Below are 57,671 nucleotides of genomic sequence, written 5' to 3' on the forward strand. Positions count from 1 at the left end.
TCTTGATCTGCTTTTGATCTCAGGCGCCCCGTCAAACCACGCTGGCCGGAATTCGACAGGGATTTGGGGGGCAAACCGGCAGGGATGCCGGTTTAGCCGCCCCGCGCCATGGATGGCGCGTGGCGGCGGCCCCCCAAATCACTGGCGGATTACGGGCACACCGAGCCTAAGCGAGGTGCCGAGTGGTGGGGCAAGAGCGCTTTGCTTACTTTCGCGCTTTTCGAAAGTGAGACGCCGTCAGGGCGGAACCCTAAGTGGCCGTTACCGCAGGAATGGATATGTACCCGGTATAACTCGTCGCCTGTTAGGCCGTCTTCGCGAGCAAGCCAGCTCCCACAGTTGGATCGTGGGTATCAGGTAGATAGGTGTCGGCTTTCAGGCCGCCATCGCAGGCAAGCCAGCTCCCACATTTGGATCGCGGGGTGTCAGGTAGGTAGGTGTCGGCTGGCAGGCCGACATCGCAGGCAAGCCAGCTCCCACATTTGGATCGCGGGGTGTCAGGTAGATAGGCTTCGGCTGTCAGGCCGCCATCGCAGGCAGCTTCCACAGTTTGATTGCGGGGCACCAACGTTGAACCTCCCGCTTGAGCCTTCAGGGCCAGAGGCCTTACGGTGCCAAAGGAGCAACGTTTCTCTATGATGTGGCCTTTGACTGAACATCCCTGGAACCGCCCATGCCCCCCCTCACCTTGCGCAACGCCCTGCCCACCGACGCCGCACGCTGCTTTGAAATCGAAACCAGCGCCTACGAAGGTGACGAAGCCGCAACGCTTGCAACAAATCGCCACGCGCATCGCGCAGTATCCTCAAGGCTTTTTGATCCTCGAGGAAGATGGCGCAGTGGTGGGTTTCATCAACTCAGGCTGCGCCCATGAGGTGGTGATGTCGGACGAGGCCTTCAAGGAGTTGGTGGGCCATGTGGCCGAGGCGCCGAATGTGGTGATCATGTCGGTGGTGGTCGACCCGTCCCATCAAGGCAAAGGCTATGCAAAAAAGCTGATGACGGCGTTCGTGCAACACATGAGGATAATGGGCAAGCAGACGATCCACCTGATGTGCAAGGAACAGCATGTGCCGCTGTACCGCCGCATGGGCTACACCTACGTACAACCTTCGCCGTCGGATCACGGCGGGATGGCGTGGCATGAAATGACAATGACTCTCTAAGAGCACACCGTCGCAAGCGCGATCATGTTTATGTTTCCAAGCGTGACGCCGCCAAAAGCTGCACCGCGAACAAATGCGTTGCAACAGGTAAAAAACCTGGATTTATCGGCACTGTCCGACGCCAGGCCGTAGCGCTGCAAACGCTCTGCGAGACTCTGCCTACAGCCAATCCCTCTCTCGGCACCCTCGACCCCGCAGCGATTTCATTCCGTTACATTCATTCCGAATGGGCCTCGTTGAGCATCCCCAAACCGCGCGCTAACCTGCGAAACACCCAGCCAGGGCCAGGTCCTGGCGGGTCAATTCATTCGCTACCAAAGAGGTGCAGCCATGACTTCAATCAAGAGTTCCGTCCCCTTCACACCGGCATACCCGCCCGTTGACAAAGGTCATATCGACAGTGGTCAAGCCAGGCATAACCCTCTGGATAAAACAGCCGGGGAAGACGCAGAAATAGCCAATGGCAAAGGCGGCTGGAAAAACGCCAGCAAAGACTATAGAAGCCACGCCAACCGCACTCGGTTGGAACACAACTTCCTGCCTTCGGACAAGAAGATCGTCGATGACACTCAGGCCAACGCCGCCATCCGGCACCCCAACACCGCCTTCGGGCCTGCCGTCTCGCCTGCGGATCACACTGGCGTCGACAGCTCTCAGGTCAATGCCCATCGTGAACCGATCAACTTCGAAATAACGCCCGACGGCAACGGTGGTTGGACCAAGTTGTGACAACCCACTGTTTTCTGCCTAAGCCGCCGTAACACGCAGGGCTTTGCCGAACAACCGCCCCCATGGGTTGCACCCTGGAAGGTATAGCTCGGCGAGCCCAACGACGCTTACCCATGCCGATGTACAGGACGCCCTCAAAGGCGGCTTGACGAAGGGTGATTGCTGGTATTAAGCGTCTGTCCCTTGGCGAATAGGCGCCATGGCACTGGTCATCGACCTCGCGTTGACAGCAGTTTTCTCAGCACGCCATATTCACGTTTGATCAACTGATGCACCGTGTCCCTGTTCGCTGTTGGTTTGTCGGACCGCTCATCCCTTTTCTCACTGATTTTCAATAATGCGTCAGCACATCCGTGCGCTTTAAAATAATCCTCGGTATTAACCCGTGGCAACGGAATCAACCCACCACGGCGGCTATCAAACACAACACCTTTTACTTCATAGGCTTTCAAGACCTGCTTAAGCCCGCCATCGAAGCTTATAAACATCGGTATAAAAAAGTCTCCCATGCCTTGAGACATGATCAATGTCTCCATGAGCCGTGGCGCCGCCATGTCCCACGCAATATTGTCGAGTTTTTTCAATAGCCTTCTGGGTGCCTTTTGGCTTTTTTTTATTTTTTCCAACATCGAAATTAACCGAGGATCAACAAAATACTTATGTGCAACAATCGCCTCACGGTCCAAATAAACGCCAACCACGTCATTAACATAATCAAAAAATTCGGAAATTTTATGCTTTGCCGACTTATTAGATGACAATTGAATCTTCACCATCCCAATCACTTGCAACAAGATGACACGTTGCATCAAGGCAAAACTCAGAACCTGCGCACGCCCTTCTTCAGAAGCATAATAGCTGTGGCTGAAATTAATCGCCCTGCGGGCGGCCTCTCGGTGGGTGAACCTCGGTTTAGGATTAGAGGTGCGTTTGTATTCAGCGCAATCGATGCTTCTGAACAGCTGAAGACTGACCAAGTTATTCCTGAATTTTTTACTTAACGTCTTCCAAAACTTCAAGGGTGAATACGCAGCGCACTGGTGAATATTTTTCACCTCTTTTACGTTCTCCGCCATGTAGTAAAAATAATCAAAGTTCAGATCATCATTCAAAATATCATCGACAAACGCGACCACTCTGTGATGCATGGTTTTTAACGGACGCCCGCGCATCAACGCATCCACATACGAGGCCATATTAGTATCAAACATCAAACTATAGTCGATTTTAAAGTCCGCACGCCCTTGCTGATGATAGGAAAACAGAATCCTGTCATTCAAAAAATAGACTTCCCCACCTGAAAAATAGGGAACCAGTACCGCCTCATCGCCTTTCGCATACTTTTTTACGGCGCCTGGAATATTCGCCCGCTTATAATCTTCCAAGGCAACAATAGCGGTGATAGTTCCTTTCAAGCCAGTCGACATCCAGATCTGATCTACTTCTGAAGCGCTCCGGGCCTTGGATAACAAATAGGCAAGCTTCTCTACTCCTGGCAACTCTCTCACAAAATAAAATCCTTACATCAGATAAAACATCGTCCCTCACACTAAAAACACCCAGTTTCCAGATTTGAATTGGGGGCACATCCGTTGACTTGCTTACCAACTACCAGACGCCCCACCGCCGCCACTGGAACCGCCACCGCTCGACGAACTACTGCTGGAACTGGAGCTGCTGGAACTTGAACTGGACCCACCGCCGGAGCCAGAACCTTCGCCGACCTTGCCAAAGATAATCAGCGCGACAAACGACGCGATAGGAAATGCCAGCAACCAGGCGTCGCGATCGCCGTCCATTACCTGCCCCGCCACCCCGTACACGGCCACCGCCGCCAGCAGTCGTACGGCAAAACCTGCGCGGCTGGTGCGCCATGTCTCCCTCATGAGCAGCAGTAGCACCAGGTACAACCCCAGCACCACCAAGACGCCCAGGGGCCACAGCAGCCAATGGATGAAACTGACATCCACATACTGGTTTGCTACTACCAGTCCGAGGATGTAAGCCAGCAACCCGATCACGCCGTAAAACAGCGTGCGCACCTGCCACAACGCGCCGAATAGCGCGCCGCCAATCAACAAGGTCAGCGGCATTGCAAACAGGAACATCGGCCAGTCTCGACCGCCGGCCAATACCGTCAGCAACAGCGTGGCCGCCACCGCGAGGATCAAGGCCCTGCGCCAGTGCAACTTGCCGGCGGCGATCAACACACCGGCGAGCGCACCCAGGACAAACGCCGCCAATATCGCGAAAAATTGCGGGTTGATCCCCGGCCCGGCCACTTCAGGCAGGTCGCCGCCGTCCACCAGTACCACCAGCGCGTTCACGCCTTGCTGGATGCCACCGGCAAAATCGCCCTGACGAAACGCTGGAGTGAGGCGTTCTTCAATGATGCGATGGGCCAGTAGATCGGTAACGATGCCTTCCAGGCCATAACCCACCTCGATGCGCACTGTGCGGTCGGCTTTGGCCACCACCAGCAGGATGCCGTCGTTGACGTCCTGGCGCCCCAGCTTCCAGGCGCGGAACAGTTGGTTGGCATAGTCTTCGATGCCACTGCCGCCGGTAGTCGGCACCAGCAATACGGCCACTTGCGCGCCTTTGCGTTGTTCAAGGTCGGCGAGTTGTTGCTTGAGGCGCAGCACGGTGCCCGAGTCGAGGGTGTTGGTCAGGTCAATGACCCGCTGATCAAGGGCTACCCCAATCGGCGAGGTGTCCGCATGAGCGGTGATCAACAGGCTGGAAAATACCAAGGCCAGTAGGCTGAACACCGATTGCCGCACAAGCACGATCATGTATGGTTACCTGAAGTCTCTCCCTGAAGGCGCCGACTTTACCTTATCTGCGTGCAAACGCGTGACCCAGGGCCTGCGACTATCTAAACTGCCGATAAGCTGCATAGCAATAAGCCATCTACGGGACGCCCATGGACCTAAGTCACCGCAACAATGTACATGTGATGGGCAACGGTCCCTCGACGCTGGTGTTTTCCCACGGCTTTGGTTGCAACCAGGCCATGTGGAATGCCTTGGCACCGCACTTTCTCGAGCGCTTTCGCGTGGTGCTGTATGACCTGGTCGGCGCCGGCCTGTCAGACTTGAGTGCGTTCGACAAAGTCAAATACAGCCGCCTGGATGGCTATGCCCATGACCTGAACGAGATTATCGACGCCTATGCCCAAGGCCCGGTGATTCTGGTGGGCCACTCGGTCAGCGCGATGATCGGCACCCTCGCCGACCGTTTCCTCCCGGGCCGCATTGCCGCACACGTGATGATTGGCCCATCGCCACGCTATATCGATACCGAGGAATATGTCGGCGGTTTCCAGCGCGACGACATCGACGACCTGCTCGACACCCTCGACAGCAACTACCTGGGCTGGTCCAGCGCCATGGCCCCGGTGATCATGGGCGCCCCGACGCAGCCGCACCTGAGCGAGGCGCTCACCGAGAGCTTCTGCCGCACCGAGCCGGACATCGCCAAGCAGTTCGCCCGCGTGACCTTCCTCTCGGATAACCGCCAGGATGTGTTCGGCCTGACCACCCCGGTACTCATCCTGCAATCGACCGACGACCTGATCGCCCCCGTGGCCGTGGGTGAATACCTGCACGCCGTACTACCTAACAGCACTTATTGCCTGGTCGAGAATGTCGGCCATTGCCCGCATATGAGCGCCCCCCAGGCGTGTGCAACGGCGATGGACCGGTTCCTGGCCCCTTGGGCGGCTGCCGATGCCCGTTGACCCGCTGTTTGACAGCGCGGCGTGTGCCCTGGCGGTGACCCAGGAAGATGGCACGATCCTGCACGTCAACCCGCGCTTGTGCGACTGGCTGGGCTTTACTGCGGCCCAGCTGCTGGGCCGGCGTTTCCAGGACCTGCTGGCCATGGGCGGGCGGATTTTTTACCAGACGCACCTGGCGCCGATGCTGCGTATGCATGGCAGCGTCACCGAGGTGAAGCTCGACATCCGTCATTGCAACGGGCACAAAGTCACGGTCTTGCTCAACGCCAACCGGCGCCAGCAGCCCGACGGCGTGGTGTATGACTTGGCGCTGTTCGGCACCACCGACCGTGACAAGTACGAGCGTGAGCTGCTCAATGCCCACAAGCAGGCTGAAGCCCTGCTGCAGGAAAAAACTGCTACGGAACTGGCCCTGCAACAGGCCCAGGCCGAACTGAGCGAGGCCTATGCCATTGCCCAGCGCCGGGCGTTGTTTGCCGAACAGATGGTGGCGATTGTCAGCCATGACCTGAAAAACCCACTCACCGCGATCCGCATGGCCTCCGACTTTCTCCAGCGTGGCGAGCGCACGGCCAAGGAGCGCCAGCTGTTGGGGCACATCGGCCAGTCGGCCGAACGCGCCCACCGCATGATCGCCGACCTGCTGGACTTCACCCAGGCCCGGGTCGGCCAGGGCATTACCATCAAGCCGCAACCGCTGGACCTGCACAGCGTTATTCATCGCAGCGTCGACGAACTGCGGGTGGCCTTCCCCAAGGCCACGCTGGTGCATCACGGCGAGGGCCAGGGCGATGCGTGCCTGGACGCCGACCGCGTGCAACAGATGATCGGTAACCTGGTGGCCAACAGCGTGGCCTATGGCGACTTGCTGCAGCCGATCACCATTACCTCGCGCCTGGGCGATAACACCTGCGAGGTTGCAGTGCACAACCACGGCCCGGCGATACCCCAAGCCTTGCTGGCCGGGTTGTTCGAACCCATGACCCGCGGCACCGACCAGGGCAGCGACGTGCGCAGCGTGGGCCTGGGCCTGTATATCGTGCGTGAACTGGCCAGGGTGCATGGCGGCGATGTGGCAGTGAGTTCCTGTGAGGCACGCGGCACAACCTTCACTGTGACGTTCTAAACGTAGGAGCGAGCTTGCTCGCGAAAAACTCACAGACGCCGCGTTTATTCAGGCAGTACGCGTTATTGTTGGCGTTTTTCGCGAGCAAGCTCGCTCCTACAGGGGGTTGATGGGTCATGCTTATTGTATTCAGCGGTTTGCCGGGCAGTGGCAAGACCACGATTGCCAGGGAGCTGGCGCGACAGGTGGGCGCGGTTTACCTGCGTATCGATGTGATCGAGCAGGCGCTGCGCGAGGCCGGTGCGTTGGCGGGCGATGTGGGGGCCAGTGGCTACGGTGTGGCGAATGCGCTGGCGCTGAGTAACCTGCGCCTGGGGCAGCGGGTGATCGCCGATTGTGTAAACCCGGTGAAGGAAAGCCGTGATGCCTGGCAAGCGGTGGCGACAGCGGCCGGTGTGGCGCTGATCAATATCGAGGTGGTGTGTACCGATCAGCAGGCGCATCGGCGTCGAGTCGAAGGGCGTGTGGGCGATATTACCGGGCTGGTGCCGCCGACCTGGGAATCGGTGCAGGCGCATGAGTACGAACGCTGGGAAACCCCACCGTTCAGGCTGGATACGGCGCAGATGACGCCGGCAGAGGCTGTCGCGGCAGCCTTGCTCCGTATAGGCTAAAACCCACCTGTGGCGAGGGAGCTTGCTCCCTCACCACACTCTTTAGAAGTTACCGCGCAGCGCCTCAAGCCCGCCTTCGTAGACACCGGTAAACAACTCCTCTACCTGCGCCTCGGTGGTACCCGCTGCCGGCGTGAACACCCCGGACCAGGTGACTTTCGCCGAGGTGTCTGTCAACGCTTCAACCTGCAAGGTCGCCAGGTAAGCACTCACCGGAAACGGCGACGCTTCAATGGTGTAGCTGTAGGTGCGCGCCACGTTGTCGAAGGTCTGCAAACGCTCGACAATCGCGCCGCCGTCAGCGGTGGTCAGGTGACGCACACGGCCACCCTCGCTCGGCTCGCTCTTGGCAATAAAAGGCAGCCAGTCGGGCAGGCTGTTGAAGCCGCCAATCAATTGCCAGACTTGGTCGGCCGGCACCGCAATTTCAATCACAGAAGACGCTGTTGCCACGATCAATACTCCAGTCAGGAAAAATCAGATTGCCATGCTGTCGACAACGCCACCGTCGACCCGCAGCGCGGCACCGGTTGTCGCCGAAGACAGCGGTGAAGCAATGTACGCCACCAGGTTCGCCACTTCATCCACATTGGCCGCACGCTGGATGATCGAGGTGGGCCGCGCGTGGCGCACAAACACATCCGCTTCTTCTCGGGCACTGCGCCCGGATTCGGCCGTGGCGTCCTTGAGCATGTGTTCCAGGCCATCAGTAAAGGTCGGCCCAGGCAAGATAGCATTCACCGTCACCCCGGTCCCCGCCAGGCGCTTGGCCAGGCCGTGGGACACCGCCAGGTTGGCGCTTTTGGTCACTCCGTAGTTGATCATGTCGGCCGGCGTCGCCACGCCAGACTCCGACGACACGAAGATCACCCGGCCCCAACCCTGCTCGACCATGCCCGGCACATAATGGCGCGCCAGGCGCACGCCGGAGATCACATTGACCTCATAGAAGCGCGCCCACTCACTGTCCGGCGCGTCGAAGAAATCCACCGCGTCGAAGATGCCCAGGTTGTTGACCAGAATGTCGGCGCGGGGTTCGGCGGCGAAGAGTTTCTGTGCGCCTTCAACGGTCCCGAGGTCGGCCACCACACCACGCAGTTGAGCAGCGGGAACCGCCTGGCGAATGCTGGCCAAGGCGTCGTCCACCTTGCCTGCATCACGCCCGATCACCACCACCGTGGCACCCGATTGCGCCAGGGCCTGGCTGATGCCCAGGCCGATACCGGCGGTGCTGCCGCTGACAATAGCCACTTTGCCGCTTACATCAATTTTCATGCTCAAGCTCCTTAACGTGAGAGAGGCAAAGGCGCACGGTCCGAGATCAAGCGGGCCTCGCGCAACGCTTGCCAGAAGGCTGCTGGAATCTGTTCAGACAACGCCGCAACGTCTTCGGCAATCCGCCCTGGACGACTGGCACCGGGAATCACCGCCGCCACTGCCGGATGCGCCAGTGAAAACTGTAGCGCAGCGGCCTTGATGCTGACGCCAAACGCTTGGGCAATCACCTTGATCTGCTCGACCTTGGCAATGATCGCTGGGCTGGCTTGCTGGTATTCAAAATGCGCACCGCCAGCGAGGATGCCGGAGCTATACGGGCCACCGACGACGATCTCCACCTGCTGGGCGTGGGCGGCGTCCATCAGGCGCTGCAAGGCGCGGTCGTGATCCAGCAGCGTGTAGCGCCCCGCCAGCAGAAAACCGTCAGGCTGGGCTTCGATCAGGTCCAGGGTCAACTCGCAGGGTTCGACACGGTTGACGCCCAGCCCCCACGCCTTGATCACACCTTGCTCGCGCAGGCGGGTGAGTACTTTGAAGGCGCCAGTGCGGGCCTGGTTGAAGTATTCCAGCCATTGGTCGCCGTAAAAATCCTGGGCGATGTCGTGAACCCACACGATGTCCAGGCGATCGGTTTGCAGGCGTGTCAGGCTGTCTTCAATGGAGCGCAGGGTGGCGTCGGTGCTGTAGTCATTGAGTATTTTATTGCGGCGGCCGTGTTCGAATACGCCGCTTTTTTCGCCAAGGTCACGGGCGGTTTCTTCGACTTCATCGAGAATCACCCGGCCGACCTTGGTGCTGAGCACGTAGTCATCGCGGTGATAGTTGGACAGCGCCTGGCCCAAGCGCATTTCCGACAGGCCCGAGCCGTAGAACGGCGCGGTATCGAAGTAACGCACGCCCTGTCTCCAGGCGGCCTCGACGGTGGCCTGGGCTTCTTCTTCGGGGATCGCGCGAAACATATTACCCAAGGGGGCGGTGCCAAAGCCCAGTGCGCCGGGCAGTGTGTCTTTCAAGCTCATGGTGGTTCCTCAATCGGTGCGAGGTCGCTGTGACCGTTGAGCAGATGCTAGATTGCGCTGATCAGACCGTCCAAGACATACTGCGACCTACTTGAGTCCTTGCAGGTCTTACATGATTGATCTACGGCAGTTGCGCTACTTCGAAGTGGTGGCTGAAGAAGAACACGTCGGCCGCGCCGCCGAGCGCTTGCACATTTCTCAATCGCCTCTGAGCCGGCAGATCGCCCAGCTCGAGGAACGCCTGGGCCTGACCCTGTTCGAACGCAGCCAGCAGCGTATCCGCTTGACCCGCGATGGCCAGACCTTCCTGGCCGAAACCAAGGCATTGCTGACCCATGCCAACCGCCTGGAGTCTCTGGGCAAGCGCCTGGGCCGTGGGGAAGAAGGCGGTTTGTGCATCGGTTATATCGAGAACGCCATGCACGCCGGTGTCCTGCCCAACGCCTTGCGCATACTGCGCGACGACCGGCCCGCCGTGCATATCAAGCTGTATAACCTGCCCTCCTTGGAACAATCGGAAGGTTTGCGCCAACGCAGCCTGGACATCGCCCTGGTGAGCGAACCACCCGCCGCCGATGACCCGGACCTGACCGCCTGGCAAGTCCTCGACGACCCGATGCTGCTGGCCCTGCCCGAACAGCATCCGCTGGCTCGACAACGCGAACTGTTGCCCGAACACCTGGCCGACCAACAATGGATCGGCGTGCAACGCAAACCTGGCGCCAACCCGGCTGACGATTTCGTCGCCGCCTGCATCCGCGCCGGTTTCACCCCGCAGATCCCCATGGAGGCCAGTGAGCCCTTTACCGCATTGGGCCTGGTGGCGTCAGGGCTGGGGGTGGCGATGGTGCAAAAGGGCCTGAGCCGCAACGCACCGCCCGGCGTGGTGTTGCGCGAGCTGCCGTGGCTGGCCTACACCACACCACTGTGGGCGGCCTGGCATCGCGTCAACTTGAGGCCATTAGTGGAAACCTTTCGCAAGGTGCTGACCGACTGATCGTTCCCACGCTCCGCGTGGGAATGCATCCCATGACGCTCCGCGTCACTAAACGGCGGGACGCGGAGCGTCCGCGGCGGCGTTCCCACGCAGAGCGTGGGAACGATCAATCAGAGCGCTTCGCGCAAGCGATACCACAACATCCCCAACGCCAGCAGCGGCGAGCGCAGTGCCTTGCCACCGGGAAAGGTCATGTGTGGCACCTGGCTGAAGATATCCAGGCCCTGGCTTGCGCCCGCATGTATCCCTTCAGCCAGCAACCGTGCGCACCAGTGCGTCACGTTCAAGCCGTGGCCGGAATAGCCTTGGGCATAGAACACGTTCGGGTACTGCTTGAGCCGCCCGACCTGGGGAAAGCGGTTGGCGGTGATGCCGATCTTGCCGCCCCACTGGAACTCGATAGCCGTGCTGGCCAACTGTGGGAACACCTTGAGCATTTTCGGGCGCATGTACGCGGCGATGTCCTGGGGGTCGCGCCCCGAGTAGTGGCAGGCACCGCCGAACAACAGGCGCCGGTCGGCAGTCAACCGGTAGTAATCCAGGCCGACTTTCTGGTCGCACAGCGCCAGGTTCTGTGGGATCAACTGCTGGGCCAAAGGCTCAGGCAGTGGCTCGGTGGCGATGATGTAGCTGCCCGCCGGCAGTACCTTGCCGCTCAAGCGCGGCTCCAGCTCTTCAAGATGAGCATTGCATGCCAGCACCAGGTTGGCTGCGCGCACGCTGCCGCCTGCGCAGCGCACTTGCACCGTCTCGCCATGGATCAGCTCCAGCACCGGGCTGTGCTCAAAGATACGCACGCCAAGGGCCTCGGCCGCCTGCGCTTCGCCCAATACCAGGTTGAGCGGGTGAAGATGGCCGGAGCCCATGTCGACTAAGCCGCCGGCATATACCGTCGAGCCCACCACCTGCGACATGTCTTGTGGGCCGACCAGTCGCGTTTCATGCGCATACCCCATGGCCGCCAGGTGCGCCTGTTCGCCCTTGAACGCGGCAAACTGCGCCGGGGTGTTAGCCAGTTCGCAAAAACCCCAGCGCAGGTCACAGTCGATGCCGTGCTCGGCAATGCGCTGGCCCACCAGGGCGACCGAGTCGATACCGGCCCGCTCCATATAGCGCACGCCCTCCTCGCCCACGTATTTGGCAAACCCGGAGACATCATGACCAATACCCCGAATTAATTGCCCGCCGTTGCGCCCGCTGGCGCCCCAACCGATGCGGCGCGCCTCCAGCAGGATCACCGAAAACCCGCGCTGGGCCAGTTCAATGGCGGTGTTGACCCCGGTAAAGCCGCCGCCGATCACACACACATCGGCGCTCAGGTCTGCCTCAAGTGCGGGCCGCTGCGCCATGGCATTCGCCGAAGCGCGGTAATAGGACGGGGCATGTTCATTGGGCTGAATCATCGGTTGGACTTCACTTTGCTCCAGGCGCGGGTCATCACGCGCATGGTCGCCGGCGTGGGCGTGGTGGAAATATAGAGTTTGTCGAGTACCTCCTGGGGCGGGTACACCTCAGGGTTGTTCACCAGTTCGGGGGCCATGAACGGCTTGGCGGCCGGGTTGGCGTTGGCATAGCCCACCGAGGCGCTGACCTTGGCAATCACCTCGGGCTCCAGCAGGTAGTTGATGAACGCATGGGCTTCTTTAGGGTTGCTCGCGTCGGCCGGAACCGCCAGCAGGTCGAACCACAGGTTGGCGCCTTCCTTGGGGATCGAATACGCAATGTTCACCCCGTTCTTGGCTTCCTTGGCGCGGTTGGCGGCCTGGAACACATCGCCGGAATAACCGAAGGCCACACAGATATTGCCGTTGGCCAGGTCCGAGATGTACTTGGATGAGTGGAAATAGGTGATGTACGGCCGCAACGTCAGCAGCTTGGCTTCGGCCTGCTTGTAGTCCTCGGCATTCTCGCTGCGTGGGTCCTTGCCCATGTAGTTGAGGATCGCCGGGAACAACTCATCCGCCGAATCGAGGAAGGCCACGCCGCATTCATGCAGCTTCTTGATATTTTCTGGCTCGAATAGCACCGCCCACGAATCGATACGGTCGATACCCAGCACTTGCTTGACCTTGTCGACGTTATAGCCAATGCCATTGGTGCCCCACAGGTACGGCACCGAGTGCGTATTACCGGGGTCGTTCTGTTCCAGCAACTTCAGCAACTTGGGGTCCAGGTTCTTGAAGTTGGGCAACTGCGCGCGGTCGAGCTTGAGGAACGCACCGGCCTTCACCTGGCGCGCCAGGAAGTGGTTGGACGGCACCACCACGTCATACCCGGTGCGCCCGGCCAGCAACTTGCCCTCCAGGGTTTCGTTGGAGTCGAACACATCGTAGACCACCTTGATACCGGTCTTGGCCTGGAAGTCCGCCAAGGTGGTCTCGCCAATGTAATCGGTCCAGTTGTAGACACTCACCGTCGGTGCAGCCTGGCCGGCACTGCTGAACGCCGCGGCCAGGGCCAGTGGGAGAAGTTTGTTCACAAGACGCATATCGTCACCCCTTTTATGCTTGTTTTTTAGACGCTCAACAGCAGGAACTCACGCTCCCAGGAACTGATCACCCGCTTGAAGTTTTCATGCTCGGCGCGTTTGACCGCCACGTAGCCGCGCACGAATTTCTCGCCCAGGTACTGCTTGACCGTGTCGCAATCCTCCATGCGCGCCAGTGCATCTTCGAGGGTGAACGGCAGGCGCAGGTTGCGGCGCTCATAGGCGCGGCCTTCCACCGGGGCACTGGGTTCGATGTGCTCGATCATCCCCAGATAACCACACAGCAGGCTCGCGGCAATGGCCAGGTACGGGTTGGCATCGGCCCCCGGCAGGCGGTTTTCCACGCGCATCGCCTCCGGGCTGGACGTAGGCACGCGCAAGCCGACGGTGCGGTTCTCTTCGCCCCATTCGACGTTGACCGGCGCCGAGGTGTCCGGCAGGAAGCGGCGGAACGAGTTCACATTGGGCGCAAACATCGGCAACAGCATGGGGATGTACTTCTGCAAGCCGCCGATGTGATGCAAAAACAGCGGGCTCATGGCGCCATCGGCATCCACGAACACCGGTTTGCCGGTGGCAATCTCCACCACGCTCTGGTGCAAATGCATGGCGCTGCCCGGCTCATCGGCCACCGGCTTGGCCATGAAGGTGGCGGCGACGTTGTGCTTGAGGGCGGCCTCGCGCAAGGTGCGCTTGAATACCGTGATCTGGTCGGCCAGGTCCAGGGCGTCGCCGTGGCGGAAGTTGATTTCCATCTGCGCCGGGCCGTCTTCGTGGATCAACGTATCGAGGTCCAGGCCCTGGGCTTCGCACCAGTCATAGACATCTTCGAACAGCGGGTCGAATTCGTTGGCCGCATCGATAGAGAACGACTGGCGCCCGGTTTCGGCACGGCCGGAACGGCCAATCGGGGTTTTCAGTGGCAGGTCCGGGTCTTCGCAACGCTGGGTGAGGTAGAACTCCATTTCCGGCGCCACGATCGGCTGCCAGCCTTGGTCGGTGTAGAGCTGCAGGACTTTCTTCAACACATTGCGCGGCGACAGCTCGATGGGGTTGCCCTGCTTGTCGAAGGTGTCGTGGATCACGATGGCGGTGGGTTCTATGGCCCACGGCACCACGTAAGTGGCGTTGGCTGCCGGGCGGCAGATCATGTCGATATCGGCTGGGTCCAGCAGGTCGTAGTAGATATCGTCGTCGACAAAGTCCCCGGTTACCGTTTGCAGAAGCACACTTTCCGGCAGGCGCATGCCTCGCTCATGCAGGAACTTGTTGGTGGGTGCGATCTTGCCGCGTGCGATGCCAGTCAAGTCACTGATCACGCATTCGACCTCGGTAATCTTGTGTTCTTTCAGCCAGGTGGACAGCTGATCGAAGGGGGCGTTCATAAGGACCTCGTCTTGGGTGGGATGCGACGCCGGCTTGTACTCCCAGCGCATTGAGGTCTATCTTGGGCCAGCCTTGAAACGGCATCTATCCACTTTGCACGCGGCACAACGCACCAATAGAGTGCGCACGGATCACCCATGACACAGGCAACCGCTTTGCGCGTACAGGCCTTCGCCACCGGCGATGTGGCCGCCCAATGCAGTGCGACACCCGGCTGGGTGCAGCAGTACCAGCAGATGTCGCCGGGGCATTTTGCCGGGCAGGTGCGCTACCTCGACCTGCAAGGCGTGCAGGTTTACGAAGAGTGCATGAACACCCGCGTGGAGCAGCATTTCAACGCCCCCACCGGCGCCCTGACGTTCTGTTTCGACGCCAGTGACAACGCGCTGTACCTGCTCAATGGCGAAAGCCGCAACACCTGGATCACCCCGATCAACTACCGCGAAGTGGCGGTGGTATTCGGCCCACAGTTCGTCCAGCGCCAGGGCCTGGATATAGCCAAACTCGAAGGCTTGTTCATGGCGCCGCTGACCTGTCGGCAAAATGCGCTGTTCACTCGCTGGCTGAGCGGCACCCTTACGCGCCTGTCGGCACTGACCGACCCCATCAGCCGCGATGCCCTCACCCAGCAACTGCTCGACGACTGCCTGTTTATCCTCGATAACGCCTGCGTGTGTCTGGACCGCAGTTCGCTACAAAAGCGCAGCGAAGAACGCCGCTTGATGGCGCGCATCGGCGAATGGGCGGCGGATGCACCGGATGAAACCGCCAACCTGTTGGAACTGGCGCAGATTGCGGGTGTGCCGTTGCGCCAATTGCAGCAAGGGTTCAAGACCTACACAGGGATGAGCCCGGCGCAGTGGTTAAGGTTGCGTCGGTTGAATGGGGCGCGGCGTGAGCTATTGAGTGGCGCGGATACCACGGTGGCCGAGGTGGCGATGAATTGGTCGTTCTGGCATTTGGGGCGGTTTTCCAACAGTTATCGTGCTTTGTTCCGGGAGCTGCCCAGCGAGACGCTGAAGCGCTTTGGTTGAAGTCCAATCCCCTGTGGGAGCTGGCTTGCCTGCGATAGCGGTGGTTCAGGCAATAATTCAGCGACTGACACGCCGCTATCGCAGGCAAGCCAGCTCCCACATTCGATTAGCGGTGTGGCAGAGCCCTGCTGCATAACTTGTAAAATCCCGCCGTTATGCCTAGCTTATGCGCCCCCCGCCCAACGCTTTAAGGCCTTTACCCATGGTTTTGCGTTTTCGCCCCGTCGTCACTTCACGTTTCGCCCTCGGCCTGTTGCTCAGTGGCGGCATCGGCAGCAGCCTGGCCGCCGAGATCGAGCTGCCGACGGTAAAGGTCCAAGGCCAGGATGAGTCGGGCTACCGCAATGAAACCGCGTCGGTGGGTGGTTTTGATGAAGCGCCGCTGCTGGACACCCCCGCTTCGATCACGGTGATCAACGCCGCGCTGATCAAGGACCAGCAGGCACGCCTGCTCAGTGAAGTGCTGCGCAATGATGCCTCGGTGGGCGACAGTTACGCGCCCATTGGCTATTACGAGAATTTCGTGGTGCGTGGCTTTTCGTTGAACGCGGCCAGCAGTTACAAGATCAATGGGCGCACCATCACCGGCGAGCAGAATGTCGCCCTGGAAAACAAGCAGCAAGTGGAAGTGCTCAAGGGCCTGGCGGGTTTGCAGAGCGGCATTTCTGAGCCCAGCGGAGTGATCAACTACGTGACCAAGCGCCCCCAGGATGTGCGCTCGGTGACGGTGTCCACCGATGATCGTGGCAGTGGCTACATCGCCACCGATGTTGGCGGCTGGTTTGGCAGCGAGCAGCAGTTCGGCCTGCGCGCCAATGTCGCCCATGAAGACCTCAATTCCTATGTGGAACACGCCAACGGCCAGCGCGATTTCGTGTCCCTGGCCTTTGACTGGAACATCAGCCCCGACGCCGTGTTGCAACTGGATGCCGAATACCAGAACAAACAACAGCGCTCGGTGCCAGGTTATCAACTGCTGGGCGGCACCGAAGTGCCCCACGGCGCTTCACCGAAGAAGCTGTTGGGGCACCAGACGGGCGGCAAGCAGGTCGGGATTGATTCGCTGAACCTCAACGGCAAGTTCGAGTACCGTTTCAGCGATCAGTGGAAAGGCAGTGTCAGCGCGGCGCGTAGCAAGGTGGTGATTGATGACTACAGTTCGTTTGCCTGGGGTTGCTATGGTTCAGACAGTTGCAGTTCTACAAGCGTGCCGAACTACTTCAGCCCCGAAGGCAATTACGACGTCTACGACTACCGCAGCCCGGACGATACCCGCCGCGACGATGAAATCCAGGCGGCCATGACAGGCCTGTTCGACACCGCCGGCATTGGCCATGAACTGACGTTTGGCACCAGCGCGTTTCGCCGGGTGATCGACAAACGCAAGTCGGTCAACGAATTCATCGGCACCGCCAATATCGACCAAGAAGTGCCGAGCTTTCCCCCGACCGACAAGCCGCTGAACGACAGTCACCGCAACCTCGACAGCCGCCAGTACGGCCTGTTCGTCACCAACCGCATCCGCTTCAACGAGCAATGGCAAACCATCCTCGGCGGCCGTGAAGTGCGCCTGGACGAAAAAGCCTTCGACAGCGTCACCGGCAACCAGACACGCCACACCCAACAGTACGTGTTCCTGCCCCAGGCCTCGTTGATCTACAAGCCGGTGGACAACGTTTCGCTGTACACCAGCTACAGCAAGGGCCTGTCCCTGGGCGGCACCGCGCCGTGGTTCGCAAACAATGCCGATGAAACACTCGCTCCCACCGTCTCGCGCCAGCTCGAAGCCGGGGTGAAATACGACTGGCGCCGTATCAGCTTCGCCGCCGCCGTGTTCCAGACGCGCCAGGCTTACCAGTACGCCAAGCCCGAAGGTGGCACGTTCAACTACGTGCAACAGGGCCAGCAGAAAAACACCGGGATTGAATTGTCTGCCAACGGCTGGGCCACCGACCGTCTGCAGATCGCCACCAGCGTGGCCGCGATCCGAGCGCGGGTGAGCGGCAGCGGCACGCCGGAGTACGAAGGCCATCAGGCGATCAACGTGCCAAAGCTGCGCGCCAGTGTGTACGCCGACTACGCCCTGCCCTGGGTCAATGGCCTGGCGGTATTGGGCGGCGTGCAATACAGCGCCAAGAAGTCCGCCAATCGCACCGGCAACGTGGAAGTGGGCGACTACGCGGTGGTCAACGTCGGTAGCCGCTACACCACCAAGGTCGATGGCTACGAGACCGTGTTTCGCCTGAGCGTCGATAACCTGTTCGACAAGCGCTACTGGCGCGACGCGGGCGAGTACATGGGCGATGACTACCTGTTCCAGGGCGCGCCGTTGACGGCGCGTTTGAGTGCGTCGGTCAACTTCTGAGTAGCCGCGACGTAGCCAGCCACAACGCTGCCAAACCGCACACCAACAGGCTCCAGCCTAAATCCTGGGACCAGGTCACCAAGGCCAGCCCGCCGCCAATCACCAGGTAGTACAGCAAGCCAAACAGGGCGGCGGCGGTGCCAAGGCGGTCACGGTAATCGACCAGGGCCGCCCCCAGCACGTTGGGAATCGCCATGCCGAAGGCCAGCACCACCAACAGCATCGGCCACACCAACAGCCAGCTGTGCTGCAGGGCCAACACCAACAGGCTCCCCACCACGGCCACCGCTGCGGCGACAACCACCAACCGCTCACCGCTCAACCCACGCTTGAGCAAGGCTTTGTTCAGCCACGCCCCCAACCCGGAACCCAGCGCCAGCAACACACCGCTGTAACCGAACTCGGCGGTGGAACGCCCCTGCTGCGCGAAGACAAACGGCCCCACGCTGTAATAGCTGAACAGCGCGATATTGAACGCCGCGACCAACCCGACCGAGCGCCATACTCCGGCATCCTTGAGCATCAGGCCGAGCGTCTGGCCAAGGGCGGCGGTGGGCAAGGAGGCCGGACGGGTTTCCGGTAAGGCCCACCAACACCAGCCCCATAACACCGCCGCGAGCAGCAGCAACGTGCAGAGCACGCCGCGGTAACCGAAAAATTCCACCAGGCTCGCGCCGCTGAACAGGCCGATAGCAGGACTGGCAGCCAGCGCAATACCCATCACGGAAAACACCTGGGCCAGGTCGGCACCGTGGAAACGGTCACGCAACACCGTCTGCGTGACCACCGACCCCACCGCCGCGCCAAAAGCAGCACAGGCCTGGGCCAGCAGCAAGGCGTCGAATGTCGTCACCGTCAAGGCCAGCGCCGAAGCGCCCACATAGATTGCCAGCCCCATCAGCATCACCGGCCGCCGCCCCAGACGATCACTCAGCCGGCCCCACACCACCACGCCCAGGGCGAAGGCGAGGAAATACACCGACAAGGTCTGCCCTGCCCGTTCCGGCGCGACGTCAAAGGCGCGGCTGATATCGCCCAGGGCCGGGCTGTACAGGGTTTGGGCCAACTGCGGGAACATCAGCAGGGCCATGGTCAGCGGCAGCAAATTTTTATATGTCATCACACGATCCATCCATAAACACAACGGACGGATTCTAGGGCGCGCCAGCTGGGCTATTATCCGGACTTCGACACTTTATCCATCAAATCGGACAACCCATGGCCTGGCTTGCCGCTACCGCGTCTTTCAACCCCGATGCCTTCGCAGCGCCCGTGATCGGCATCGCGGCGGTGCTGGGCAATCACGATTCGGGCCTGCATGTGCACCAGCGCGGGCAACTGCTGTTCACCCAGCAAGGGTGCACGCGCATCACCCTGGACAATCAACTGTGCCTGTTGCCACCCACCCGCGCAGCCTGGATCCCCGGCGGCCTGCCCCATCGTGCGGTGATGCAGCAGGCGGTGGATTATCGGTCGGTGTATGTGAGTGCGGCCCTGGCCGAGCAGTTGCCGGCCCAGGTGCGGGTGATCCAAGTGAGTGCCTTGCTCAGGGCAGTGCTGGAACCCATGGCCCTGGCGCCGTTCGAGACTGATTGGCAGGCGGGTCGCTATGCCCATTTGCTCGGACTGTGCCTGGATGAAATCCGCCACGCGGCGGCGCAACCCTTGCTGTTGCCGTTGCCACGGGACAAGCGCCTGGCGCCGCTGCTGGCCCAGCTTGACCGCTTGCCCCCCACGCTGCAGGACCTGGAACAGCACATTGGCGCCAGCACCAAGACCATCGGCCGGATTTTCCTCAAGGAAACCGGCCTGGGGTATCAGCAATGGCGCCAACAGTGGCGTCTGATGCGCATGATCGAACTGCTTGCCATCGGGCGCAGCCTGGGCTACTGCGCCTTTGAACTGGGCTTTGCCAGCGACAGTGCACTGATCGCCTTTTTCAAAGGCATGACCGGCACCACGCCGCGAAACTATTTCAAAGCCAACTGACGGGCTTACTTGGGCATCTTGCGAAAGCCCACCGCCAGGCGGTTCCAGCTGTTGATGGTGGCGATGGCGACGCTCAGGTCCACTTGTTCCTGGGGGCTGAATTGGGCGGCCAGTGCGTCGAAGTCTTCATCCGGGGCGTGGGTCTGGCTGAGCAGGGTCAGGCTTTCGGCCCAGGCCAGGGCAGCGCGCTCGCGCGGGGTGAAGAACGGGGTTTCACGCCAGGCCGACACGGTGTACAGGCGGCGCTCGGTTTCGCCGCCTTTGCGGGCATCGGCGGTGTGCATGTCCAGGCAGAACGCGCAGCCATTGATCTGCGAGACGCGCAGGCGCACCAGTTCCAGCAGTGGCAGTTCGATGGAGAGTTTGCCGACTGCCGCTTCCAGGGCGAGCATGGCTTTCATGGCGTCTGGGGAAGCGGTGTAGAAATCGGTACGGGTTTGCATGGTGAAACTCCAGAACGTTGGGATAGGTGCGCAGAGTAGTCAGCGCAGCGTTCTGGAGAAATAGCCAATCCGGGCGAAGAACAGGTGACCAATCTACAGGCCGCGGTTCCTCAGCCATTGGATGAAGCCCTTCTTGACCGGTACCACGGGCGCGTCTTCGGTCAGGGCCTGGGCGGCATGGCGGCGGAAGTCCAGCAGCGCCTTCATGGCTTCGCCGATATCATGCCGGGCGTCCAGGCACGGCTTGAGGTATTCATTTTCGATGCGGTAGAGCGTGCAGTAGGTCTTGGCCGAGAAATCCGCCAGCGCCGCCTGGTCGGAGAGAATGCCGGACTCACCGATCACCTCCCCCGGGCCCATGCGCCCGGCCTCGAACGTGTGCCCGTCCTTGATCAAGAGCACCGAGACCACGCCGGATTCGACAATGAACAGATGATCGCTGACCTCCCCCGCCGCCAGGATCATCTCACCGGCGCGGTAGGTGTGCAGGGTCATGTTCTGGCTGAAGGTGTCTTTTTCTTCCTGGCGCAAGGTGGAGAAGATCGTCGAGCGCTCCAGCAAGGCGCGGGCGCCAGACACCGCAGGCGGCGTGCTGCCTTCGGTGGCGGACAACAGGCCCACGCCCGCCGCCTGCAAATGCCGGTAGGCCAGGTCGTAAAGCTGGTTGCGGGTTTCGCGCTTGAGGCCCATGGCCGGCACAAAGCCGCTGATCTCATACTCCACGCCACTGCCGGTGGACGCCTTGAACGCGACGCTGGGCGCCGGTTGGGCCAGCAACGGCCGGCAGCCCTGCATCGCACGTTCCAGCGCTTCGATCACGGTTTGCGGGCGCGCATGTGGGCTCACTTGCAGGCTGACCGCCAAGCCGAACATGTCTGCCGGGCGCGAGAAGTTGATGATCTTGGCCTTGGCCGCCAGGGAGTTGGGGATCACCGCCAGGCTGCCCTGGGAGGTTTGCAGGCGCGTGGCGCGCCAGTCGATGTCGGTGACGCGGCCTTCGGTGCCGTCGATGGAGATCCAGTCATCGATCTGGTAAGGCTTGGTGGTATTGAGGACGATCCCGGAAAACACATCGCTCAGGGTGCTTTGCAAGGCCAGGCCGACGATGATCGCCACGGCGCCGGAGGTGGCCAGCACGCCCTTGACCGGCAGGTCGAGCACGTAGGCCATGGCGGCGATGATCGCGATGAGGAAAATCACCGCGCCCAGCAGGTCCTGCAACAAGCGCCCGGTATGGCCGACCCGCTGCATCATCACTGCGCCGAGCAACACCGTGAGGGTGCGGGCGGCGAACAACCACCAGCCGATCTGCAGCGCCGTGGCGGCCAGATGCAAGGTGGTGTCATCGGCATAGGGCGCCGCTTGCATGGGGTTCATGCCGTCGTTGAACAGCACGGCGCTGAACACCGCGAAAATCACCAGCCGTGCCGCGAGTTTCCAGTTGGCCAGGTTGGGAGAAATAAGGCGCCACACGGCGATGTCGATCAGGATCAACGCCACGGCGCACAGCATCGGGTGATCAGCGATAAATGAGGGCATCCAGGCGACTCCAGGGCGAATGCCGAGAAGATCGCATGAAATCAGAACCCTGGAAACAAAATGTAGGAGCTGGCTTGCCTGCGATGCAAACACCGCGGTGTATCAGCTACACCAGGGTGATGCTATCGCAGGCAAGCCAGCTCCCACAGGAGGTTGCGGTGAACCGTCAGGCGTGCATTTGCCCGAACTGGCCCGACTGAAAGTCGGCAAACGCCTGGTGAATCTCCTGCTCGGTGTTCATCACGAACGGACCGTGGCCGACGATGGGCTCGTCAATCGGCTCGCCACTGAGCAACAGCACCTTGGCGTCCTCGTTGGACTCCAGGGTCAGTTGCTTACCGTCGCGCTCGAACAGCGCCAATTGCCCCTGGCGTGCGACTTCTTCGCCATTGATCAACAACGTGCCGCTGAGCACCACCAAGGCGGTGTTACGCCCGGCGTGCAGGTCCAGCGTGACCGCTTTACCGGCGTTGAGGCGCAAGTCCCACACGTCTATAGGCGTGAAGGTGCGGGCCGGACCTTGAGTGCCGGCAAATTGCCCGGCGATCAGGCGCAGGTGGCCGGCGTCGTTCGCCAGTGGCAGCACCGGAATGTCGCCATCGACGATGGTCTGGTAACCGGCATCCGCCATTTTGTCCTTGGCCGGCAGGTTGACCCACAGTTGCACCATCTCCAGTGCGCCGCCGCGACGGGCGAAGTCTTGGGAGTGAAACTCCTCGTGCAGGATACCTTTGGCTGCGGTCATCCATTGCACATCGCCCGGGCCGATTTTGCCGCCGGCACCGGTGGAATCGCGGTGCTCGACTTCGCCGTCGTAGACGATGGTCACGGTTTCAAAACCGCGATGCGGGTGCTGGCCGACGCCACGGCGCTGTTCGGTAGGCGTGAATTCAGCGGGGCCGGCGTGATCCAGCAACAGGAATGGGCTGATGTGCTTGCCCATGGTGTCGTAGGAAAACAACGTGCGTACCGGGAAGCCATCGCCGACCCAGTGGGCGCGGGGGCTGGTGTAGATACCAATCAGCTTTTTCATGGTGTACCTCCAAAGTGAGTACACCTTAAATCGTCTCACCCTTGAACACTAGCCGGCAAAAATGGCCCTGATCGTTCTACATATAGAACGATGCTTTAACCTGTGGGAGCTGGCTTGCCTGCGATAGCGGCCCGCCAGCCTGCGACTATCTACCTGACACCCCAACGATCCTACTGTGTGCGGGCTTGCTCGCGAAGGCGGCCTGGCAGTCAACACAGTTGGACCGGGTACATATCCGTTATTTAGGTAACAGCCACTTAGGGTTCCGCCCTGACGGCGGCTCACTTTGCAAAAGCGGCAAAGTAAGCAAAACGCTCTGGCCCCACCACTCGGCACCTCGCTTAGGCTCGGTGTGCCCGTAATCCGCCAGTGATTTGGGGGGCCGCCGCCACGCGCCATCCATGGCGCGGGGCGGCTAAACCGGCATCCCTGCCGGTTTACCCCCCAAATCCCTGTCGAATTCCGGCCAGCGTGGTTTGACGGGGCGCTTGAGATCAAAAGCAGATCAAGATCAAGATCGGCTCGCTTCGCATCGTGGTTACCGTTGGCCGCTAAAACCTACAAAAATGTGTAGATGGTTCGGTTGACTCATCAGTGACTGACCCTCCGCTTTCGGAACAAGCCCACAGGAGATCTGCGCATAGCTGACGGGGATTATCTGGGGACTGGATTAATTTATATTTCAACCATAATATAAGTAAAAAATTACGCCCGTAATTTTTTGCACAATGGTTTCCGGAGTTCGCCATGCCCCCTCTCCCCCTGCGTCTTCTCACACCCCTGGCCCTGTTGATGTTCCTCAATGGCTGCAACAGCAAGGCCGATACCGCTCAGGTACCAGTGCCGCGTCCGGTACTCGCCGCCAAGGTCGAAGCCGCCGGCACCCAGCAAAGCGCTTATACCGGCGTGGTGGCAGCACGCACTGAAAGCAACCTGGGCTTTCGGGTCAGCGGCAAGGTGATCGAGCGCAAGGTCGACCCCGGCCAGCATGTCTCCCGTGGCGACACCCTGTTGGTACTGGACATCGGCGACTTCGAACTGGCGCTGCGTTCGGCCAAGAACCGCGTCAACGCAGCCGAGGCGCAACTGCGCCAGCGCCGTGACGATGAAAACCGTTACCAGCGCCTGGCCAGTACCGGCGCGGTGTCGCGGCAGATCTTCGACCAGTCGGCCACCAACCTGCGCGTCGCCCAGGCCGAACTGGCCGCGGCGCAATCGGATGCCAGCCAGATCGAAAACCGTCGCACGTATTCGGTGCTCAAGGCCGATGGCGACGGCATCATCACCGATGTGCTGGCCGATCGCGGACAGGTGGTGGCCGAAGGGCAAATCGTCGCGCGCCTGGCCCATGACGGTGCCCGTGAAGCCATCGTCAACCTGCCGGAGAACCGGCGTGACCTGGCCGCGCAAAAAGCCTTGGCATTCCCCTTCGGCGCACCCGACCAGGCCGTGACCGCCACCCTGCGCGAGCTGTCCGCCAGCGCCGACCCGGTCACCCGCACCTACCGGGCACGTTATGTGCTGCAGGGTTCGGTCGAGCGTTTCGCCCTCGGTTCCACCATCACCGTGCGCCTGCAAGGCAACGGCCAGCCTCTGCATACCCGCGTGCCCATTGGCGCCTTGCAGGATGCGGGGCAAGGCACGGGCGTCTGGCTGATTGGCGATGACCAAAAGATCAGCTTCGCCCCGGTGAAAGTTGCCAGCCTCGGCCAGGAAGACGCCTTGCTCGACAGCGGCGTAACACCCGGCCAAACCATCGTCGCCCTCGGCGCTCACCTGTTGCACAGCGGCGACACGGTGCGCTTGCTGCCCGCCCAGGCGCTGGCCCTCAACCGTCAGCAGGATCAATGAGTATGCGCGGGATCAACCTCTCCGAACTGGCCGTCAAACACCGCGCCGTCACCCTGTTTTTGCTGATTGCGATCCTCGTCGCCGGGGTCTTCGCATTCAGCAAGCTGGGCCGCGCCGAAGACCCTTCGTTTACCGTCAAGGTCATGACCATCACCGCCGCCTGGCCCGGCGCCACCGCCCAGGAAATGCAGGAACAAGTCGCCGACCGCCTAGAAAAACGCCTGCAAGAGCTGGACTACTACGACCGCGTCGAGACCATCGCCCAGCCGGGCTTTGTGTCGATGCGCATGACCTTCCTCGAATCCACCCGCCCGAGCGAGATCCAGGCGCTGTTCTACCAGACGCGCAAAAAGCTCAGCGACGAAGCCGCGCAATTGCCCAAGGGCGTGATCGGGCCGTTTTTCAACGATGAATATTCCGATGTGTACTTTGCGTTGTACGCCCTGGAAGCCGAACACCTGCCCCACCGCCAGCAGGTGCAAATGGCCGAACAATTGCGCCAGGGCCTGCTCAACCTGCCCGGGGTGAAGAAGGTCAATATCCTCGGCGAACAGGCCCAGCGTGTGTTTGTGGAGTTTTCCTATGAGCGCCTGGCGACCCTGGGCATCAAGCCCGAACAGATCTTCGCCGCCCTCGCCGCACAAAACGCCGTGGCGCCCTCAGGCTTCGTCGAAACCGCGGGTGCCCGCGCCTATATCCGCATCGACGGCGCGTTCGACAGCCTGGCCTTGATCGAGAACGTGCCCCTGCAAGTCAATGGCCGCGTATTGCGCATCGCCGATGTAGCCACCGTGAGCCGGGGTTATGAAGACCCGCCCAGTTACAGCATCCGCCACCAGGGCGACCCGGCGCTGATGCTGGGCGTGATCATGGAGAAGCACTGGAACGGTCTGGAACTGGACAAGAGTCTGCAAGCCGAAGAAGCGCGGATCCAGGCCGACCTGCCCCTGGGCGTGAACTTCGCCAAGGTGTCCGACCAGGCGAAGAACATCAGCCTGGCGGTCAATGAATTCATGCTCAAATTCTTCGTCGCCCTGGCGGTGGTGATGCTGATCAGCCTGTTGGCCCTGGGCTTTCGCGTGGGGCTGGTGGTGGCGGCCGCCGTGCCGCTGACTCTGTCGATCGTGTTCGTGATCATGCTGGTCACGGGCCGTGAATTCGACCGGGTCACCCTCGGCGCGCTGATCATCTCCCTGGGCTTGCTGGTGGACGACGCCATCATCGCCATCGAGATGATGGTGGTGAAACTTGAAGAAGGGTTTGACCGCATTCACGCGGCGACCTATGCCTGGAGTTCAACCGCCGCGCCCATGCTCACCGGTACGCTGGTGACCATCATTGGCTTTTTGCCGGTGGGGTTTGCGCGCTCCGGTGCTGGCGAGTACGCCGGCAATATCTTCTGGATTGTCGGGTTCGCATTGATTTCGTCGTGGCTGGTCGCGGTGGTGTTCACGCCTTACCTGGGCGTAAAGATGCTACCGCAGATCAAGCCAGTGCCCGGCGGGCATGATGCGATTTATGCCGGGCGCTACTACCAGAAACTGCGCCGCCTGGTAGAGGCCTGCGTGCGTGGGCGCTGGCTGGTAACTGGGCTGGTGGTGGCCGCGTTTGTGCTGTGTGGCCTGGGTATGGCGGTGGTGAAGAAACAGTTCTTCCCCGACTCGGACCGCTCGGAGCTGATTCTGGAAGTGTATATGCCGCCCGGCAGCGCGTTCAAAAGCACCGAGGCCGTAGCGGCTCAGGTGGAGAAGGCGCTGTTGCAGGAACCCCAAACGAGCATGGTCGACACCTATGTGGGCGGCGGCGCACCGCGGTTTTTCCTGTCGTTGAACCCTGAAATGCCGGACCCGGCGTTCGCCAAGTTGATCGTGCAAACGCCGGATTCCCATGCCCGCGACGCACTGAAACTGCGGATGCGTGAGCGCATTGCGGCAGGCGAATTCCCTTCGGCGCGGGTTCGGGTCACACAGCTCGTCTTCGGCCCGCCAGTGCCGTTCCCAGTGGTGTTCCGCGTTTCCGGGCCGGACCTGAATGTGCTGCGTGGGTTGTCTGAAGACGTGCGTCAGGTGGTAGCCGGCAACAAGCTGACCAGAGACACCTTCCTCGAATGGGGCGAACGTGCCAGCGGTTATCGCCTGGTGCTGGATCAGGATCGCTTGCGCCTGCTGGGGTTCACGCCGGACGAGGTCAAGTCCCAACTCAACGCTTTGCTCAGCGGCAACCCGATCACCGAAGTGCGCGAAGGCAACCGCACCGTGTCGGTGGTGGCCCGTGCCCAGGGCAGCCAGCGTGAAGACCTGGCCAACCTCAACAACATGACCCTGACCAACAGCGCCGGAACCTCGGTGCCATTGGCCCAGGTCGGGCATTTCCAGGCGGTAATGGAAGAGCCGATCCTCAAGCGCCGCGACCGCGCCACCACCGTGGAAGTGCGCGCCGACATCATCGACGGCGTACAACCGCCCGATGTGGAAATGGCCGTGTACAAAGACCTGCAGCCACTGATCGCCAAGCTGCCCAGCGGGTACAAAATCGACATCGGCGGCCCGGTTGAGGAAAGCGCCAAGGCCAACGTCGCCCTGGCGGCGCTGTTCCCGATCATGATCCTGCTGACCCTCACGGTGATCATGTTCCAGGTGCGCTCCTTTGGCGTGATGTTCATGGTGTTCGCTACCGCGCCTTTGGGCCTGATCGGCGCAGTGCCCACCTTGTTGTTGTTCAACCAGCCGTTCGGCTTTAACGCGATCCTGGGCCTGATTGGCATCGGCGGCATTCTGATGCGCAACACGCTGATCTTCACCGACCAGATCCGCCAGAACCAGGACCACGGCATGGCGATTCGCGAGGCCATTATCGAAGCCACGGTGCGGCGTGCCCGACCGGTGATCCTTACGGCACTGGCGGCGGCGCTGGCGTTTATTCCGTTGACGTTGTCGGTGTTCTGGTCGTCCCTGGCCTATGTGCTGATTGGCGGTGTGCTGGTGGGCACGGTGTTGACGCTGTTGTTCCTGCCGGCGCTGTGCAGCCTGGTGCTGCGCGAAAAAGCTGCTGAAACGTCCCACGTAACTGCCGGATAAGCTCTACTCCCCTCCTCTTTCAACCGCTGCAAAGTCCCTCGCCTGATCAAACAGTGCGAGGGATTGCAGATGGTGGTTTTCGTTAAAGCCCTAATGGATGGGGCTGTCTCTTGATCTCGGTGTTGGCCAACCTGGTGCTGGTGCCGATGGATCCCGAAGCGCCGAAGGTTGAGCGCGTATTTGCGGATTTCCGCACCTGCCTGAATACCTTTGATACGTGGGCCGACAGCTTTTTAAGTGGTTCGGCACTTAGTGTGGAGCAGGTATTCAAGGTGGGAGAACAGGTCGCACTGGTCGCGCCGGCTTCTTCCAAAAAAACCAGCCGCACGGTCGCTCAATGCAAAGCCCAGGGCGGGCTGACGCTGGTGCATCTGTTCGAAAGCACGCAGTTCGTGCCTATCGGCAACACGCCCGTGAGGCTGCAAGCCGTTGCACAGGACGGCAGCCCGGTAGGCGCGCCACTGCATCGGACCATTGGCCCCAGCGGCATTCTTGAAGTCAGCGACTGTAGCCGCGACCAACAGTACGAAATCACCTTTTACCCCACTGTTTCCAAGGCTCACGTTCAGGCGCTGTATGCGTCCTATGAGTCTGTGATCACCGGGCTGGAAGCGGATTTGCGCACGGCATGGGCCGAGCATTTCAAGCCTCGATGGGCAGACTTTGCCAAAGCGCCAGCCTACAAGCGTAGCGGCATTCAGGGCATTGCCTTTGCGACCGGGCTGGGCAAGGCGCTTTACAACCTGTGGGACAACATCACCGAGCTGTACGACCTGCTCGCCAACCTCAAGTCCAACAGCGAAACGTTGCTAAAATACCTGTCCCAGGCCGAGCTGGATGCACTGCTCAAGCTGGGCAAAGACACGCTGGCCAAGGGGTTGCTGGTACTCAGTGATGAGCCGCTGTTGTTTATCTACCTGTCGGCGCTGGTGGCCTGGGTACGCATGCTGCCGCCACCCGATATGTACGAACTGCTGGGTGAAATCACCGGCGAAGTGTTGATCAATCTGTTGCTGATCTGGGCTACGCGGGGCATTGGGGTACAGCTGCGCCTGGGCGCGCAGACGCTCAGTCACGTCAAATCCGGGCGGGCGCGGGCGTTGTTGGAGTTGCTGGCCGAGCAGGTGACGGGGCCTCGGCTGGAAACCCATGTCGAGGCCGCCAAGCCGGTGTTGCTGAGCAGTGCGGCGACGCCGATTAAGACGGTGCCGGCTGTGCCGTTGAAGGCGGGCGATACGCTGGTTTCGAACCCGGTGCCGATGGTGCGCGGCAAGGCCCAGCGCACGACGTTGGTCCGTCAGGAGCCTGTCGATGATGTGCCGGCTGTGGCGTCGAACCCCAAGGGTGATGCGGCGGCGTCAGCGGACAAGACCGTTACCAACGGCTGCCCGGTGTCGATGGTCACCGGCGAGGAATTGCTCACCCTCACCGACGGCGCGCTGGACGGGATTTTGCCGTTTGAGTGGACACGGCTGTATCGCACTAGCGCGGTGGAGGTCGATTGTGGGCTGGGGTTGGGTTGGAGCCATGCGCTGGCTCATCGGCTGGTGGTGTCGGGCGATTCGGTGGTGTGGACCGATCATGAGAACCGCCATACGCAGTTTCCATTGCCCAGCGACTCTCGACCCGCAATCACCAATAGCCTGGCGGAAGCGGCGATCTATTTGGGTTCGGCGCCTGACGAGTTGGTGCTGGCCCAAGCGTCACGGTTCTATCACTTTCGCGACGGTGTACTGACTGCGATCAGCGATGCGTATGACAACCGTCTACGCATTTGCCGTGATCGTTCCGGGCGGATTGAGCGGCTGGATAACGGCGCGGGTCGCTCGTTGCTGTTGCGTTATGAGCTGGATCGCATCGTTGCGGTGGACTACCAAGTACATCGTGCCAAAGGGCGAGAGCCCTACGTGTGGGAGACCGAGCAGAACCTTGTTTCCTACGCCTATGACGAAGACGGACGACTGGTTTGCGCGACCAATGCTGTCGGGGAAAGCGAGCGTTATCGCTACGACGATCAGCACGTCATTCTTGAGCGCCAACTGGCCGGTGGGGCGAGTTTCTTTTGGGCGTGGGAACGCGCTGGCAAGGCGGCGCGTTGCGTCCGGCATTGGGCGAGCTTCTCGCAGATGGACACGCGTTATGCCTGGGGCGATGACGGCCACGTCACCGTGCATAACGCCGATGGTAGCCAGGAAGTCTATGTCCATGACGACCGGGCGCGCTTGGTGCAGCGCATCGATCCGGACGGCGCTCAGCATTACAAATCTTACGATGACAAAGGCCGGCTGACCGTCGAGCAAGACCCGATGGGCGCGGTGACGGCCTATCAGTATGACGATGCCGGACGCTTGGTGGCGTTGTTTCCGGGGGATGATGAGCCGACTTCCTACGAACATGACAACGGTTTTGTTCGGGTTGTCAGGCGTGGGGAGGCGGTCTGGAAATATGAGCGCAATGTTCAGGGCGATGTCATCCGCAAGATTGACCCGGATGGCAATTCGACTGACTACAGCTATGACAAACATGGGCAATTAGTTGAGGTTTGGTATCCCGACAGCAGTTGCCAGCGGCTGGTGTGGAACGAACGCGGGCAACTGCTTGAGGAGCAATTGCCCAATGGTGGGATCAAGCGTTATCGCTATGACGATCTGGGGCGGCAAGTTGCCTGTGAGGATGAGCATGGTGCGCTGACGCAATATCACTGGGACTGCGTCGGCAGGTTGATTCGCCTTGTATTGCCAGGCGGTGGTTGTAGGGAATTCAGCTACAACCCCTACGGCAAAATCATCGCCGAACGCGACGAACTCGGCCACGTCACCCGCTACGAATACGCAGACGGCCTGCACCTGATCAGCCGCCGTATCAACGCCGACGGCACCCAGGTCAAGTACCGCTACGACAACGCCCGGCTGCTGCTCACCGAGATCGAAAACGAAGCCGGCGAAACCTACCAACTCGACTACCACCCCAACGGCCTGATCCGCCAGGAAACCGGCTTCGACGGCCAGCGCACCGCCTACGCCTACGACCTCAACGGAAACCTGCTGGAAAAGACCGAACACGGCGACGACGGCAGTCAGCTAGTGACCCGTTACGAGCGCGACCACGCCGGGCGCCTCGTACGAAAAACCCTGCCCGATAACAGCGTGGTCGACTATGCCTACGACCGCCTGGGCAACCTCCTCAGCGTCGACGACGGTAACTGGGCGTTGGCCTACGAATACGACCGCCAAAACCGCCTGACCGCCGAGCACCAAGGCTGGGGCACCCTGCGCTACGGCTACGACGCCTGCGGCCAGCTGAAAAACTTGCGCCTGCCGGACAACAACCGGGTCACCTTCAACCACGACAAAGGCGGCCACCTCGCCACCGTCGAACTCAACGGTGAAGTACTCACCTCACATCTGTTCAAGAGCGGCCGCGAACACCAGCGCCAGCAAGGCCAACTGCTCAGCCACTACCACTACGACGACCAGAGCCGCCTACACGCCCATGCGGTAACCCAACAGCAAAACCATTTTTACCAACGCCAGTACGACTACGACAAATCCGGCAACCTCACCCGCCTGCTCGACACCCGCAAAGGCGAACACCGCTACCACTACGACCCCCTCGCCCGCCTGACCCGCGCCGACCACTCCCAAGACGTACAGGAACGCTTCGGCCACAACCCCGCTGGCAACCTGCTGATGCAAGACCGCCCCGGCCCGGACATCGTCGCGGCCAACCGCCTGATGATCCAGGGCGACCGCCATTACGACTACGACGCCTTCGGCAACCTCATCCGCGAACGACGCGGCAAGGGCCAGCAACTTGTCACTGAGTACCGCTACGACTGCCAGCATCGGTTAGTCGGGGTTACAACGCCCAACGGCCAAACCGCCAGTTATCGCTATGACCCGTTTGGGCGGCGTATCAGCAAGACCGTGGACGGCAAGACTACCGAGTTTTTCTGGCAAGGCGACAAGCTGATTGCCGAACACCATGCAGAGCGCCATCGCAGCTACCTCTACGAGCCCGGCAGCTTCCGCCCATTGGCACTATTGGACGGTTTCGGCCCAAAAGAAACCAAGCCCTACCACTACCAACTCGACCACCTCGGCACCCCGCAAGAACTGACCAGCCCCGAAGGCGAAATCGTCTGGTCCGCCCACTACCGCGCCTACGGCCAGATCGCCCGGCTCGACGAGGGCAAAGTCGACAATCCACTGCGGTTTCAAGGCCAGTATTTCGATGCGGAAAGCGGCCTGCACTACAACCGCCATCGCTACTACAATCCGGATATTGGTCGTTACCTGACGCCGGATCCGGTGAGGTTGGCGGGAGGGATCAACGGGTACCAGTATGTACCCAATCCCACGGGGTGGGTGGATCAGCTAGGCCTAAATACATGCCCCGGTAGCAATGGGTGTAAGCCTACAACCTCACAAGATAATCCAATTGAGAACGCACGAGTTGATGAGGGACAACCGTCAGCACCTCAGACGGCTGGTGAGCAGAGACGAGCTAAGATAGAGGAGCTAAGTGAGGCGAATGCGAAGCGTCGAATTTTGGAATATGAAAAAAAGTACGACATGCATATGGTTGGCAAGCATGGACCAGAAGTTGAGTCATCTAAAGTGAGCCAGCGCTCAATAGATGGGAAAGATCCAATAACGGGCAAATTACCGCCCAAGAAAAAAGGGACTCCCAGCTCACAATTCAACAGTTGGAAGCTTCAACTTCAAGCATGGACCAAAGCAACATCAAGGGTTGAACGAGGACTTTCGCGCTATACCGGAATAGATGGCAACAAGAATGATATTGTCCAACTAGAACTGCCAGGTGCTGGACGTGGTTACAGACCAAACAAGACGGATCCGAACCATCCACATTTCAACCCTTCAATGAATGGTGCCGAAATGAAGTTTCGTAAAGACGGCACACCTTTTACCCTGTTCCCGATTAAGGAGTAAAAATGTTATTTCATCCATCCTCCGAGCACATCCCTTTCGACGCAAGCCTGCGCTATTTCGTAGGAATTTTTGACATCTACGACAGAGAAGAATCAAAGGGAGAAGAACTGCACGCCTACAACCCTAACAACCAGAAAGATCGAGAAGCTTTGATCCTAAGATACTGCCTGGATCCTTACAACGAATTCTCCCACCGCCACAAATATAAGCTGATGGAAAATTTGTCCTTCGCTCTAAATACTGAAAATTTTGACTTTAGCTCGTTCTTTGAAGACGACCCCGATGAGTATTCAACGATGGCCTGGGACGAAACAGAAATAGCCGACCCCCGAGGCTTCTTTGCAGACATTTATCGACTGGCCAACGAGGTCTGGAAAGACGACCTCCAAAAAGCCAGTCTCGAAGACCCTTCCACATGGTGACTTTCACATTGAATGCAGTACTCGATGTCGGAGGGGCTGACCCCAATGCGAGTCAACCAAGCAAACACAACGCTCAAATCAACAAAGATCAAATGCGGGAGCTGGCTTGCCTGCGAAAGCGGTAGTGCAGTAACACATGCAGCGACTGACACACCGCCTTCGCGGGCAAGCCCGCTCCCACAGGGGATCTGCGTTTGCCTGAGGGGCATTCCTCCCCCATTCAAATCTGCTTCGTTCGATCATCCAGTGTTCTGATCAGCGCTTGGACAACTCCATAATCATCCGACTCAACAAATAAACCCGCGGCGCCACACTTTCCACCTCGGCATATTCCTCCGCCGTATGAATATTGCCCCCCACTATCCCAAACCCATCCAACGTCGGCGTGCCTACCCCCGCGGACAAGCTGGCATCCGCCGCGCCGCCGCTGCCTTCGATGGTCAACTTGCGTCCCAGTTCGCCATAAATCCCTTGGGCAATCGCTACCAACTTATCCGACTCGGCGGTCTGCGGCATCGGCGGCAGGCCGCGCTGCAGGCTGGTTTTCACTTCGGTTTCCGGGATCAATTTGTTGGCTGAAACCCGGGCCAGGTCTTTCTCGATCCGGTCGAATTCTTCCGGCAAGGCCGCACGCACGTCGGCCTTGGCGGTGGCCTGGTCAGGGATGACGTTGGTGCGGTCGCCAGCCTTGAGCACGGTGAAGTTGATGGTGGTTTTCTTGTCTTCGTCGCCGAGTTTGCCCAGTTGCAGGATCTGGTGCGCGGCTTCCATGGCGGCGTTGCGTCCCAGTTCCGGGGCGACGCCGGCGTGGGCGGCCTTGCCTTTGACTTCGACCACGGCGGTAGCGCTGCCTTTGCGCCACACCACCAGGCCGTCGGCGGGGCGACCGGGTTCCAGGTTCAGGGTCACGTCGTGGCCCTTGGCAGTGTTGCGGATCAGTTCGGAGGCGGCGTCGGAGCCGGTTTCTTCGCTGGCGTCGAGCAGGAAGGTGATCTGCGCGTAGTCCTTGAAACCCTGGCTTTTGAGAACTTTGAGCGCATAGATGCCCGCGACGATGCCGCCCTTGTCATCCATCACGCCGGGGCCGTAGGCGCGGCCGTCCTTGATGTGGAAGGGGCGCTCGGCAGCCGAGCCTTCCTTGAATACGGTGTCCATATGGGCCATCAGCAGGATCTTGGCCTTGCCGGTGCCTTTGAGGGTGGCGACCACATGGCTGTTGTTGGCGGCTTTATCCGGCACCAATTCGATGGTGAAACCCAACTGTTTCAACTCGTCCACGGCGATATCGCGCACTTGGGTCAGGCCCGGCTCGTAGCCTGAGCCCGAGTCGATATTCACCAGGCGCTCCAGCAGCTTCAAGGCTTCGGCCTTGTATTGTTCGGCCTGTTGCTGGATCTGTTTATGAGGCTCGGCGCTGTAGGCCGGCAGGCTGAAAGACAAGGCCAGGGTAGCGGCCAACAGGGTACGCGGGAAGGTGAAGAGCATGGACCGATCCTTGTTTTTTGTTGGAGGGTGCCCCGCCACCCTACCCCACTAAACTGACCGCAACCAACTGCCCTGTACCGAACTGACCCGGTTGCGCCCGCTGCTTTTGGCCTCGTACAGCGCCTGGTCGGCATCGTTGAGCCAACTGATGGAGTCGGCGTGGCTCGGCTGGTACGGCGCCAGGCCGATGCTCAGGCTCACTCGCAGTGTCGGGTCCTGGGCGTAGGCCAAGGCGTTGAAGCGACCGCGCAAGGCCTCCATCACCTCGGTGGCACGGTTGAGGGGCATATCGGGCAGTATCACGCAGAACTCATCGCCGCCATAACGGCCGGCCAGGTCGGTGGTGCGCAGGTTCTGGCGCAACACCTTGCTCAGTTGGCGCAGGACGATATCGCCGGTCACATGGCCGTAGGTGTCGTTGATGGTCTTGAAGTGGTCGATGTCGATCAACGCGATGGCGGCACCGGCCGGGCCTTGGCGGCAACGTTGAAACTCGAGGTCCAGGTGGTCCTTCCAGGCGCCGTGGTTGAGCAGGCCCGACAGGCTGTCGGTGCGGCTCAAGGCCAGCAGTTCGCGCTTGTGGCGGGCCAAGGTGACGGCCTGGCGGTAGCAGATCCAGCCCAGGGCCAGGGGATACAGCATCAGGATCGGCAGGCAGGCATACAACTGGGCCTGGGTAGTCACGGCGATAAACCCAGGCGTGAACAGCAGCAGCGCGGTGCTCAGCCCCAATGCCTGCGCCGCCCAACCCGCAAACAGGAAGCGCGGCCCGCCGATGGCGACGTTGTTCATGCTCATCATCGACAGGGTGGTGACGCTGGGCAGCGGGTTGAAGTGCATCGCGCCAACCCAGAACCCACCGCAAAAGGAATCGAACAGCAGGCTGCGGCGTTCGCTGCGCAAGGTATTGGCCGAGCGCAACGAGCATTGAAAAGCCAGGTGCGGCCACGCAAAGGCGTTGATCAGCATCCAGGCCCACACCCACAGGGGCGGGCTCAACGGATACATGCCGAACGCCACGCACACAAAGCCGAGCGTCAGCCCCAACAGGCGGGATTTGTACAAGCGCAAAGCGAGCGGAAGTCCTTTTCCTCCGACGGCTGGCATGGTGGGGGCGATCCTGGGTGATTGCCTGGAGTCTAACAGGGCAACGTCAAATCGCCACTACCGCTTATTGGCTAATACTTCAGTGCGAAAACCCACGCGCCAGCATCAAGGCCACGCCCAGCAGCAACACGGCTGTGATCCGCTGCAACAGCACGCGCCGCTTGGGGTTTTCCAGCACGTGCTTGATGCGCTGGCCGAAATAGCAATACAGGCAGCCGCTGGCAAATTGCAGCAACAGAAAGGTTGCGCCGAGAATGGCGATGTCCGCCGCCGAGCTGTGTTCACCAGCACCGGCAAACTGCGGGAACACGGCGCTGAACATGATGATGGTCTTGGGGTTGGAAAACCCGGTCAACAGCCCTTTGCCGAACAGGCTTCGCGCGCCCTCAACCGTGCCGGCGTTGTTGATCGATACGCCACTGCTGGTCCACTGCTTGTAGGCCAGGTAAAGAATGTAGGCCACCCCGACAAACTGGATGGTCTGGGTAACGGCGAGGTTGCCCTTGATCAACTCCGAAAAGCCCACGGCAAAGATCAGGATCGAAATCAGGTACGACACACTGGCGCCGACCTGCGCCGGGATCGAACTGCGCAGTCCGTCCTTCAAGCCCAGGCTGAGCAACAGCAGGGTCATGGGGCCCGGGCTGAAGGTCATGGTGGCGCAAAACAACAGGAAGTAGAGAAATGAAGACAGGGTTAACGCACTTGTCATGGCCAGCACCTTGAATAAAGAGAAACAGCAGCAACGGGGCGAACGCAGCCAGCGCCCGCCCCAGGCCGATCAGGCGACGGCGATTTCGGTGGTCAGGGAGTCGCGGTACATCACCGCCAGGTCAGCCAGGGCGGCCTTGGCGGTCTGGTTGCGGGTTTCAAACGCGACCAGGCCCTTCCAGTTAGTCTCGACAATAGCCTGCAGCACATCGGCGTAATCGCAGTTGCCGTCATGGATGCCGAAGTGCTGGTCTTGCACGCCGTTGTTGTTGCTGAAGGAAATGCCCTTGATCAGGTGGTGGTACTTGCGCACCACTTCTGCCGGCAGGCCGTTCTCGATGTTGGCGTGGCCGGCATCGAGGAAGAAGTACACATTGCTGTGGGCTTGCAGGCGCTCGAACACAAAGGCGTATTCCGCTTCATGGGTGAAGATGTAATGGAATGGCCGATAGTTGACGTAGTTGGACAGGTTTTCCAGGTAGATATCCGTGCCCTTGGCCTCGGCGTACAACGCCAGTTCCTGCACCGACTTGAGGTAATGCTCCAGGGCAACCTTCTTGGCCATCAACACCATTTTCGGCTCGACGATGCAACCACCGTGAATGATCAACGGCGCGCCCAGGCGGCTGGCGATGTCGATTTCCTTCTTCACGTACTCCACGGCCGCGCTACGGAAGGCTTCGACATCACTGCCCAACGGCGCCTTGAAGTTGCCGTGGAAAACCGGCTTGACCCCCGTGGCCGCGATTTGCGCTTGCAGGCTTTCGATACGCGCCTCGGTCCAGTCATCGACCATTTCGCCGAACAGGCTGCCGTCGATGTACCAGTGGGTGCAGTCACCTTCGATGGCGGTTTGCAGGCCCTTTTCGGCGCCCAGGTATTTCTGGTGGGCCACACCGGTGCAGAACGGGACGGTGGCGTTGATCAGTTTGCTGTCCATGGGACGATTCCTTTCGTTGATGGCGGGTCAGGCTTCTTGAGGTTCGGGTAGGTTGATGGCCATGAAATCGGCCTTGGTCACGCCGCAATCCGGGCATGCCCAGTCTTCAGGCACCTCTTCCCAAGGGGTGCCTGCGGGAATTCCGTCCTCCGGAATACCCAGTTCTTCTACGTACATAAAACCGCAGGGTGCGCACATATAAGTCTTCATGGAAATGCAAAATCCATTGCTTAGGTGTAGGAAATTTCGCCATCTCCTGGCGAGATGCCGCGCAGTCTAGGGGAGTGGCATTGCACAAGGCAGGTAAAGTGATGCCTAATCCAGCCTAACTTCACCGGTAAAAGCACCGGCAAACACAAGGACGCGTCATGTTTGTATCCGCCATCGCTTTTGTAGAGGGCACGCCCAAGGTCCAACAGATCGTCGAGGCGTTCAGCCACGCCATCGAAAATAGCGAATGGGCCCCGGGCAGCAAACTGCCATCCGTGCGTGAACTGACCCAGATCCTCGGCGTCAGCAAGTTCACCCTCAACGAGGCACTGGACCGTCTGCGCGGTCGCCACCTGCTCACCTCAAGCCAAGGCCGCGGCTACTTCGTGGCGATGGACAGCACCCGCCCAGCCTCGGCGACCTGGGTGGACCTGTTGCCCCAAGACCTGCTCAGCGTTTTGCGCCGGCCCTTGGCCACTGCCAGTGGCGAACTGCGCCCTGGCGGCGGGCACTTGCCGGAGGATTGGCTCAATGGCGAAGCGATCCGCCAGGCGATGCGCAGCGTAGTGCGTGCGCCGTCACTGCGCATCGCCGGGCTGGGCACACCGGCGGGGCTGTTGCCGTTGCGCCAGGCGCTGCAGCAGAAACTGCACGGCGAAGGCTTGTCGGTGCCAGTGGAACAAATCATCACCACACCCAATACCGTGCAGGGCCTGGACATGCTCATGCGCCTGCTCGCCCGCCCCGGCGACACGGTGCTGCTCGATGCACCGTGCTACTTCAACTTCCACGCCAACCTGGCGCTGCACGGCGTCAAAGTCATCACCATTGCCCGCCGCCCCGACGGCTTTGACTTCACCGCCCTCGAACAACTGCTGGCCGAACACCGCCCCAGCCTGTACCTGACCACAAGCGTGTTACACAATCCCACCGGCCACTCCTTCAGCCCCAGCCAGGCGTTCCGCCTGCTGCAACTGACCCAGCACTATCACTGCCACATCGTCGAGGACGACCTCTACGGCGACCTGCACCCCAACCCACCCCCACGCCTGGCCGCCGTCGCCGGGCTGGACCAGGTCACCTACCTGTCGGGTTTCTCAAAGATCCTGAGTGCCAACACCCGCGTCAGCTACGTCGTCGCCGCGCCGCAACTGGCCGCCAACCTGACCAACATGAAATTGATGAGCGGCGGCGTCACCTCCGAACTGTTCGAACAGATCGTCTACCGCATGCTCAGCGAAGGCAGCTACGCCAAGCACCGCAAACGCATGGTGCAGCGCCTGATGGAAGCCGGTGGGCGCGTCGAACAATGGCTCAAGCGCTGCGGGTGCGAATTGCCCATGGCGTATGAAGGCGGGATGTTCATCTGGGCGCGCCTGCCACCCGGCGTAAACGGCGAACTCCTGGCCCAGGAAGCCCTGAAACGCAGCATGGTACTGGCCCCCGGCGCCCTGTTTGGCTACGATCCGGCCCATCGCGACTCAATGCGCTTCAATGTGGCACACAGCGACGAACCGCGCGTGCAGCGAGTGTTCGAGGCGTTGCTGCTGCACGGTGTCGCCCAAAAAAGCAAAAGCCCCCCAACCCCAACCTAACCTTACCTAACCACGATGCGAAGCGAGTAGCTCTTGATCTGCCGGTAACCACGATGCGAAGCGAGCCGCTCTTGATCTGCTCTTGATCTGCTTGTGATCTTGATCTCAGGCGCCCCGTTAAACCACGCTGGCCGAACGCAGGCTTGAATTCGTGGGTAACCCGGCAGGACGCCGGGTTAGCCGCCGTCAGGGCGGAACCCCAAGTAGCCGTTACCGCAGCAATGGATATATACCCAATCCAACTGTGTCGCCTGCCAGGCCGCCTTCGCGAGCAAGCCCGCTCCCACAGTTGGATTGTGGGGTGTCAGGTAGATATGGGGCGGCTGGCAGGTCGCCATCGCAGGCAAGCCAGCTCCCACAGCTGGATCGCGGGGGTGTCAGTAGGTAAGGCGCCGTAAGCCCCCCGTCAACCCGGCAACGGAATCACCCGCAACGGCCGCACCGACTTGTACGAAAAACTCGAATAAATCTCCTTGACGCAGGGCAACGTCTGCAAAACCTCCCGCGCAAACTCACCAAACGACTCCAGGTCCTTGGCCACCACCTCCAGCAAAAAGTCATAGCGCCCTGAAACGTTATGGCACGCCACAATCTCCGGAATCGCCAACAGCCGCTGCTCGAACGCCCGGGCGATTTCCTGGGTGTGGCTCTCCATCATGATGCTGACAAACGCAGTCACCCCATAACCCAGCGCCTTGGGAGAAAGGATCGCCTGATAGCCACTGATCACACCGCTCTCCTCCAGGGTGCGCACCCGGCGCCAGCACGGTGAGGTGGTGAGGGCCACCCGCTCTGCCAACTCGGCCACGGTCAGGCGGGCGTTGCCTTGCAACGCGTTTAAAAGGGTTTTGTCCGTACGGTCCAGCTTGATGGGCATAACGTGCCTCTAATCATTATTTTTATCGGTGTTTGATCCACAAACGCGGGTTTTTCCAGGCTTTTTTGCAAGGTTCATCTGTGGTTATGAGCATAGCATTGTAGGAAATAAGGAGCGCCCGACATGCACACTAAACACACCAGCTTCGGCTTTTCTACCCGTGCCATCCACCACGGCTATGACCCTCTTGACCACCACGGCGCCCTCGTCCCGCCCATCTACCTGTCGGCCACCTTCGCCTTCCCCACTGTCGAATACGGCGCCGCCTGCTTTGCCGGCGAAGCCAGCGGCCACTTCTATACGCGCATTTCCAACCCCACCCTGGCCCTGCTGGAGTCACGCATGGCCAGTCTGGAGAACGGCGAAGCCGCCGTGGCATTCAGCTCCGGTATGGGCGCGATTGCCGCGACGTTCTGGACCCTGTTGCGCCCAGGCGACGAGATCATCGTCAGCCAGACGCTTTATGGTTGTACCTTCGCCCTGTTGCACCATGGCCTGGGCGAATTCGGCATCAAGGTGCGGCATGTCGACCTGACCGACCTGGCCGCCCTGCAAGCAGCCTTCTCCCCGGCCACCCGCATGGTCTACTGCGAGACCCCGGCCAACCCCACCCTGCGCCTGATCGACATCGCCGCCGTGGCCGAACTGGCTCATCAACAGCCGAACATCACCGTGGTGGTCGATAACACTTACTGCACCCCCTACCTGCAACGCCCCCTGGAACTGGGCGCCGATGTGGTGGTGCACTCGGCCACCAAATACCTCAGCGGCCACGGCGACATCACCGCAGGCATCGCGGTGAGCAACCAGGCCTTGGCCCAGCGCATTCGCCTGCAAGGACTCAAGGACTTGACCGGCGCGGTGATGTCACCCCAGGACGCCGCGTTGTTGATGCGCGGCCTCAAGACCCTGGGCCTGCGCATGGACCGCCATTGCAGCAACGCCCAGGCGGTGGCCGAGGCGTTGCAGGCACACCCTGCGGTGCAGTGGGTGACCTACCCCGGGCTGCGTTCTTTCCCACAGTACGAATTGGCAAACCGACAAATGAAACTGCCCGGCGGCATGATCGCCTTTGAACTCAAGGGTGGCATCGAGACCGGCCAGCGCTTCATGAACGCGCTGCAACTGTTCACCCGCGCGGTCAGCCTGGGGGATGCCGAATCACTGGCCCAACACCCGGCGAGCATGACCCACTCCACCTACACCCCCGAGCAACGGGCGCAGCACGGTATCAGCGAGGGCCTGGTACGTTTGTCGGTGGGGCTGGAAGACGTCGCCGACCTGCTGGCGGATATCCAACAAGCCCTGGCCAAGTGCAACGGTGCCAACCTGCGGCCCACCACGACAGCGGCGTACGCGCTGAAATAGCGCCCAAACCCAAGCGTTTTGCGGTGCCTGGGCGGTGATCGGAAGGATCCGACTAAGGATCCGACTGCCGCTGTACCTGCTTAATGTTTTTTTTTCGCAGATTGGATCCCCCTCCTTCAGCCAGCCTGTACTAGCATGTCAGCGGCGGGACGCACTATCACTGCAGGTTATTCACATTAGTTACCTTCTTAATCCCCGTCGCTATAAGGCCCAATACCTGCACGAAACTCATGGACGAATTGATGAACTCACACCTGTTCCCACAGATAGGCAAGGTCATCGCCAGCACCGGCAGCCGCCATTTCCCACGCATGCTGCATGACCTGATCCTTACCCAACTGGCAGTGGACGCCACCCATATCACCCAATTGCACGTCAGCCGCGAAGGCCTTGGCCGTCGCAAAATCAGCCCGGTGTACACCGATTCGGTGGCGGCCCTGGACAGCGAGCAACTCGCCGCACAACTGCACCTCACGCGCCGCAAGGACGATGTGCGCTATGTACTGTCGGTGTACCGCTCCCACCCGTCCGAGAGTTTTTCTGCGCAAGAACGCAGCATGCTCCAGGACTTCTCCACGCTGTTGCTGCCCATGGTGGAAAAACACATCACCGCGCTGCAGCCATCGCTCTCGGACAGCCCGTCGGCAGAGCCGCAACACCAGGGCATCGATACCTTGCGCCGACGTATCCAGGAGCGCCTGGTGCAATCGGGGCTGACCTTGTCCAACCGTGAACTGGAAGTGTGCGTAGGCCTGCTGGCCGGGCGCACCGCGCCGGAGTTGGCCGAACAACTGGCGTTGAAGGTCAACACCATCGAGAGCTACCTCAAGCGTGCGGCGATCAAGTTGGGGATCAGCGGGCGGCATTCGTTGTTGCGCTGGATGTACTCGACCGAGTCTGACACGGCCCCATAGGCCAAGCAAAAATCCCCGTGGGAGCTGGCTTGCGTGCGATAGCGGTGGGTCAGCAACCCTGGGGAGACTGTCACACCGCTATCGCAGCATAGGTATCTACACAACTGTGCAGTTCGCCGCAGCCACCGGTAACCACGATGCGAAGCGAGTAGCTCTTGATCTTGCTCTTGATCTGCTTGTGATCTTGATCTCAGGCGCCCCGTTAAACCACGCTGGCCGGAATTCGACAGGGATTTGGGGGGCAAACCGGCAGGGATGCCGGTTTAGCCGCCCCGCGCCATGGATGGCGCGTGGCGGCGGCCCCCCAAATCACTGGCGGATTACGGGCACACCGAGCCCAAGCGAGGTGCCGAGTGGTGGGGCAAGAGCCTTTTTGCTTACTTTTGGGCTCTTTTCAAAAGTGAGCCGCCGTCAGGGCGGAACCCTAAGTAGCCGTTACCGCAGCAATAGATATGCACACAATCCAACTGTGTCGCCTGTCAGGCCGCCATCGCAGGCAAGCCAGCTCCCACATTTGGATCCTGGGGCGCCAGGGAGATAGGCGCCGGCTGTCAGGCCGTCACGGGAGCAAGCTCCCACAAATCAGTCCCTTGCCAATGCCTCTATCGGGTCCAACCGCGCCGCATTCCGCGCCGGTACAAAACCGAACACAATGCCGATCAACGTCGAACAGGCAAACGCGGTAACGATCGAGCCCACCGAAAACACCATTTCCCACTCCTTCACAAACAGCGAAAACAGGTAGCCGATGGCGTAGGACAGCGAGATCCCGATGATCCCGCCGATCAGGCACACCATCACCGCCTCCACCAGAAACTGCTGGCGAATATCCGATTGCCGCGCCCCCACGGCCATGCGAATCCCGATTTCACGGGTGCGCTCGGTGACCGACACCAGCATGATGTTCATCACGCCAATACCGCCCACCAGCAAAGAAATCACCGCAATCAATGACAGCAGCAGCGCCAGGGAGCGGCTGGTTTTCTGTACCGTCTGCATGATGCTGTCGAGGTTGTTGGTGAAAAAATCCTTGGTGCCGTGGCGTTGCAGCATGAGCTTATTGACGTTGTCTTCCACCACCTTGCTCGGCTGGCCGTCCTTGATGCGCACGGTGATGCTGTCCAGATGACGCTGGCCCAGCAGACGCCCCGCCGCGGTTTCGTACGGCACCCACACGTTCAGGGCCTTGCTGGCGGCGAACATGTTTTTATTGTCCGCCGTCACCCCGATCACCGTGCACGGCAGGTTGCCTATCAGGATCACCTGGCCCAGCGGGTCGATGTTCGGCCCGAACAGGCGCTGGCGGGTATTGTGGTCGATCACCACCACCTGGGCCTGGCGCCGTGCATCGCTTTCGCTGAAGGCAATGCCGGCTTCAAGCTTGAGGCCCTTGACCTTGAAGTAGCGATCACTGACACCATTGACCTGGGCGTCCAGGTCGATATTGCCGTAGCGCAACAACAGGTTGCGCCCCACCACCGGCGTGGCGCTGTCCACGTAATACAGCTGGTTCAGCGCCTCCACATCCGAGGGCATCAAGGTCTCGATGGCCGAGGCGCGGCTGTCGCCAAAACTGGTGCCGGAAAAGATATCGATGGTGTTGCTGCCGATGGCCTGGATGTCCTTGAGCACATAGCGCTTGGCGCCTTCGCCGATGGCCGAGATCGACACCACCGAAGTGATGCCGATGACAATGCCGAGCATGGTCAGCAAGGTGCGCATGCGGTGGGAGATCAGCGCCACCCACGCCATGTTGAACGCTTCCTTGAACAACCCCAGGCTCGCCACCAGGCGCCGCGCACCGCTGCGGCGGGGCTCGACCGGCGCCTCGGCGGGCAACTCCAGGCCGACGCTGTCGTTGGCCTTGTCGCTGATGATCTCGCCATCACACACCTCGACAATGCGCTGGGCGTTCGCCGCGACCTTGGGGTCGTGGGTGACGATAATCACGGTGTGCCCCGCCGCATGCAGCTCGGCGAGGATGCGCATCACCTCCTTGCCGCTGTGGGTGTCGAGGGCGCCGGTGGGTTCGTCAGCCAGGATCACTTCACCGCCGTTCATCAAGGCCCGCGCAATACTCACTCGCTGCTGTTGCCCGCCAGACAGCTGGCTGGGCCGATGGCTGGTATGGCCCGACAAGCCCAGGCGTGCCAGCAATTCCCCGGCGCGGCTATGGCGCTGGCTTTGCGGGGTGCCCGCGTAGATCGCCGGCATTTCCACATTGTGCAAAGCGCTCAGGTGCGCGAGCAAATGGTAACGCTGGAAGATAAACCCGAAGTAATCACGCCGCAGCTCCGCCAGTTGCTCATCGCCCAGGGAGCGGGTTTCGATGCCATTGATCTTGTAGCTGCCGGCCGTGGCGTAATCCAGGCCGCCGAGGATGTTCATCAGGGTTGATTTACCCGAACCGGAGGCGCCGATAATCGCCAGCATTTCCCCGGCATGGATGCTCAGGTCGATGCCCTTGAGCGCAATGAATTCACGCTCGCCGGCCATGAAGCTGCGAGTGATGCCCTTGAGTTCCAACAGAGGCTGGCTCATGACTCAACTCCCCGCCACGGCAGGCGTGGCGTCGCCGATCACCACGGTGTCGCCCTCGGCCAGGCCATCAAGGATCTGCACTTTGACGTTGTTGTTGATACCGGTCTTCACCGTGCGGGCCACCGCCTTGCCCTTGGCATCCAGCACCCGCACTTCGTAGCGGCCATCGGCATTGCGCACACCCAGCGCCGCCACGGGCACCATCAGCGCGGCCTCGGCGGTGTCGAGCACGATGCGCACCTGGGCGGTCATGGCAATGCGCAGGCGGTGGTCGGGGTTGGGCACGTCGAACAACGCGTTGTAGAACACCGCGGTGTTTTGCTTCGGCGTGCCGGCGGTCTGGGTTTCAAGGAAGTTCTGCGGCGCCGGCTCAGTGCCGCGCAGCTTGGCGTAATAGCGCTTGTCCGCCTCGCCGAGGATGGTGAAGTACACCTGCTGGCCGGGGCTGATATGAATCACATCCGCTTCCGACACTTGGGCCTTGACGGTCATGGTGTCCAGGTCTGCCAGCTTGAGCAGCACGGGCGCCAACTGGCTGGCAATCACGGTCTGGCCTTCCTGGGTGACGATGCCCACCACATCGCCGTCGATGGGCGCGTTGATGCGGGTGTAGGCCAGGTTGACCTTGGCGGTGTCGATCTGGATGTGCGCGCTCTTGATCTGTGCGTCCAGAGACAGCAGGTTGGCCTGTTGTACCTGGTAGGTCGATTCGGCGTCTTCGAAATCCTGGCGTGACACCGACTCATCGGCCTGCAAGCCTTTGTAGCGCTCATACACGGACTTGGCCTGCTTGAGCTGCGCGGCGGTCGCGCGGCGTTGGGCCTGGAGGTTTTCTTCATCGACCTGGGCTTTGCGCAGGGTGTTCTGCAGGACTAGCGGGTCGATTTCGGCCAGCCATTGGCCCTTCTTTACCTTGTCGCCGACTTTGACTTTCAGCGACTTGAGCTGGCCGGAGACTTGGGCGCCGACGTCGACTTGTTTGACGCCCTCCAGCAGGCCGGTGGCCAATACCGCGTTTTCGATATCGCCGCGTTCGGCGGTGGCGGTGAGGTATTGGGGGGCGTCGGCGGGGGCGTTTACGGTGTAAATGGCCAGGCCGATTGCCACGGCCGCTATAGCCAGAATGCCGATTTTGCGGAATTTAGACGTTTGCATGGTTGGCTTCTTGATTGAGTACAAATGCGTGGCTAGGGCCCTTGGTGTGGGAGCTGGTTTGCCGGCGATGGCGGCCTGACAGCCGACCCCTGTCTACCTGACACCCCGCGATCAACCTGTGGGAGCGGGCTTGCTCGCGAAGGCGGCCTTTTGGTCGACCATTTCGTTGGGTTGGAATGAGTACATATCCATTGCTGCGGTAACGGCCACTTAGGGTTCCGCTCTGACAGCGGCTCACTTTTGAAAAGCGCAAAAGTAAGCAAAACGCTCTTGCCCCACCACTCGGCACCTCGCCTAGGCTCGGTGTGCCCGTAATCCGCCAGTGATTTGGGGGGCCGCCGCCACGCGCCATCCATGGCGCGGGGCGGCTAAACCGGCATCCCTGCCGGTTTACCCCCCAAATCCCTGTCGAATTCCGGCCAGCGTGGTTTAACGGGGCGCCTGAGATCAAAAGCAGATCAAGATCAAGAGCGGCTCGCTTCGCATCGTGGTTACCGGGGGCATGCCTGCCCCCACATATCTCACCGAGTTCACCTTCAAAAACCGGTCGGCTATAAGGCCGCCGCGCTCTGCTTTTGATCTCCAATCGCCCCGTTAAACCACGCTGGCCGAACGCAGGTTTTTCAGCGTGGGTAACCCGGCAGGACGCCGGGTTAGCCGCACTGGGCCATGGATGGCCCATTGCGGCGGCCCACGCTGCAAAACCTGCGTTCGGGCACACCGAGCCTAGGCGAGGTGCCGAGTGGTGGGGCGAAGGCCTTTTGGTTACTTTTGGGCCTTTCCAAAAGTGACCCGCTGTCAGAGCGGAACCATAAGTGGCCGTTACCGCAGGAATGGATATGTACACAGACAACCCCCTATTGCCCCCACATTTGGATCGGTGCCCCCCCCTCAAGACACCACCTCCCCAACCCTGACATCTTCCAACCACCACCTGGCCAACCCCAAAACATTCGGCGCCTTGAGCAACGTAAAGTGATTCCCCCCGCCATACCAAACCTGCAACCCACCCCCCTGCCCTCGCCACCCCTCAACCATCAACCCCTGCTCCCGCTGGTTCCCCGCCGCATCCAGCGCCGGGTCCTGCGCCAACACCAGGCGCACCACCCCCTCATACCGCCCTTGCGGCTGATACACCGTGCGCAACGCCGCCGCGTAAGTGCGCGCCGGCCCATCCATCGCCTCCACCGCCGCACGCGCCGGCAACAACCCCACATTCACCATCCCCGCGTGTAACGCTTGCCGCTGCGCCACCTCATCGCGCCCGGCAAAGTCCACCGCATCAATCCCCAGCGACTTCCCAGCCGCCAACTGCATCGCCTCGATCAACCGCAACAACGCCGCCGTCGAGGTATAAGCCTTGCTCGCACGCCCCGGCGCCTCGCTGTCGATCACCGTCAAAGAGCCCACCTCACGCCCCATCGCCTGCAAGCGCAGCGCCATTTCCAGCGCCACCCAGCCGCCGAACGAATGCCCCACCAGATGCACCGGCCCCTCGGGGCATTCCTGTTCCAGCGCGGCCAGGTAACACTGGGCCGCCGCTTCCACCTGGCTATGGGGCACCGCTTCGCCATCCAGCCCGCGTGGCTGCAAGCCATACAGCGGCCAGTCGCGCCCCAAAGCTTCGCTCAAGCCGACAAAGCCGGTGACGCTGTCTCCCGCGCCCGGCACGCAGAACACCGGTGCATAACCGGCGCGCCCGCTCTGGATGCGCAGCAAGGGTGAGTGCGCCGCGCAACTCACCGGGGTGCTCGCCGCCAGCGCTTGGCTCATGGCCTGGCCAAGGCTCTGGATATGCGGCGCCTGCATCATGCTCTGGTGATCCCCCGGCACCTGCACCTGGCGCAGTTGCCCAGGCGCCAGGGCGGTGTCCCACCCCAGCGCGGCACTGCGCCGCGACAGTTCGGTGGGCCGCTGCTCGGCGCTGAACAGGTGCACCGGGATCGGCAGCGGGAACAGGCTGTAGTGGGCCAGGGCATGCCCATGCCCGACTTCCCGTTGCAAAAAGCTCAACAGGTCGGCGTCCGTCGCCGCTGCCATTTGCGCGTATAGCAAACCTTGATCGCGACAGCGTTGCAGCAAAGCCGCAATGTCCAGCTGTCCAAGGCCTGCCTCCAGTTGGTCCAGGCTCGCCAGCTCATCCACACCTCCCTGTGCCTTCCAATAGGCCGTGCACTGCAACAACAAATGCCGCTTGAGGGCATCCGGCCCGCTCCAGCGCGCTTTGCCCTGGTCGGTCATGCGCGGCACGTAGCTGTCGATCAAGCCGAGAAACGCCACGGCCTCATCCTGCCCCAGCAACTGCATGGCAACTTCATAGGCCAGCACGCCACCAAAAGACCACCCCGCCAGCCGGTAAGGGCCGTGGGGCTGGATCTGGCGAATCAGCCCGACCATGCGCGCAGCCAGGCCTTCCATGCTGTCCAAGTGCGCCTCGCCCAGCGCCACGCCCGGCAGGCCATAAATCGGGTAATCGCCCGGCAGGTGCTGGCCAAGCGCCGGGAAGTACACGTCCATGCCGCTGAACTCATGCACCAGAAATAACGGTGCCTGCGACCCACGGCTGCGCACCGTGATCACCGCCGTCTCAGGCAGCACGTCGTCACCGCGCAGGCGCAGCAGCGCCGCGACCGAGGCCACGCTGGCATGCTCGAACAGCTCGGCCAGCGACACCGGCAACCCGGCCTCGTCCAGCCGATTGACCAGGCGAATCGCCAACAACGAATGCCCGCCCAGTTCGAAGAAACTGTCATGGCGCCCCACCTGCTCAAGCTTCAGTACCTCGGCCCACAGCTGGGCCAAGGTCTGCTCCAGTGCATCGACCGGTGCTTCAAATGTGCCGCTGGCCGAAGCGTCCCACGTCGGTAACGGCAAGGCTTTGCGATCGACCTTGCCATTGGCCGTCAACGGCAAATGCTCCAGTGCGACAAAGGCCGAGGGCACCATGTAGGCCGGCAAGTGCGCCTGCAGGTAAGCGCGCACCGACTCGATGCCGACCGGCTCGCCCGCCCAGGTGAAATAGGCCACCAGACGTTTGTCCCCCGGCACGTCTTCGCGGGCCAGCACCACCCCTTCGCGAATGCCGGCGAATGTCGCCATGCGTGCTTCGATCTCACCCAGCTCAATGCGAAATCCACGGATCTTCACTTGGTCATCATTACGCCCGATGCACTCCAGCAGGCCGTCTGCGGTCCAGCGTCCGAGGTCGCCGGTGCGGTACAGCAAGGCGCCTGGGTTGAACGGGTTCTGCACGAACTTTTCCGCCGTCAACTCAGGGCGGTTCAGGTAGCCCTGGGCGACACCGTCACCGCCGATGCAGATTTCGCCGCTCACCCCCAGGGGCAGCAGGTGCAACTGCGCATCCAGCACGTAGATCTGCGTGTTGGAAATGGGTCGCCCTACCGGCACGCTGTCGGCGTCAGCGGCAATGGTGCGCACTTCATGGGTGGTGGCGTAGGTGGTGGTTTCGGTCGGCCCGTAGCAATGCACCAGGCGCAGCCCCGGTGCCAATGCCAGCAGGTTGCGGAACGCCGCCGGGTCGGCACGTTCGCCGCCGCACAGCAAAATACGCAAGCCGGCCAGGGCCTGGGGAATCAGTTGCACATATTGGTTGAATAGCGCCGTGGTGACGAACAGCACCGTCACGCCCTGAAGTGCCGCGCCAAACGCCAGCGGGTCGAGCAAGGTGGCGTGGTCGATCACCTGCACCTGACCGCCGTTGAGCAATGCCCCCCACACATCCATGGTGCTGGCATCGAACGCCGGGTTCGAAGCGAAGGCCACGCGGTCATGGGGATTGAAATCGGCGTAGCCGTTGTTGAGCACCAGGCGCGTGATGCCACGGTGCGGCACCAATACGCCTTTAGGCATGCCGGTGGAGCCGGAGGTGTACATGATGTACGCCACGCTGTGCGAGGATTGCGGCAGGCCCGGGTTGTGGTCGGGGTATGAGTCGAGGGCCAGGGTGTCCAGGTCCAGGCGTTGCACCGCGCTCTCCACGCTGCAGTCGCTGCCGTTCAACAGCCAGGCGGCGCCGCTGTCTTGCAGCATGAAGGCCTGGCGTTCGGCCGGCGCGTTGATGTCCAGCGGCACATAGGCGGCGGCGCATTTGAGAATCGCCAGTTGGCTGATCAACAACGCCACCGAGCGTGGCAGCAGGATCGCCACGTTATCGCCGGGGCACACACCCAGGCCGAGCAGGTGATGGGCCAGGCGGTTGGCGCGGCGGTTGAGTTCGCCATAGCTTATCCGTTGTTCGCCATGCAGCACCGCCACCGCATCGGGGCGCGCCTGGGCCTGGGCTTCGAACAGCTGTTGCACGCTGTGTTCACGGGGGAACGCGCGGGCCGTGGCGTTGAAGCCCTCAAGCAGTTGCTGGCGTTCGGCCTGGGGCAGGATCGACAAGCCATTGAGCGCGATGTCGCTGCGCTCTTCCAATGCCTGCACCACCTGCGCCAAGGCGTTATGCAGGTAGTCGCCCAAGCGTCGGGCCCCCTGCCCCATGGCCGTGAGGCTGAAACCTTCACCCAGGTCATCCACGCTCACCGACACGCCGTAGTGGGTGTGCTCCTCGGTCTGGAGCACTTCGACCCCCTGCCACGCCTCGGCCACGCCCCCGGCCTGGGGCGCGCTGTGGCGGTAGTTGAACAGCACGCTGAACAACGGCGTAGCCATCGGTACGCCGCTGCAACGCTGGGCCAGCGCCAAAGGCGCGTGTTCATGGCTGAGCAGTTGGGTCAGGCGCCCATGGGTGGCACGCAGCGCGGTCAGTACCGAGTGTTCACCCAGGTCGACTCGCAACGGCAAGGTATTGATAAACACGCCCATGGCACGCTCGGCGCCTTCGCCACCTTGCAGGCGGCCGAGCATCACCGTGCCGAACACCACCTGTTCACGGGCGCAGACCGTGCCCAGCACATGGGCCCAGGCCAGGTGCATAAGGCTGGCGGCGCTGACGCCGGCTTGACGCGCCTGAGTGCGCAGGCGCCGACTCAACCCCAGGTCGAGACTCACCTTCACGCGCTCATCGGCGCCCAGGTGCGGTAGGTCGGTGGGTTCGTCGACCTCAGCGAGCATCTCGCAGAAAAACGTCTCGTGGTCCTCAGCGCCCAGACGAGTCTGGGCCACGTAGTTGCGGTACGGCACGGGCGCGGCCAAGGTGTCTTGGGTGCCCAACAGGAAGGCCTGCATTTCGTGTTGCAGGATGTCCAACGCGATGTGGTCCATCACCAGATGGTGGAACAGCAACGTCGCCACCACCCGTTGCGACTCCTCGGCATACACCAGGCGCATCAAGGGTGCCTTGGCGAGGTCCAGGCGTGGCGGCACCGGGCCGTTTTCAACCCGTAATGAGGCGGTGCGCCACACCACCTGCACCGGCTCCTCCAGCGCGTCCCAGTGGAAGGATGAACGCAGGATGTCATGGCGCTGGATCACCGCCTGCAAGGCGTGGGCGAAGGCGTCCAGGCGCAGGCGGCTGTCGAAGGCAAACTGCGCCTGCAGCACATAGGCGTCGTCTCCCTGCACGGCGCGATGCTGATACAGGATGCCGGCCTGCAAGGGTGCCAGCGGGTAGATGTCCTGCACATTGGCCGCGCCGCCGGGGATGCAGGCGACGATGCGCTCGATGGCAGCGGGGTCCAGGGTGATCAGCGTAAGCATGTCCGGCGTAATCCGGGTGCAATCGGCCGCGATACGATTGGCAGGCACCGCCACTTCACGCCCACCGCCCAAGGCCGCGGCCAGGGCGGACAAGGTCGGTTGGCCAAACAGTACTTTTACATCTGCCGACAAGCCCAGGCGGCGCATGCGCCCCATCAGGCTGACTGCCAGCAATGAGTGGCCACCCAATTCAAAGAAATTGTCATGCCGGCCCACGCGCTCCACGTTGAGCAATTCAGCCCACAGTGCGGCCAGGGTGATTTCCGTATCACCCACGGGCGCTTCATAGTCGCGCACACTCAACGCGTCCAGGCCCGGCGCCGGCAGCGCCTTGCGGTCGAGCTTGCCGTTGGGGCTCAGCGGCAGCACCTGAAGATGCACAAAGCTCGCCGGCAGCATGAATTCCGGCAGGTGTTGCAGCAGGTGGGCGCGCAGGCTTTCGACCTCGCTCGGCACGCCGGTGTAATAGGCGATCAGGCGCTGCTCGCGGGCAATCACGGCAGCTTCCTGCACCGCTGGATGCTCGGTCAGGCGCGCCTGGATTTCCCCCAGTTCGATGCGCAGGCCACGAATCTTCACCTGGTCATCATTGCGCCCCAGGTACTCGAGAGTGCCGTCAGGCAAGTAGCGGCTCACGTCACCGGTGCGGTACATGCGCCCCGGGGTGAACGGGTCGTCGAGGAAGCGTTCGGCGGTCAGCTCAGGGCGGTTGAGGTAACCCCGCGCCACCTGCACGCCTGCGATGAACAATTCACCGACCACCCCCAATGGCACCGGCTGCAACTGCCCGTCCAGTACATACAGGCGCGTGTTGGCAATCGGCTTGCCGATGGGCGTGTTATCCGGCACCAAGGCACCCGCGCAGTCCCATGCGGTGACATCCACCGCCGCTTCGGTGGGGCCATACAGGTTGTACAAGCCAACCTCCGGCAATTGCTGCTTGAAGCGCCGCACCAGGCTGCCCGGCAGGGCTTCGCCGCTGCACATCACCCGCACCAGCCCGGCGGCCTGGCTGACATCGCCGTGGGCAAGGAACACGTCGAGCATCGACGGCACAAAATGCAGCGTTGTGACCCGCTCGGCCTCGATCACCTGGCACAGGTAGTCAGGGTCTTTATGCCCGCCAGCGCGCGCCATGACCAAGCGTGCGCCAGTGAACAGCGGCCAGAAGAACTCCCACACCGACACGTCGAAGCTGAACGGGGTTTTCTGCAAGACCGTATCGCTGGCGGTCAGCCCGTATTCGTCCTGCATCCACAGCAGGCGGTTGACCACCCCAGGGTGTTCGTTGATCACGCCCTTGGGCTGGCCGGTGGAACCGGAGGTGTAGATCACGTAGGCCGCCACGCTGGCCGCCTGCGGGTTATGGGTGGGCTGGTGCTGCCAGGTGGGTGAATCGAGGTTGACCACCGGCACCTCGCCCAGCAACCCGAGGGTGCTGGCCTGGGCCAGCACCACCGTCGGCGCGCTGTCGTGCAGCATGTAGGTGATGCGTTCCAGCGGGTAGGCCGGGTCCAGCGGCACATAGGCGGCGCCGGCTTTGAGGATCGCGTACAGGCCAATGACCATGTCCAGGCCACGCTCCACACAGATCGCCACCCGCGCCTGGGGCTGCACACCCAGGGATTGCAGGTGATGGGCCAACTGGTTGGCGCGCGCGTTCAGTTCGGCATAGCTCAGTTGCTGCGCGCCCGCCTTCAGGGCAATGGCCTGGGGTGTGCGCAGCACCTGGGCTTCAAACAGGCCGTGCAGGGTCTGGTCGAGGTTGTAGCTAACGGCAGTGGCGTTGAAATCCACCAGCAGTTGCCGACGCTCGCGCGCATCCACCAGCGGCACGTGCGCCAGCACTGCCTGGTCGTTATCGACCATGGCCTGCAACACGCGGGTGAAGTAGCCGACGTAACGCTGCATCGTCGATTCGTCAAACAGGGCCACGGCATATTCCAGCGCACCGAGGATGCTGCCCTGCACTTCGCCCAGGTTCAACGACAGGTCGAACTTGGCGAAATGGCTGTGCTCGACAATGCTCTCCAGGGCCAGGTCGCCCAGGGCCAGGGTCGGCGCGCTGCTGTCCTGCCAGCTCAGCAGGGTCTGGAACAGTGGGCTGTGGGCCAGGCTGCGCGGCGGCCGGGTAATTTCCACCACCTGCTCGAAGGGCAAGTCCTGATGGGCCTGGGCTTGCAGGATCAGCGCCTTGACCCGCGCCAGCAACGCCTCGGTGCTGAGCTCGCCCGAGGTGTCGATACGCAGCGCCAGGGTGTTGACGAACAGGCCAATCAGCCCTTCGACTTCGGTGCGCATGCGGTTGGCCACCGGCGTGCCGATCACCAACTCGGCCTGCCCGGACAAGCGTGCCAACAGCGAAGCCCAAGCGCTCATCAAGGTCATGTACAAGGTGGTGCCATGGCGTTGGCTCAAGGCCTTGAGCCCGGCGGTGAGGCGCTCATCCAGGCGCACTTCGACACTGCTGCCAGCGTAGTCCTGCTGCGCCGGGCGCGGGCGGTCGGTGGGCAAGGTCAGCAACGCCGGCGCACCGGCCAACGCCTGTTGCCAGTAGCTGCTTTGGCGCTGCAGCACCTCGCCGCTCAGCCACAGGCGTTGCCACACGGCAAAGTCGGCGTACTGGATCGGCAAGGGCGGCAGCGGGTCGGCGTGGCCGTGGCTGAAAGCCTGGTACAGCGCCATCAGCTCGCGGGTCAGCACGCCCATGGACCAGCCGTCGGAGACGATATGGTGCAGGGTCAGCAACAGCACATGGTGATCATCGGCCATCACCACCAGGCGCCCGCGCAGCAACGGGCCGCGCTCAAGGTCGAACGGTGCCGAGGCTTCGCCGTGGATCAGCGCGTCCAGGGCCTGTTGCGGCTGCGGGTGGCGACGCAGGTCCTGCACTTGCAGCGCCAACACCTCTTCGGCCGGCACGACCAGCACCTGGGCCTGGTCACCCTGCTGGGCGAAGCGGCTGCGCAGGGTTTCATGCCGCGCCACAATGCGCGCCAGGGCCCGTTGCAGCGCCTGTACATGCAACTGCCCGCGCAACCGCAGGCCGATGGGAATGTTGTAGGCGGTGTTGGCCCCTTCCATCAACGCCAGGAACCACAGGCGTTGCTGGGCGAAGGACAGCGGCACGTCGTCATCACGGTTGGCCGGCAAGATATCCGGCAAGGTGCTGCGACCGGCCTGGGCCAGCACCTCGGCGACCGCCGCCAGTTCAGCGTTGGCAAATAGGTCGCCCAGCGCCAATTCGACGCCCAGCCGCTGGCGCACCTGAGACACCATGCGCATGGCCAGCAGCGAATGCCCGCCCAGCTCAAAGAAATGGTCGTAACGCCCCACGCGCTGCACCTGCAACACCTCGGCCCAGATCTGCGCCAGCACGGTTTCGATTTCGCCCAGGGGCGCGGCGTACTCGCGGGTAAATACCGCGGCCATGTCCGGCGCCGGCAGGGCCTTGCGGTCAAGCTTGCCATTGGCCGTCAGTGGCAGTGCGTCGAGCTTCATGAACGCGACAGGCACCATGTAGTCGGGCAGATGCGCCACCAGGTGGGCGCGAATCTCGGCCAGCGTCAGCGGGTCCAGTTGTGGGTTTTCGGTGAAGTAGGCCACCAGCCGTTCCTCACGCACCACCGCCACTGCTTCCAGGATGCCGGGCAATTGGTTGAGCTGGGTTTCGATTTCGCCCAGTTCGATGCGCACGCCACGGATTTTCACTTGGTCATCGTTGCGCCCCAGGTAGTCGAGCGTGCCGTCCGGCAACCAGCGCACCAGGTCACCGGTGCGGTACATGCGCCCTGCATTGAACGGGTCGCGCACAAAACGCTCGGCGGTCAGTTCCGGGCGGTTGAGGTAACCGCGTGCCACGCCTTTGCCGCCCACGTACAACTCCCCCGCCACCCCCAGCGGCACCGGGCGCTGGTGTGGGTCGAGCACGTAGACCTTGGCATTGGCGATGGGCTTGCCGATATGCAACGGCTGGCCCGCCTCGACCTTGCCGGAAGTGGCCACCACCGTGGCTTCGGTGGGCCCGTAGTTGTTGATCAGCTCAAAGCGCTGCGCCCGCCCGAACTGGCGCAGGCGGTCGCCACCGACCAGCAAGGTGCGCAAGGTCGGGTGCTCGATGTTCTGGCTGAAGGCGTATTCCGCCACCGGCGTCGGCAGAAAGCTCACGTCCAATGGCTGCGCGCACCACCAGGCCAGCAGTGCGTCGATATCTTCGCCGCCCTCATGGGCCGGTGGCAGGTGCAAGGTGGCGCCCACACACAGCGCCGGCCACACTTCCCAGGCCATCGCGTCAAAGCCGAAACCGGCAATACTGGCGGTGTGCCGGCCGGCGCGCAGGTCGAAGGCGCTGCAATGCCAGTCCACCAGGTTGGCGACAGTGTGGTGTTCCACCATCACCCCTTTGGGCAAGCCGGTGGAGCCGGAGGTGTAGATCACATAGGCCAGGTTCGTCGGGCCGACGGCGATTGTGGGGTTGCTCGCCGAATGGTGCTGCCAGGTGAAGCGGTCGAGGTTGATCACCGGCACATCCAGCGCCGGCAAGCGCTCCAGCAACGCGTGTTGGGTGAGTAAGGCTACCGGCGCACTGTCGCTGAGCAGATAGTGGAGACGCTCGGCCGGGTGGGACGGGTCCACCGGCACATAACCAGCACCGGCCTTGAGAATCGCCAGCAACCCGGCCAGGGTATCGAGGCCGCGCCGCGCCACAATCGCCACGCGGTCGTCGGGCTTGACCCCCAGTGCCAACAGATGATGGGCCAGCAGGTTGGCTTGCTGGTTCAGTTCGGCATAGGTCAGTTGCCGGCCCTGATGCACCGCGGCGATGGCGTGCGGCGTGAGCGCGGCCTGGGCTTCGACCCTGCCGTGCAGGGTGGTGCCTTGGGGGAAGACGGTCTGGGTGGTGTTGAACTGTTCCAGCAGCAAACGCTGTTCGGCAGCGGGCACCACCGACAGTTGGTCAAGCGCGGTATGGGGGGCCTGTTCCAGTGCGCTCACCAGGTTTTCCAGCGCGGTGTGCAGGTAGGCGCAGACGCGTTGAGGGTCGACCAGGGTGCTGGCCGAAGCCCTCGCCCAGGTCGTCCACGCTCAGGGTCAGCGGGTAGTTGGTGCGTTCCTCGGCGCGCAGTGCGGTGATGCCGTGCCACGCCGACACGGCCTCGGCGCTGGCGGCGGACGCGCTGTGGCGATAGTTGAGCAGCGCGCTGAACAGCGGCGTCGGCGCGAGCACGCCACTGCAACGCTGGGCCAGGGCCAACGCCGCGTGTTCATGGCGCAGCAACGTGGTCAGCCGTGAGTGGGTGGCCTTGACGGCGGTGCGCACGTCCTGGGCGTCCACGTCCACGCGAAACGGCAAGGTATTGATGAAAATGCCCAGGGCGCGGTCGGTGGCATGGCTGCCCTGCATGCGCCCCATCAATACGGTGCCGAACACCACCTGGGCCTTGCCGGCCAACACCGCCAGCACTTGAGCCCAGCCCAGATGAAACAGGCTGGCAGCGCTCACGCCCTGTTGGCGCGCCTGTACGCGCAAACGCTGGGCCAATGCCGGCGCCAATGGCAGGCTGACTTCAGCGATACCGCGCGCATCGCCTTGCACATCCTGCAAACCGAACGGCAAGGTAGGCTCGCTGATATCGCCGAGCATCTGCCGGAAGAAACGTTCATGCTCTTGCTCACTGATCCCCAGCCGCGCCTGCGCCACATAGTTGCGAAACGGCACGGCCTGGCCCAGGGCCGCGCCTTGCCCCAACAGGCACGCCTGCATCTCGTGGCACACCACGTCCAGGGCGCTGTGGTCGAGCGCCATGTGATGGAACAACAGGGTGGCGACGATGCGCTGGTTGGCCGGGTCTTC

General features: G+C 61.6%; 35 protein-coding genes and 2 pseudogenes (1 of these 37 running past the window's edge). 16 read left to right on the forward strand and 21 right to left on the reverse strand.

From position 1 onward, the window contains the following. The first annotated feature begins 673 nt into the window (after positions 1-673). Both TX24_RS07210 and TX24_RS07215 read left to right on the forward strand, forming a co-directional pair. Positions 674-1,166, forward strand: a pseudogene (locus TX24_RS07210) (GNAT family N-acetyltransferase). Between the two features lie 330 nt (positions 1,167-1,496). Beyond that, a complete protein-coding gene (locus TX24_RS07215; RefSeq protein WP_057710011.1) occupies positions 1,497-1,895 on the forward strand; it encodes a hypothetical protein in 399 nt (132 codons plus the stop codon). Positions 1,896-2,104: 209 nt separating this feature from the next. Here the strand turns inward: TX24_RS07215 and TX24_RS07220 are convergent, their stop codons facing one another. After that, positions 2,105-3,403, reverse strand: a complete 1,299-nt coding sequence (locus TX24_RS07220; RefSeq protein WP_057710012.1) for a hypothetical protein — start codon at positions 3,401-3,403, stop codon at positions 2,105-2,107. A 93-nt stretch (positions 3,404-3,496) separates the two neighbouring features. Next, complete coding sequence (locus tag TX24_RS07225) at positions 3,497-4,690, reverse strand: TPM domain-containing protein (RefSeq protein WP_057710013.1); 1,194 nt, start codon at positions 4,688-4,690, stop codon at positions 3,497-3,499. A gap of 131 nt (positions 4,691-4,821) precedes the next feature. Between TX24_RS07225 and TX24_RS07230 the strand changes: the two genes are divergently transcribed. The 3 genes from TX24_RS07230 to TX24_RS07240 all read left to right on the forward strand — a co-directional run bounded on the left by TX24_RS07230 (position 4,822) and on the right by TX24_RS07240 (position 7,377). Continuing rightward, on the forward strand, positions 4,822-5,637 hold the full coding sequence (locus tag TX24_RS07230) for an alpha/beta fold hydrolase (protein ID WP_057710014.1): 816 nt from the start codon (positions 4,822-4,824) through the stop codon (positions 5,635-5,637). Beyond that, positions 5,627-6,763, forward strand: coding sequence for a PAS domain-containing sensor histidine kinase (locus tag TX24_RS07235; protein WP_057710015.1), 1,137 nt, complete (start codon positions 5,627-5,629; stop codon positions 6,761-6,763). The genes TX24_RS07230 and TX24_RS07235 overlap by 11 nt, the downstream gene beginning before the upstream one ends. Positions 6,764-6,879: 116 nt before the next feature. Then, positions 6,880-7,377, forward strand: coding sequence for a P-loop nucleotide/nucleoside kinase family protein (locus tag TX24_RS07240; RefSeq protein WP_057710016.1), 498 nt, complete (start codon positions 6,880-6,882; stop codon positions 7,375-7,377). 42 nt (positions 7,378-7,419) lie between these two features. Here TX24_RS07240 and TX24_RS07245 read toward each other — a convergent pair whose 3' ends face one another. Genes TX24_RS07245 through TX24_RS07255 form a run of 3 tightly spaced genes read right to left on the reverse strand, consistent with a single transcriptional unit; the run spans position 7,420 to position 9,674 of the window. Beyond that, positions 7,420-7,830, reverse strand: a complete 411-nt coding sequence (locus TX24_RS07245) for an SRPBCC family protein (RefSeq protein WP_057710017.1) — start codon at positions 7,828-7,830, stop codon at positions 7,420-7,422. A gap of 24 nt (positions 7,831-7,854) precedes the next feature. Next, a complete protein-coding gene (locus TX24_RS07250; RefSeq protein WP_020301857.1) occupies positions 7,855-8,652 on the reverse strand; it encodes an SDR family NAD(P)-dependent oxidoreductase in 798 nt (265 codons plus the stop codon). An 11-nt stretch (positions 8,653-8,663) separates the two neighbouring features. Further along, positions 8,664-9,674 carry an aldo/keto reductase gene (locus tag TX24_RS07255; protein WP_057710018.1) on the reverse strand — a complete coding sequence of 337 codons (1,011 nt, stop codon included), beginning with the start codon at positions 9,672-9,674 and terminating at the stop codon, positions 8,664-8,666. A 112-nt stretch (positions 9,675-9,786) separates the two neighbouring features. On the opposite strand from TX24_RS07255, the gene TX24_RS07260 reads away from it, so the two are divergent. Further along, on the forward strand, positions 9,787-10,671 hold the full coding sequence (locus TX24_RS07260; RefSeq protein WP_057710019.1) for a LysR substrate-binding domain-containing protein: 885 nt from the start codon (positions 9,787-9,789) through the stop codon (positions 10,669-10,671). 110 nt (positions 10,672-10,781) lie between these two features. On the opposite strand, the gene TX24_RS07265 is transcribed toward TX24_RS07260, so the two are convergent. From TX24_RS07265 to TX24_RS07275, 3 genes are read right to left on the reverse strand one after another with little or no spacing between them, the layout of a single operon-like run. Further along, positions 10,782-12,074 carry an NAD(P)/FAD-dependent oxidoreductase gene (locus TX24_RS07265; protein ID WP_057710020.1) on the reverse strand — a complete coding sequence of 431 codons (1,293 nt, stop codon included), beginning with the start codon at positions 12,072-12,074 and terminating at the stop codon, positions 10,782-10,784. Then, entirely contained in the window at positions 12,071-13,159 is a 1,089-nt protein-coding gene (locus tag TX24_RS07270) for a polyamine ABC transporter substrate-binding protein (protein WP_057710021.1), read from the reverse strand. The genes TX24_RS07265 and TX24_RS07270 overlap by 4 nt, the downstream gene beginning before the upstream one ends. A 26-nt stretch (positions 13,160-13,185) precedes the next feature. Further along, positions 13,186-14,544 (reverse strand): glutamine synthetase family protein, encoded by a 1,359-nt coding sequence (locus tag TX24_RS07275; RefSeq protein ID WP_057710179.1) that lies wholly within the window; start codon positions 14,542-14,544, stop codon positions 13,186-13,188. A 138-nt stretch (positions 14,545-14,682) separates the two neighbouring features. Here TX24_RS07275 and TX24_RS07280 point away from each other — a divergent pair, with 138 nt between their 5' ends. Both TX24_RS07280 and TX24_RS07285 read left to right on the forward strand, forming a co-directional pair. Further along, positions 14,683-15,579, forward strand: a complete 897-nt coding sequence (locus TX24_RS07280) for a helix-turn-helix domain-containing protein (protein ID WP_057710022.1) — start codon at positions 14,683-14,685, stop codon at positions 15,577-15,579. A gap of 202 nt (positions 15,580-15,781) precedes the next feature. Then, a complete protein-coding gene (locus tag TX24_RS07285) occupies positions 15,782-17,944 on the forward strand; it encodes a TonB-dependent siderophore receptor (protein ID WP_057710023.1) in 2,163 nt (720 codons plus the stop codon). Here the strand turns inward: TX24_RS07285 and TX24_RS07290 are convergent. Further along, complete coding sequence (locus tag TX24_RS07290) at positions 17,934-19,064, reverse strand: multidrug effflux MFS transporter (RefSeq protein WP_003190657.1); 1,131 nt, start codon at positions 19,062-19,064, stop codon at positions 17,934-17,936. The genes TX24_RS07285 and TX24_RS07290 overlap by 11 nt on opposite strands. Before the next feature lie 98 nt (positions 19,065-19,162). On the opposite strand from TX24_RS07290, the gene TX24_RS07295 reads away from it, so the two are divergent. Beyond that, entirely contained in the window at positions 19,163-19,933 is a 771-nt protein-coding gene (locus TX24_RS07295; RefSeq protein ID WP_003190656.1) for an AraC family transcriptional regulator, read from the forward strand. A 5-nt stretch (positions 19,934-19,938) separates the two neighbouring features. Here the strand turns inward: TX24_RS07295 and TX24_RS07300 are convergent, their stop codons facing one another. The 3 genes from TX24_RS07300 to TX24_RS07310 form a co-directional block, all read right to left on the reverse strand. Next, positions 19,939-20,376 (reverse strand): carboxymuconolactone decarboxylase family protein, encoded by a 438-nt coding sequence (locus tag TX24_RS07300; RefSeq protein ID WP_003190655.1) that lies wholly within the window; start codon positions 20,374-20,376, stop codon positions 19,939-19,941. A gap of 93 nt (positions 20,377-20,469) precedes the next feature. Beyond that, a complete protein-coding gene (locus TX24_RS07305; protein WP_057710024.1) occupies positions 20,470-21,915 on the reverse strand; it encodes a mechanosensitive ion channel family protein in 1,446 nt (481 codons plus the stop codon). Positions 21,916-22,081: 166 nt separating this feature from the next. Continuing rightward, the gene (locus tag TX24_RS07310) at positions 22,082-22,948 is read right to left on the reverse strand and encodes a pirin family protein (RefSeq protein WP_034135370.1); all 867 of its coding nucleotides are present in this window, start codon (positions 22,946-22,948) and stop codon (positions 22,082-22,084) included. Positions 22,949-23,695: 747 nt separating this feature from the next. Between TX24_RS07310 and TX24_RS07315 the strand changes: the two genes are divergently transcribed. The 4 genes from TX24_RS07315 to TX24_RS07330 all read left to right on the forward strand — a co-directional run bounded on the left by TX24_RS07315 (position 23,696) and on the right by TX24_RS07330 (position 33,253). Next, positions 23,696-24,799 (forward strand): efflux RND transporter periplasmic adaptor subunit, encoded by a 1,104-nt coding sequence (locus TX24_RS07315; protein WP_057710025.1) that lies wholly within the window; start codon positions 23,696-23,698, stop codon positions 24,797-24,799. A 2-nt stretch (positions 24,800-24,801) separates the two neighbouring features. After that, on the forward strand, positions 24,802-27,876 hold the full coding sequence (locus TX24_RS07320; protein ID WP_057710026.1) for an efflux RND transporter permease subunit: 3,075 nt from the start codon (positions 24,802-24,804) through the stop codon (positions 27,874-27,876). A gap of 110 nt (positions 27,877-27,986) precedes the next feature. Next, positions 27,987-32,831 (forward strand): RHS repeat-associated core domain-containing protein, encoded by a 4,845-nt coding sequence (locus TX24_RS07325; protein ID WP_082628768.1) that lies wholly within the window; start codon positions 27,987-27,989, stop codon positions 32,829-32,831. Positions 32,832-32,833: 2 nt separating this feature from the next. Further along, positions 32,834-33,253, forward strand: a complete 420-nt coding sequence (locus TX24_RS07330; RefSeq protein ID WP_003190647.1) for a hypothetical protein — start codon at positions 32,834-32,836, stop codon at positions 33,251-33,253. Positions 33,254-33,508: 255 nt separating this feature from the next. Here the strand turns inward: TX24_RS07330 and TX24_RS07335 are convergent, their stop codons facing one another. The 5 genes from TX24_RS07335 to TX24_RS07355 form a co-directional block, all read right to left on the reverse strand. Then, positions 33,509-34,738: a M20/M25/M40 family metallo-hydrolase gene (locus TX24_RS07335; RefSeq protein ID WP_057710027.1), complete on the reverse strand. Its 1,230-nt coding sequence runs from the start codon at positions 34,736-34,738 to the stop codon at positions 33,509-33,511. A 48-nt stretch (positions 34,739-34,786) separates the two neighbouring features. Beyond that, the gene (locus TX24_RS07340; RefSeq protein WP_057710028.1) at positions 34,787-35,845 is read right to left on the reverse strand and encodes a diguanylate cyclase; all 1,059 of its coding nucleotides are present in this window, start codon (positions 35,843-35,845) and stop codon (positions 34,787-34,789) included. 79 nt (positions 35,846-35,924) lie between these two features. Next, positions 35,925-36,557, reverse strand: a complete 633-nt coding sequence (locus TX24_RS07345; RefSeq protein ID WP_003190643.1) for a LysE family translocator — start codon at positions 36,555-36,557, stop codon at positions 35,925-35,927. A 69-nt stretch (positions 36,558-36,626) separates the two neighbouring features. After that, positions 36,627-37,496, reverse strand: a complete 870-nt coding sequence (locus TX24_RS07350; RefSeq protein WP_003190642.1) for a sugar phosphate isomerase/epimerase family protein — start codon at positions 37,494-37,496, stop codon at positions 36,627-36,629. 27 nt (positions 37,497-37,523) lie between these two features. Further along, complete coding sequence (locus TX24_RS07355; protein WP_003190641.1) at positions 37,524-37,706, reverse strand: rubredoxin; 183 nt, start codon at positions 37,704-37,706, stop codon at positions 37,524-37,526. A gap of 158 nt (positions 37,707-37,864) precedes the next feature. Here TX24_RS07355 and TX24_RS07360 point away from each other — a divergent pair, with 158 nt between their 5' ends. Further along, complete coding sequence (locus TX24_RS07360) at positions 37,865-39,301, forward strand: aminotransferase-like domain-containing protein (RefSeq protein ID WP_034134394.1); 1,437 nt, start codon at positions 37,865-37,867, stop codon at positions 39,299-39,301. A gap of 406 nt (positions 39,302-39,707) precedes the next feature. On the opposite strand, the gene TX24_RS07365 is transcribed toward TX24_RS07360, so the two are convergent. Then, positions 39,708-40,178, reverse strand: a complete 471-nt coding sequence (locus TX24_RS07365) for an Lrp/AsnC family transcriptional regulator (RefSeq protein ID WP_057710029.1) — start codon at positions 40,176-40,178, stop codon at positions 39,708-39,710. A gap of 123 nt (positions 40,179-40,301) precedes the next feature. Here TX24_RS07365 and TX24_RS07370 point away from each other — a divergent pair, with 123 nt between their 5' ends. Further along, positions 40,302-41,546 carry a methionine gamma-lyase gene (locus tag TX24_RS07370; protein WP_057710030.1) on the forward strand — a complete coding sequence of 415 codons (1,245 nt, stop codon included), beginning with the start codon at positions 40,302-40,304 and terminating at the stop codon, positions 41,544-41,546. Between the two features lie 242 nt (positions 41,547-41,788). Continuing rightward, positions 41,789-42,460: a helix-turn-helix transcriptional regulator gene (locus tag TX24_RS07375; protein ID WP_169878709.1), complete on the forward strand. Its 672-nt coding sequence runs from the start codon at positions 41,789-41,791 to the stop codon at positions 42,458-42,460. Between the two features lie 582 nt (positions 42,461-43,042). Here the strand turns inward: TX24_RS07375 and TX24_RS07380 are convergent. From TX24_RS07380 to TX24_RS07390, 3 genes and pseudogenes are all read right to left on the reverse strand, one after another. Further along, positions 43,043-45,001 carry a MacB family efflux pump subunit gene (locus TX24_RS07380; protein WP_003190636.1) on the reverse strand — a complete coding sequence of 653 codons (1,959 nt, stop codon included), beginning with the start codon at positions 44,999-45,001 and terminating at the stop codon, positions 43,043-43,045. Between the two features lie 3 nt (positions 45,002-45,004). Next, complete coding sequence (gene macA, locus TX24_RS07385; RefSeq protein WP_003190635.1) at positions 45,005-46,156, reverse strand: macrolide transporter subunit MacA; 1,152 nt, start codon at positions 46,154-46,156, stop codon at positions 45,005-45,007. Between the two features lie 891 nt (positions 46,157-47,047). After that, positions 47,048-57,671, reverse strand: a pseudogene (locus tag TX24_RS07390) (amino acid adenylation domain-containing protein) (it continues 690 nt past the right edge of the window).

This window comes from Pseudomonas lactis (assembly GCF_001439845.1).
Taxonomy (GTDB): domain Bacteria; phylum Pseudomonadota; class Gammaproteobacteria; order Pseudomonadales; family Pseudomonadaceae; genus Aquipseudomonas; species Aquipseudomonas lactis.

Excerpts from the sequence above, each read along its gene's own strand:
- TX24_RS07215 (WP_057710011.1), top strand. The coding sequence starts at position 1,497 with ATGACTTCAATCAAGAGTTCCGTCCCCTTCACACCGGCATACCCGCCC.
- TX24_RS07225 (WP_057710013.1), bottom strand. The coding sequence starts at position 4,690 with ATGATCGTGCTTGTGCGGCAATCGGTGTTCAGCCTACTGGCCTTGGTA.
- TX24_RS07230 (WP_057710014.1), top strand. The coding sequence starts at position 4,822 with ATGGACCTAAGTCACCGCAACAATGTACATGTGATGGGCAACGGTCCC.
- TX24_RS07235 (WP_057710015.1), top strand. The coding sequence starts at position 5,627 with ATGCCCGTTGACCCGCTGTTTGACAGCGCGGCGTGTGCCCTGGCGGTG.
- TX24_RS07240 (WP_057710016.1), top strand. The coding sequence starts at position 6,880 with ATGCTTATTGTATTCAGCGGTTTGCCGGGCAGTGGCAAGACCACGATT.
- TX24_RS07250 (WP_020301857.1), bottom strand. The coding sequence starts at position 8,652 with ATGAAAATTGATGTAAGCGGCAAAGTGGCTATTGTCAGCGGCAGCACC.
- TX24_RS07255 (WP_057710018.1), bottom strand. The coding sequence starts at position 9,674 with ATGAGCTTGAAAGACACACTGCCCGGCGCACTGGGCTTTGGCACCGCC.
- TX24_RS07260 (WP_057710019.1), top strand. The coding sequence starts at position 9,787 with ATGATTGATCTACGGCAGTTGCGCTACTTCGAAGTGGTGGCTGAAGAA.
- TX24_RS07265 (WP_057710020.1), bottom strand. The coding sequence starts at position 12,074 with ATGATTCAGCCCAATGAACATGCCCCGTCCTATTACCGCGCTTCGGCG.
- TX24_RS07270 (WP_057710021.1), bottom strand. The coding sequence starts at position 13,159 with ATGCGTCTTGTGAACAAACTTCTCCCACTGGCCCTGGCCGCGGCGTTC.
- TX24_RS07275 (WP_057710179.1), bottom strand. The coding sequence starts at position 14,544 with ATGAACGCCCCCTTCGATCAGCTGTCCACCTGGCTGAAAGAACACAAG.
- TX24_RS07280 (WP_057710022.1), top strand. The coding sequence starts at position 14,683 with ATGACACAGGCAACCGCTTTGCGCGTACAGGCCTTCGCCACCGGCGAT.
- TX24_RS07285 (WP_057710023.1), top strand. The coding sequence starts at position 15,782 with ATGGTTTTGCGTTTTCGCCCCGTCGTCACTTCACGTTTCGCCCTCGGC.
- TX24_RS07290 (WP_003190657.1), bottom strand. The coding sequence starts at position 19,064 with ATGACATATAAAAATTTGCTGCCGCTGACCATGGCCCTGCTGATGTTC.
- TX24_RS07295 (WP_003190656.1), top strand. The coding sequence starts at position 19,163 with ATGGCCTGGCTTGCCGCTACCGCGTCTTTCAACCCCGATGCCTTCGCA.
- TX24_RS07300 (WP_003190655.1), bottom strand. The coding sequence starts at position 20,376 with ATGCAAACCCGTACCGATTTCTACACCGCTTCCCCAGACGCCATGAAA.
- TX24_RS07305 (WP_057710024.1), bottom strand. The coding sequence starts at position 21,915 with ATGCCCTCATTTATCGCTGATCACCCGATGCTGTGCGCCGTGGCGTTG.
- TX24_RS07310 (WP_034135370.1), bottom strand. The coding sequence starts at position 22,948 with ATGAAAAAGCTGATTGGTATCTACACCAGCCCCCGCGCCCACTGGGTC.
- TX24_RS07315 (WP_057710025.1), top strand. The coding sequence starts at position 23,696 with ATGCCCCCTCTCCCCCTGCGTCTTCTCACACCCCTGGCCCTGTTGATG.
- TX24_RS07320 (WP_057710026.1), top strand. The coding sequence starts at position 24,802 with ATGCGCGGGATCAACCTCTCCGAACTGGCCGTCAAACACCGCGCCGTC.
- TX24_RS07330 (WP_003190647.1), top strand. The coding sequence starts at position 32,834 with ATGTTATTTCATCCATCCTCCGAGCACATCCCTTTCGACGCAAGCCTG.
- TX24_RS07335 (WP_057710027.1), bottom strand. The coding sequence starts at position 34,738 with ATGCTCTTCACCTTCCCGCGTACCCTGTTGGCCGCTACCCTGGCCTTG.
- TX24_RS07340 (WP_057710028.1), bottom strand. The coding sequence starts at position 35,845 with ATGCCAGCCGTCGGAGGAAAAGGACTTCCGCTCGCTTTGCGCTTGTAC.
- TX24_RS07345 (WP_003190643.1), bottom strand. The coding sequence starts at position 36,557 with ATGACAAGTGCGTTAACCCTGTCTTCATTTCTCTACTTCCTGTTGTTT.
- TX24_RS07350 (WP_003190642.1), bottom strand. The coding sequence starts at position 37,496 with ATGGACAGCAAACTGATCAACGCCACCGTCCCGTTCTGCACCGGTGTG.
- TX24_RS07355 (WP_003190641.1), bottom strand. The coding sequence starts at position 37,706 with ATGAAGACTTATATGTGCGCACCCTGCGGTTTTATGTACGTAGAAGAA.
- TX24_RS07360 (WP_034134394.1), top strand. The coding sequence starts at position 37,865 with ATGTTTGTATCCGCCATCGCTTTTGTAGAGGGCACGCCCAAGGTCCAA.
- TX24_RS07365 (WP_057710029.1), bottom strand. The coding sequence starts at position 40,178 with ATGCCCATCAAGCTGGACCGTACGGACAAAACCCTTTTAAACGCGTTG.
- TX24_RS07370 (WP_057710030.1), top strand. The coding sequence starts at position 40,302 with ATGCACACTAAACACACCAGCTTCGGCTTTTCTACCCGTGCCATCCAC.
- TX24_RS07375 (WP_169878709.1), top strand. The coding sequence starts at position 41,789 with ATGAACTCACACCTGTTCCCACAGATAGGCAAGGTCATCGCCAGCACC.
- TX24_RS07380 (WP_003190636.1), bottom strand. The coding sequence starts at position 45,001 with ATGAGCCAGCCTCTGTTGGAACTCAAGGGCATCACTCGCAGCTTCATG.
- macA (WP_003190635.1), bottom strand. The coding sequence starts at position 46,156 with ATGCAAACGTCTAAATTCCGCAAAATCGGCATTCTGGCTATAGCGGCC.